Origin of the sequence: Shewanella sp. SR44-4, assembly GCF_014163715.1 — a bacterium.
Classification (GTDB): Bacteria; Pseudomonadota; Gammaproteobacteria; order Enterobacterales; family Shewanellaceae; genus Shewanella.
Genome location: NZ_JACJDU010000015.1, coordinates 1 through 57671, shown reverse-complemented (window position 1 = coordinate 57671; position 57671 = coordinate 1). Strand labels below are relative to the sequence as shown.

42 protein-coding genes (1 of these 42 running past the window's edge) are annotated in these 57671 nt (G+C 41.5%); 19 read left to right on the top strand and 23 right to left on the bottom strand.

The window, feature by feature from the left end:
• The 13 genes from H5125_RS09395 to H5125_RS09335 all read right to left on the bottom strand — a co-directional run.
• Positions 1 to 1504, bottom strand: the 5' portion of a protein-coding gene (locus tag H5125_RS09395) for a GspE/PulE family protein (RefSeq protein ID WP_182744105.1). Its footprint begins 257 nt before the window's first position; only the first 1504 of its 1761 coding nucleotides appear in the window; it begins with the start codon at positions 1502 to 1504; the stop codon falls past the left edge of the window.
• Complete coding sequence (locus tag H5125_RS09390) at positions 1501 to 2862, bottom strand: tetratricopeptide repeat protein (RefSeq protein WP_182744104.1); 1362 nt, start codon at positions 2860 to 2862, stop codon at positions 1501 to 1503. Before H5125_RS09390 ends, H5125_RS09395 begins: the two co-directional genes overlap by 4 nt.
• Entirely contained in the window at positions 2859 to 3803 is a 945-nt protein-coding gene (locus H5125_RS09385; protein WP_182744103.1) for an ExeA family protein, read from the bottom strand. Before H5125_RS09385 ends, H5125_RS09390 begins: the two co-directional genes overlap by 4 nt.
• Positions 3804 to 3872: 69 nt before the next feature.
• Positions 3873 to 5555, bottom strand: coding sequence for a pilus (MSHA type) biogenesis protein MshL (gene mshL, locus H5125_RS09380; RefSeq protein ID WP_162024066.1), 1683 nt, complete (start codon positions 5553 to 5555; stop codon positions 3873 to 3875).
• 13 nt (positions 5556 to 5568) lie between these two features.
• Positions 5569 to 5895 (bottom strand): MSHA biogenesis protein MshK, encoded by a 327-nt coding sequence (locus H5125_RS09375; RefSeq protein WP_101087697.1) that lies wholly within the window; start codon positions 5893 to 5895, stop codon positions 5569 to 5571.
• A complete protein-coding gene (locus tag H5125_RS09370; protein WP_101087698.1) occupies positions 5876 to 6532 on the bottom strand; it encodes an MSHA biogenesis protein MshJ in 657 nt (218 codons plus the stop codon). Before H5125_RS09370 ends, H5125_RS09375 begins: the two co-directional genes overlap by 20 nt.
• Positions 6529 to 7149: a fimbrial assembly protein gene (locus tag H5125_RS09365; RefSeq protein WP_101087699.1), complete on the bottom strand. Its 621-nt coding sequence runs from the start codon at positions 7147 to 7149 to the stop codon at positions 6529 to 6531. Before H5125_RS09365 ends, H5125_RS09370 begins: the two co-directional genes overlap by 4 nt.
• On the bottom strand, positions 7146 to 8027 hold the full coding sequence (locus tag H5125_RS09360) for a biogenesis protein MshI (protein WP_242445183.1): 882 nt from the start codon (positions 8025 to 8027) through the stop codon (positions 7146 to 7148). Before H5125_RS09360 ends, H5125_RS09365 begins: the two co-directional genes overlap by 4 nt.
• A gap of 286 nt (positions 8028 to 8313) precedes the next feature.
• Entirely contained in the window at positions 8314 to 10224 is a 1911-nt protein-coding gene (gene csrD, locus H5125_RS09355; protein WP_162024067.1) for an RNase E specificity factor CsrD, read from the bottom strand.
• 205 nt (positions 10225 to 10429) lie between these two features.
• The gene (locus H5125_RS09350) at positions 10430 to 11677 is read right to left on the bottom strand and encodes a malic enzyme-like NAD(P)-binding protein (protein WP_101087702.1); all 1248 of its coding nucleotides are present in this window, start codon (positions 11675 to 11677) and stop codon (positions 10430 to 10432) included.
• A 433-nt stretch (positions 11678 to 12110) separates the two neighbouring features.
• A complete protein-coding gene (gene rpmE, locus H5125_RS09345; RefSeq protein WP_011639173.1) occupies positions 12111 to 12323 on the bottom strand; it encodes a 50S ribosomal protein L31 in 213 nt (70 codons plus the stop codon).
• 139 nt (positions 12324 to 12462) lie between these two features.
• The gene (locus H5125_RS09340; protein ID WP_101087703.1) at positions 12463 to 13695 is read right to left on the bottom strand and encodes a FimV/HubP family polar landmark protein; all 1233 of its coding nucleotides are present in this window, start codon (positions 13693 to 13695) and stop codon (positions 12463 to 12465) included.
• Positions 13696 to 13983: 288 nt separating this feature from the next.
• Positions 13984 to 14817, bottom strand: a complete 834-nt coding sequence (locus tag H5125_RS09335) for a FimV/HubP family polar landmark protein (RefSeq protein WP_182744102.1) — start codon at positions 14815 to 14817, stop codon at positions 13984 to 13986.
• Between the two features lie 82 nt (positions 14818 to 14899).
• Between H5125_RS09335 and priA the strand changes: the two genes are divergently transcribed.
• From priA to H5125_RS09300, 7 genes are all read left to right on the top strand, one after another.
• Positions 14900 to 17095: a primosomal protein N' gene (priA, locus tag H5125_RS09330; RefSeq protein ID WP_101087705.1), complete on the top strand. Its 2196-nt coding sequence runs from the start codon at positions 14900 to 14902 to the stop codon at positions 17093 to 17095.
• A gap of 182 nt (positions 17096 to 17277) precedes the next feature.
• Positions 17278 to 19023, top strand: a complete 1746-nt coding sequence (gene argS / locus H5125_RS09325; RefSeq protein ID WP_182744101.1) for an arginine--tRNA ligase — start codon at positions 17278 to 17280, stop codon at positions 19021 to 19023.
• A 2-nt stretch (positions 19024 to 19025) separates the two neighbouring features.
• A complete protein-coding gene (locus tag H5125_RS09320; protein WP_101087707.1) occupies positions 19026 to 19625 on the top strand; it encodes an SPOR domain-containing protein in 600 nt (199 codons plus the stop codon).
• A gap of 170 nt (positions 19626 to 19795) precedes the next feature.
• Positions 19796 to 20320, top strand: coding sequence for an ATP-dependent protease subunit HslV (gene hslV / locus H5125_RS09315; RefSeq protein WP_101087708.1), 525 nt, complete (start codon positions 19796 to 19798; stop codon positions 20318 to 20320).
• A gap of 25 nt (positions 20321 to 20345) precedes the next feature.
• Entirely contained in the window at positions 20346 to 21671 is a 1326-nt protein-coding gene (hslU, locus tag H5125_RS09310; RefSeq protein WP_182744100.1) for an HslU--HslV peptidase ATPase subunit, read from the top strand.
• A gap of 175 nt (positions 21672 to 21846) precedes the next feature.
• On the top strand, positions 21847 to 22233 hold the full coding sequence (locus tag H5125_RS09305) for a gamma-butyrobetaine hydroxylase-like domain-containing protein (protein WP_011639181.1): 387 nt from the start codon (positions 21847 to 21849) through the stop codon (positions 22231 to 22233).
• Between the two features lie 127 nt (positions 22234 to 22360).
• Positions 22361 to 22582 (top strand): hypothetical protein, encoded by a 222-nt coding sequence (locus tag H5125_RS09300; protein ID WP_182744099.1) that lies wholly within the window; start codon positions 22361 to 22363, stop codon positions 22580 to 22582.
• Positions 22583 to 24309: 1727 nt separating this feature from the next.
• Here the strand turns inward: H5125_RS09300 and H5125_RS09295 are convergent.
• Positions 24310 to 25089 (bottom strand): helix-turn-helix domain-containing protein, encoded by a 780-nt coding sequence (locus H5125_RS09295; RefSeq protein ID WP_182744098.1) that lies wholly within the window; start codon positions 25087 to 25089, stop codon positions 24310 to 24312.
• A 176-nt stretch (positions 25090 to 25265) separates the two neighbouring features.
• Here H5125_RS09295 and H5125_RS09290 point away from each other — a divergent pair, with 176 nt between their 5' ends.
• Entirely contained in the window at positions 25266 to 25580 is a 315-nt protein-coding gene (locus H5125_RS09290) for a hypothetical protein (protein WP_220487300.1), read from the top strand.
• Between the two features lie 149 nt (positions 25581 to 25729).
• On the opposite strand, the gene acnB is transcribed toward H5125_RS09290, so the two are convergent.
• Positions 25730 to 28327 carry a bifunctional aconitate hydratase 2/2-methylisocitrate dehydratase gene (acnB, locus tag H5125_RS09285; RefSeq protein WP_101087714.1) on the bottom strand — a complete coding sequence of 866 codons (2598 nt, stop codon included), beginning with the start codon at positions 28325 to 28327 and terminating at the stop codon, positions 25730 to 25732.
• A gap of 402 nt (positions 28328 to 28729) precedes the next feature.
• Between acnB and hxpB the strand changes: the two genes are divergently transcribed.
• On the top strand, positions 28730 to 29389 hold the full coding sequence (gene hxpB / locus H5125_RS09280; protein ID WP_182744122.1) for a hexitol phosphatase HxpB: 660 nt from the start codon (positions 28730 to 28732) through the stop codon (positions 29387 to 29389).
• A gap of 585 nt (positions 29390 to 29974) precedes the next feature.
• Here hxpB and H5125_RS09275 read toward each other — a convergent pair.
• From H5125_RS09275 to ampD, 8 genes are all read right to left on the bottom strand, one after another.
• A complete protein-coding gene (locus tag H5125_RS09275; protein ID WP_101087715.1) occupies positions 29975 to 32239 on the bottom strand; it encodes a patatin-like phospholipase family protein in 2265 nt (754 codons plus the stop codon).
• Positions 32240 to 32347: 108 nt separating this feature from the next.
• Positions 32348 to 36811: an EAL domain-containing protein gene (locus H5125_RS09270; protein ID WP_182744096.1), complete on the bottom strand. Its 4464-nt coding sequence runs from the start codon at positions 36809 to 36811 to the stop codon at positions 32348 to 32350.
• Between the two features lie 399 nt (positions 36812 to 37210).
• Positions 37211 to 38641 carry a dihydrolipoyl dehydrogenase gene (gene lpdA / locus H5125_RS09265; RefSeq protein ID WP_101087717.1) on the bottom strand — a complete coding sequence of 477 codons (1431 nt, stop codon included), beginning with the start codon at positions 38639 to 38641 and terminating at the stop codon, positions 37211 to 37213.
• 199 nt (positions 38642 to 38840) lie between these two features.
• On the bottom strand, positions 38841 to 40838 hold the full coding sequence (gene aceF, locus H5125_RS09260; RefSeq protein WP_182744095.1) for a pyruvate dehydrogenase complex dihydrolipoyllysine-residue acetyltransferase: 1998 nt from the start codon (positions 40836 to 40838) through the stop codon (positions 38841 to 38843).
• An 11-nt stretch (positions 40839 to 40849) separates the two neighbouring features.
• The gene (gene aceE, locus H5125_RS09255) at positions 40850 to 43516 is read right to left on the bottom strand and encodes a pyruvate dehydrogenase (acetyl-transferring), homodimeric type (protein ID WP_182744094.1); all 2667 of its coding nucleotides are present in this window, start codon (positions 43514 to 43516) and stop codon (positions 40850 to 40852) included.
• A gap of 91 nt (positions 43517 to 43607) precedes the next feature.
• Positions 43608 to 44360 (bottom strand): pyruvate dehydrogenase complex transcriptional repressor PdhR, encoded by a 753-nt coding sequence (pdhR, locus tag H5125_RS09250; RefSeq protein WP_101087720.1) that lies wholly within the window; start codon positions 44358 to 44360, stop codon positions 43608 to 43610.
• Between the two features lie 338 nt (positions 44361 to 44698).
• Positions 44699 to 45550 carry a beta-lactamase regulator AmpE gene (gene ampE, locus H5125_RS09245; RefSeq protein ID WP_162024076.1) on the bottom strand — a complete coding sequence of 284 codons (852 nt, stop codon included), beginning with the start codon at positions 45548 to 45550 and terminating at the stop codon, positions 44699 to 44701.
• Positions 45551 to 45673: 123 nt separating this feature from the next.
• Positions 45674 to 46234 carry a 1,6-anhydro-N-acetylmuramyl-L-alanine amidase AmpD gene (gene ampD / locus H5125_RS09240; RefSeq protein WP_182744093.1) on the bottom strand — a complete coding sequence of 187 codons (561 nt, stop codon included), beginning with the start codon at positions 46232 to 46234 and terminating at the stop codon, positions 45674 to 45676.
• A 416-nt stretch (positions 46235 to 46650) separates the two neighbouring features.
• On the opposite strand from ampD, the gene nadC reads away from it, so the two are divergent.
• From nadC to mutT, 10 genes are all read left to right on the top strand, one after another.
• A complete protein-coding gene (nadC, locus tag H5125_RS09235) occupies positions 46651 to 47529 on the top strand; it encodes a carboxylating nicotinate-nucleotide diphosphorylase (RefSeq protein WP_101087723.1) in 879 nt (292 codons plus the stop codon).
• Between the two features lie 911 nt (positions 47530 to 48440).
• Entirely contained in the window at positions 48441 to 48860 is a 420-nt protein-coding gene (locus H5125_RS09230) for a pilin (RefSeq protein ID WP_182744121.1), read from the top strand.
• A gap of 59 nt (positions 48861 to 48919) precedes the next feature.
• The gene (locus tag H5125_RS09225) at positions 48920 to 50884 is read left to right on the top strand and encodes a sulfatase-like hydrolase/transferase (protein ID WP_182744092.1); all 1965 of its coding nucleotides are present in this window, start codon (positions 48920 to 48922) and stop codon (positions 50882 to 50884) included.
• A 94-nt stretch (positions 50885 to 50978) separates the two neighbouring features.
• A complete protein-coding gene (gene pilB / locus H5125_RS09220) occupies positions 50979 to 52685 on the top strand; it encodes a type IV-A pilus assembly ATPase PilB (protein WP_182744091.1) in 1707 nt (568 codons plus the stop codon).
• Positions 52686 to 52790: 105 nt separating this feature from the next.
• Entirely contained in the window at positions 52791 to 54050 is a 1260-nt protein-coding gene (locus H5125_RS09215; RefSeq protein WP_182744090.1) for a type II secretion system F family protein, read from the top strand.
• A gap of 29 nt (positions 54051 to 54079) precedes the next feature.
• Entirely contained in the window at positions 54080 to 55006 is a 927-nt protein-coding gene (locus tag H5125_RS09210) for an A24 family peptidase (RefSeq protein ID WP_182744089.1), read from the top strand.
• Positions 55003 to 55632, top strand: coding sequence for a dephospho-CoA kinase (gene coaE / locus H5125_RS09205; RefSeq protein WP_182744088.1), 630 nt, complete (start codon positions 55003 to 55005; stop codon positions 55630 to 55632). Before H5125_RS09210 ends, coaE begins: the two co-directional genes overlap by 4 nt.
• Positions 55625 to 56359 carry a cell division protein ZapD gene (gene zapD / locus H5125_RS09200; protein WP_182744087.1) on the top strand — a complete coding sequence of 245 codons (735 nt, stop codon included), beginning with the start codon at positions 55625 to 55627 and terminating at the stop codon, positions 56357 to 56359. The genes coaE and zapD overlap by 8 nt, the downstream gene beginning before the upstream one ends.
• Positions 56360 to 56401: 42 nt before the next feature.
• Complete coding sequence (yacG, locus tag H5125_RS09195; protein WP_162024085.1) at positions 56402 to 56614, top strand: DNA gyrase inhibitor YacG; 213 nt, start codon at positions 56402 to 56404, stop codon at positions 56612 to 56614.
• Positions 56615 to 56636: 22 nt separating this feature from the next.
• Positions 56637 to 57032: an 8-oxo-dGTP diphosphatase MutT gene (mutT, locus tag H5125_RS09190; protein ID WP_182744086.1), complete on the top strand. Its 396-nt coding sequence runs from the start codon at positions 56637 to 56639 to the stop codon at positions 57030 to 57032.
• Positions 57033 to 57671: the final 639 nt, after the last annotated feature.

Below are 57671 nucleotides of genomic sequence, written 5' to 3'. Positions count from 1 at the left end.
GATAGCCCGAACCATTACAGGTTTGGCAACCGCTACCCACTTTAAACGTAGCGCTGCTAATATCTTTTTTCGTCACACTCGCAAGCCAGCTGCGTTCAGCTGCGGTTGGTTGATAATCTACGGCACAATTGTGACAAACGCGCCTAACAAGACGTTGAGCGATAATGACCCGCAGCGCACTAGCAACCAAATAACTCGCCGCGCCCATATCGAGTAATCGCAATGCACTGGTAACCGCATCATTTGTATGCAAAGTCGATAATACAAAGTGACCGGTTAATGCACCGCGTAAGCCAATTTCCACCGTTTCTTGGTCACGCATCTCTCCCACCATGATAATGTCAGGATCTTGGCGAAGCGTGGTACGCAGTACGTTAGAAAAGTCTAAACCAATCTTGTGGTTAACTTGTACTTGGTTAATGCGCGGTAATTGATACTCAACCGGGTCTTCTACGGTGATAATCTTTCTATCGGCAGTGTTCAGCTCACTTAAAATACCGTACAAGGTGGTCGTTTTACCACTACCGGTTGGCCCTGTAACTAGCAACATACCGTGGGGGCGTTTAATCTGTTTACGAATACGCGCCACAATATGCGGTGGCATACCGGTTTCATCTAACGTACGTAAACCTGTGGTCTGATCCAATAAACGCATCACCACCGACTCACCATGATAAATCGGCATGGTCGACATCCGCACATCGATTTTATGACCTTTTATTTCCATATGAAAACGGCCATCTTGTGGCATACGTTTTTCTGAAATATCCAGTCCAGCCATCAACTTAAGCCGTAATACTAAAGCAGAGGCGATATTAACTTCACTGAGAAGGTTTTCATGTAATTGGCCATCGATACGCTGACGGATCCGCAGCACTTTCTCGCCAGGCTCAATGTGAATATCTGACGCACGCATTTGCACCGCATCTTCAAAAATAGACTGTAATAGCTTCACCACGGTGGTTTCGTTATCACTGTCGCTTTGAGTCAAATTAGCCAAATCGAACATGTCATCTGCGGCATATTCTTCATCAAGCTTACCGGCAATTTCAGCAATTTGCCCGGTACGACGATAAAGGTTGTCAAACGCGTCGAGTAATTGTTGCTCTGGTGCCACCGCGATCATTAACTGCTTAGGGGCAACTAACACTTCAATATTATCAATAGCCTGCAAGTCAGCAGGGTCGCTCATAGCAACTAATACATGGTCGGAATGACTTTCCACCACTAAAGCTCGATAACGCCTCGCTTGTACTTCGGGGAGAATATTCACCACTTCAGCGGCAATCGGACGACGACTAATATCGAGGTACGGTAAATTAAGCTGATGAGATAAAAATTTAAGTAACTGGTCTTCAGTAATACTGTTCAAATCAATTAAGGTGCGGCCGAGCTTTTTACCTGAATTGCGCTGCTCTGCTAATGCTTGCTGTAATTGGGTGTCTGTAATAATCAGCTCTTGAACAAGAAGATCTCCTAACCGCATCTTTAACTTAGGCTTCATCGGTTTTCTCCTAGCTGATCTAAACGCTTTTCAATAAATGTCATAGCTGAAGTTGATAGCCCTTCATAGCTTAATGCTGATCGGTATGCTTGCGCGGCTTGTGGATATTTTTGCTGGGAATCGAGCGCATAACCTAACCCCATCCACCAACGAGATTGAGTTGACTCAGATACCAATAAGTTTCGGTAAGCCACCTCCGCTAAAACAAAGTTTTTAGAGTTTTGTGCCAAATCGGTTTGTGCGATCCACTTATCACGAGCCCACGATGAGCTATCTGGGATCATCGCCACCGTTGTTAAGGCTTCATCATAAGCTTTAATTGCGGTTTGAATTTGCGACAAAATCACATAAAACTCCCACTGTTGCGGAAACATACTGATCCCACTCTCGAGTAATCTCATCGCAGTTGTTGGATTATTTTGCGCAAAATAAATTTCGACTAATTGCTTACGAGCTTTATGTAAACTCGGTTGTAAAATAATGGCTTCTAAATAGTAACCCGCCGCATCGTCCAGACGTTGCGCTTGCTCAGCATCCATCGCTTTGCGATATTGCAGCTGCGCCATTTGCGTTTTGGAAAGCACCACTTCGTTAACGCTCATATCAACAGTTTTTGCTGCAGCAGATACTTCTGCGGGCACTTCTGCGGGTAAGAAGCGAGATGTTTGCGCTGCGATTTGGCCTTGAGTGGATTCAGTATTAATCAGCGAAGCCATATTCTGTGAAGTATTATCCACCGAACCACTGGGCTTCTCTGTGTCTACGGTTGAAGCTAGCACTGTTTGTTGGTTGAATGTTTGTGTATTGACGGTTTCTGCTACTTTCACACTAACTTGTTGTTCCAACGGCGAAGAGATATTAACGGTTTCGTTATTAACGGCTGATGCAGTGCTCACTTTGGATGGAACAAGCTCGGATATGCGATCCGTTGGTTCAATCATCTCAGCAGTGATTTCTGGGGTGCTCGCTTGAATAGATGCTTGAGTTGATATTTGAGCTGCTGCTTGGGTTGGTGCTTCAGTTGAAATTTGAGCAAGCTTAGGTTCAGCAACGACATTATCTTGTGGCTGACTCGCCAGCGATGACTGAATATCTTCGGTAATCGATGTATTGATAGCTGTTGGCTCATTGACCATTTGAATATTGGCTTGGCGAAACATAGATACACCAAACCACAATGTAGGGATCAGGAGTACGGCAACAACAATGAGGCTAATAAATGGCGAGCGAGATTTAGCAACTGATTGATACTGAATTTGAGGACGCACAAATTCACCCGCAGGTTGCACTGGTGGTTTGTCTGTTCCGGGTTGCTGACGCTGCTCTAAATCTTTCAGCATCTTGATAATCACACTCATTTAATCTCGCTTATTTGTGTCATCCATTCACCACAACAATTATCACCATTTAACCCAACAACCACCATCACTGTTACAAGCAACATAATTATCAGCATGCTGACACGGGAAAACCCTACTTTATGTTGTAAATTAATATCTTCTGTATCCGTTATCGCAGCTAGACAATGTCGAGATGTCACCTTTTTTTTACCTTGGCCATAACATAGCAATAAGCTCTTATGCGCCAATATATTCACTAAACGCGGGATACCTCGAGCAGCTTTGGCAATGCGTTTAATATCCGCGGTATTAAACAATTCAGGTCCTTGATAACCCGCTACAGCAAGTCGGTAACCAATATAAGCTTGTATCTCATCCCATGTTAATGGACGTAAGTCATAGCTAAAGGTAATGCGTTGTCGTAATTGTCTAAACTTGGGTTGAGCTAAACGCTCATCTAATTCTGGTTGGCCAAACAACACCACTTGCAATAATTTACGACTTTCGGTCTCTAAATTAGTAAATAATCTTAACGCCTCAATACTGTCATCCGGTAATGATTGCGCTTCATCTAACACTAACACCACGTGAAAGCCCTGATGATTTAACGCTAACAAGCGCTCATGGATAAGCCTTGTCAATTGTTGTTGATCTAATTTGTTCGGTAACGCTAAACCGAGTTCGCCCGCTACGGCCAAACGTAATTCTTTAGGATTCAAATAGGGGTTAGGTAAGTAAGCGCAATGATATTGAGTCGGTAAGTCATTCAACAGCTTACGACACACTAAGGTTTTACCGGTACCCACTTCACCAGTGACTTTAATAAAACCTTCACCTGTCTGTAATGCGGTTTGCAGCACTTGCAACGCTTCCACATGCGGCGACAACCCAAAAAAGAAACTCGTATTTGGGGTAAGCGTAAAGGGCAATTGACTTAAGCCAAAGTACTGCAAATACATAATTACTGGCTATCCCTTATCAATTTCAACCGCTATTTTTAATCGTCAATTCTCTACCGTCAACGGTCGCTATTTAGAAGGGTACCAACGCTCGATTAAATCTTGCGAACGCTTTAATTCATCCTTCCATGTGTCACCACCCACAACCGTTGGCTTCAACATAATAATCAATTCAGTTTTCTTTTTAGATTTAGTGCGACTGGTGAAGGCTTCGCCCAGAAAAGGAATATCACCTAATAAAGGTACTTTAGACACTGTTTCAATATTTTCGCTCTTCATCAAGCCACCAATCACCACTACATCACCAGAAGCGGCGCGGATAACGGTATCCGATTCACGGATCTCACTTTGTGCTAACGGTAATTCTAAGGTTGAATCACTGATTTTAATTTCTTTGGTTTGTGAGGTCACGTCAATCACCGAAGGATGGACATGCAATATTACGTTGCCATATTCATCAATCTGCGGGGTTACATCTAAGGCAATGCCTGAGAAAAATGGCGTCAGCTCAACCTGCGGCGTCGTTACCGGAGTGGCACCCGCTACGGTCGTTGAGGATACATCGGTGACAAAGTATTCGTCATTGCCGACTTTAATAACCGCTTTTTGATTATTAGAAGCGGTAACACGAGGGCTTGAAAGTACATCAACATCACCTTGGGTATCTAACAAGTTAATAATGGTACTGAAATCACTTCCGGTGAAATTAATCGAGGTTACACCGCCAATTGCAGACGTAATCGCATTACTTAACCCTTGTCCTGCTGAAGTACTGAAATCAACATTGGTACTGCCAGCATGACCTAAGACATTTTCCCACTGAATACCTTGCTGGTAACCATCGGATAAGGTCACTTCAATAATTTTCGCTTCCAAAATCACTTGGCGCTGTAGATGGCTTTCGGCTATTTGTAAGAAACTTCGAATTTGACGTAACTCATCAGGGAAAGCTCGAACGGTAACAAGCCCTGCTTGAGGGGTTACCACAACCTGTCGCCCGCCACCTGTTTCACCCATTATTGACATTAATGTGGCTTGTAATTCACCCCAAAAATCGGTCTTGGTCGTTGAACGAATAAACGTACCATTGGTATTGTCACTGCTGTTCGAATTTCCATTGCTACTGTTACTATTTGAACTATTACTACTGTTACTGCTGTTGCTATTACTATTACTATTGTTACTGCCATTACTTGAATTATTGTTTTGGTCTGAAATGCGTCCTGAGCTAACGGAGGTTAATGACAACCCCTCACGTTGCATGTAAATATAATTCAAAGGGAAAGTTTCGGTTCGCATACCCGACGGAAACACACGTAAAATACGACCTTCTCGATTCACTTCGTAACCATAAATGTCTTCAACAACTTGAATGGCTTCTGACAAGGTTACCGCTTTTAAAGATAATGAAATTTTACCTTGTACATCTGGATGTACCGCGACACTCAATGGGGTGTCTTTTACTAAGCTGGGGAAAAAAACTCTGGCGTCAACTTCATTGGCTGATACATCAAAACGACGCTCGGCGGGCAATGCTCTTGCTGATTGGCTCAACACATTATTACCATTAAGCTCACGCTGAACATCTTCAGGCATTGCCGCTGGAGGAGGCGTAATGGCTTGACTCGCCTCAGCTTGTTGCCTTGACTCATTCAAGGCTGCTTTCGCTGTTTGTGGGTCGGGCCTATCTGTCGTTTGGCAAGCAACTAAGCACAGCGACATCAGAGGAGTAACATATCTAATCACATTCATTTTTATTCTTATCCTATCGCTCTGTTATCGACTGAAATAGTTGAAGTTTTCTTCCATCTGATAAGGTAACATAGTCCTTGTTAATCTTTGATACTCGTAATCCACTACCGCTAATAGCATCACCTACCGAAAGAATAATATTATTAATAACCGCATAAGTATTCTGGCCGTTAACAATACTGTTTAACACCAAAGATTGATTATCAGCTTTGGCCTGCACAGCAACAAAGCCCTGCCCTGGTAAAGTTGGATCACGTAATGTTTGCGCGTTAGCAGCCGACATTAATAGCATCATTAGGCTGGATGCATACGCCATAGCATTAATCTTGTTTCGCAACACTGATAAAGTCCTTATTCACACTAAGTGTGTAAAGTTCTAATTCAACTAACGCATCGGGATGAGATTCAACACGGTAATCTAAACGCTTCCAATACAATTTATCGGGCATACTTTCCACCGCTTTAATAAACGCTAAAATAGAAAAGTAATCGCCTTGTAACGTCAACTTAATACCATGGCTGTAAAGATTAACTTTACTACCATCACCCACTTGCAATAAGGCTTTGGGCGCAATAGAGGCAAACGACATGAGCGAGACGCCTTTCACATTACCCAGCAAGTTGGCTAATACTGTCGGCATATAATCCGCGGGAACCATATCAACCATTTGGTTGCTGAGGTCAGCATCAATCAATTGCATTTGCTCAGTAATCAACTGTAATCGTTGTTGATAATCTTGATTGGGATCGAGCTGTAAACGCTCTTCATAAAGCGCCACTTGTTGTAATGAAATCGAATTTTCTTGTTCGAGTCCCTTTAGCTGATTCTGAACACTTTGCTGTTGCTTCCACAATGACTCTAATGGCATAAACAGCAACATCCCAATGACAACGAATAAGGCTAACGTAATCAATATCCGCTCTCGTGGACTTAGCTCATTAAATTTTGACGACCACACCAGCCATTGTTGCTTCATTGTGCAAACTCCTTAGCAACGGGCTGGCTTATCAATTTAAACGCCAACGGCTGTGCTTCACCGCGATCCATTGTCATCGCTGAAAATGCATAACCCTTTAACGTTGAAGTGGTTTTTAATTTATCTATCCACAGTGGAATACTTTGAGGATTACGACCATAACCTTCAAACTCAATTCGCTGAGCGCTAGTGTTTTGTTGCTCAATAGTAATATGACTCAACCACACATTGCTATCAGCCACAGCAGCCAAGTCGGTCAACATTGGCGAGTAACCTTGGCTTATCATGGTCTTGCGCTGACTTAGTTCATCTTTTAGTAGTTTTTTAAGATCTAAACGTTGTTGCTCAAGTTCAACCTTTGCTACCAAATCGGCATTAGGTTTACGTAAAGCAATTTGTTGTTCTAGTTGTGTCTTTTGGTCAGTTAATCGACTTTTTGTGCTGCTTGCCTGTTGATTTAACTTTTGCAACTCATCGGTATGCCACAACCCTACAACATAAAGTACAGCGCAACCTCCGGTGAAAAAAGCCAATGCCAGCATCATTCTTGCAAAGGTTAGCCTTTGCTTTTTCGGCAACAAATCTGTGGTATATAAATTAACACTGGTTTTTATCACACTTCACCTCGAGCTAATTCTTGCAACGCTAACTGCGCGAGTAAATTCGATACGCCATCGTGAGTAACCGCGACCACTTTTTGATTAAAGTTAGCACTAACGAGATTGGCCAATGATGAACTATCACCTTCAACCAAAATACTAATTGACCCAACTGGAGCTTGACGTAATTGGCTTTCAAAATAATCCATAGAACGTTGGATTTCTAAACTGAGGTTATCGGCTAAGCCTTGCTTTAATTCTTCTAAAGTCGCTTTATCCAGGTGGTTAAATCCTCTAACGCGACGCTGCATTAACACTTCACCCGCTTTAACAACTAACAACAACAATTCTTGCTGCGGCAAGTGAGCGACTAACATATGTGCCATATTATCGTGTGCTAAGACATGGCTTAATGCCAATTCTTCAATACTGATCCCAACAATATCTAATCCATTGGCATCACAAGCACTGGCCAATTGCATTAAAAATTGACGACTACTGACCACCACATTCACTTTTGAACTGGCAATAAAACTGGATTCGAAATAATCTAGATGAATATTCGTAACGGGCTCGGACACCATGTCTTTAACAGACCAAATCAACGCTTGAGTCACTTCACTAGGCTCAACATTGGGTTTTTCAACTTGTAATAATTGATAATACTGCTGCGACAGCACTAATTGCACCCGAACTCGGCCAAACTGACTCTTTAATGCTTCAAAGGCTTGAGACCAATTGTTTTTTTGTACTAAAAACTGGCTGATAACAGGCGCTGATTGACCTTGCTGTGGCTTACATACCCACAGGGAATTTCCGGCGATAAATACACCTACATTACCCATCAATTGCGATGTCTGCCAAAAGGCTAGTTTACTCAAAAAACCATTGTCCATTGCGTGGCCCATATTCGCTAACATATTAATTATTTAAGATTACTGATGATAAATATATCAGTAAAAATGACATTTTTAAGCCTTGCACCAGCATTTAACATCAACATGATTCGATTACGCTGCATTGTCATTTCTCAGTATTATTGCTCAAATCTAAAACGATGAAGCTTTGTTACTGATACGTTAACGCTATAACTGCTCATTAATATAGCGCATATAGATTGAAAATAGAGTGCAATCTATTGATAAACAAGATCTAACTTAAACAAACATAGCATTATATGACTTAAACTTCAGATCTTTGCCCCAAAAAATCGCCTTGGGCTGCACTCACACCAAGAATTTTTAACGTTTGCCATTCTTCTAAACATTCAACGCCCTCGGCAATCACTTTCACTTCGGCTCTATAAAGGCCACCAATGAGACTACGTATAAATAATTGATTTTCTGAGCGTTGATCTACTCGGCGCACGATAGACCGATGTAATTTCACTAAATCAAAGTGATATTCCTGGATATAATGAGTACCCACAACTGATTGACCAACATTATCTACCGCCAATTTTGCACCCATTTTTCTCAACATATCGAGAGTTTTAACTACCAAAGTATTTTTCTGATTTTTGACAATAATATCTTCAGAAACTTCAAAAATAAGTCGCGCAGCTAAAGGACGATGCTCTAATAATGTAGATTGTAACCAACGAACAAATGCCCTACTGGTCAAACTATCAAGGCTTAAGTTAATGCTGTAAGTTGACTCATTATCAGACATTAACCTGAAGAGCACTTGTTCCAGCACTTGCCTCTCAACCTGTGGCATTAATCCACACTTGTTAGCCATGGGAATAAACAATGTCGCGCGAACATCATTACCTTTTAAATCACGGGCGCGGCTGAATATTTCATAGTGCATAATTTGATTATCACTATCAATAATAGCTTGCTGTAAGATAAAAAATCGTTTGGACACCAATGCATTTTCAATAAAACTACGCCAACGCACAGACCCTTTAGCGATTTCCTCATCTAACGCGCCTTTATCGTACATAAACCAGTTATTAACACGTTGCAGTTGCGCAGCTCGAAGTGCCATTTCGGCTTCTTCAATAAGCTGAACTTGTAAATCGCCAGCGTTAAAAAAAGCACAGCCTAAGTGTAAAAAGTTATCGGGATTACCAATGCCATAAAAAGGTAATGCAAGGCAGGTTTTGAGTATTCGTTGCGCTAACTGGTCGGCTTCTGCCAGTGATAATTGTGGCACTATGATGACTAATTGTGAGTAACTGCGGCGAGCAAAAATACTGTCCTCGTATTGAACGAGTGCGGCTGTAATGGCTTCCGTTGTTAATGACAGCATTGCCTTAACGCCGCTTTCACCGTATTGGTCTTCCACTAAGTCAACATCATCAAACTCAATTAACATTAATACACCATGAGCAACCATTTTCTGATTATGGCTTAATCCGTCGAGACGATTTTGAAAGAATATCGGGTTGCCAATCTGAGTTTGTTTATCAAGAAAAGTGTCTTTACGAATAAATTGATCTAAGCGGCCACGTTCTTTATGAGCATCATCCAACTCGGCCAGCAATTTGCTGATCGCACGATTGATCATCCGTGGTTTGCCATTTGTCGGCATATCGGCAGCTTGCTTTAAATGTCCTTCTAAAATGAGTTTGCTTCGTTGAGCAAGTTGTTCAATGCCATCTAGCTCTCTGGAGTACCATCCATAACCAAAACGGACAAAAATTCCGATGCTGATAAAACCAATAACCAGAATAATAAGCTCGTGCCAGCCAAGATCATGTAAAGAAAATGGCGGCGGCATAATTAATGTCATGGATAATTGGCCATGGCTTAATTCGCTCTTATAGAGCGTTAAACTACTTTTAACGATATCGGCTTGATCACGATGAAATTGATAAACTAATTGGTTGTCTTGCGACAGAGAGAATTCAACCGCTTTGTAAGCGGTCAATAGAGGGGGTAACCAGGTAGAAAATTGACGACTACCGTGTTGTTGATAATCGTCGGCTAACATGGTTTCTAACTCAGCGACTTTTTGTTGCTGAAAAGTGTAGGTCAATTGGGTAAAGCCCATCACCGCACACAGTAAAAATACAAAAGCCACCGCAGCTAATGAAAGCAGCCAAAAACTGGTTAATTTTTTAGTAAGGATCTTGGTGAGTTTCATTTATCCGCTATCCTGCTGGATTTATTTATTTTATTAATGACTCCAATGTTATCCAGTATAACGATTGTGCTCTACAACTTCACTAATCGTTTTTAATCACGCTTATCTTAGGCCTATAAAAAAGGGGCAAAAGCCCCTTTTATTAACGGCAGCAGGTTTATTATCCTTGTTCGGATGAATAAACCTGATTAGGTATGCTTGCTTTCTACACTTTGTATTCAGTCGGTAATGTGGTGATTTTTGCCACCCCAGAATCGATTGCCGCTTGCGATACTGCGCGAGCTACCAGCGGCAGTAATCTTGGGTCCATAGGTTTAGGCAACACATATTGCGAACCAAAACTCAATGATGACACGTTAGGATAAGCCGCTAACACCTCGGCTGGCACAGGCTCTTTAGCGAGGTTAGCAATAGCATATACAGCAGCCAGCTTCATTTCGTCGTTAATGACCGCCGCGCGAACATCGAGTGCGCCTCGAAAAATAAACGGGAAGCACAATACATTGTTCACTTGATTTGGATAGTCACTACGACCAGTACCCATAATTAAGTCTTTACGGATATTATGAGCTAATTCAGGCTTAATTTCAGGATCAGGATTTGAACAGGCAAAGATCACCGGGTTAGGTGCCATTAACGCAATATCATCGGCAGCCAATAAATTTGCACCCGACAACCCTAAAAATACATCGGCATCTTTAATCACATCTTGTAGGGTGCGTTTATCGGTATTGTTGGCAAATAACGCTTTATATTCATTGAGATCTTCACGGCGCGTATGAATCACCCCTTGCCTGTCTAGCATATAAACATTTTCACGCAATGCGCCACATTTAACGATCATAGTCATACACGCAATCGCAGCAGCACCGGCACCTAAACAAACAAATATTGCATCATCAATTTTTTTACCTTGAATTTCCAGAGCATTCAACATGCCTGCTGCAGTAACAATAGCAGTGCCGTGTTGATCGTCATGAAATACCGGAATATTGCATCGCTTAATCAGTTCTTGTTCAATTTCAAAACATTCAGGCGCCTTAATATCTTCTAAATTAATCCCGCCAAAGGTATCAGCAATCGATTCGACAGTATTAATAAAGTCTTCAGTTGTGCGGTGTTTCACTTCAATATCAATCGAATCAATATTCGCAAAACGTTTAAACAGAAGTGATTTGCCTTCCATAACCGGTTTTGACGCTAATGGTCCTAAATTGCCTAAACCTAAAATAGCGGTCCCGTTGGTAATAACCGCAACCGAATTGCCTTTATTGGTATACCGATAGGCATTTTCAGGATTAGAAGCGATCTCTCTAACAGGCTCTGCCACACCAGGACTATAGGCCAACGCTAGATCGTGGCTTGATTGAGCCGGTTTTGTCAGGCAAACAGCGGTTTTACCTGGTACTGGGAATTCATGATAATCGAGAGCTTGTTGACGAATATCTGACATTTTATACATCCTGAAATGCGCTATCTATGAGGAAAGTATGATCCATAGTTCACTTTAACCGTGAACTTGCAGGCCATCTAAAATTTTAATAACAATACGCTAATACAGGGATTATATACATCAAAAACTCAGTGATAGGAGGTGTTGTGAGTCAGAATAGAGGCTACGTTTTATAATTATAACTAATCGAACATGAATATATATAAATCAATAAGTTAAAAATGTAGGAAAATAACAAGATTTACGATAACAATCGGATATAGACGTCGATATTTGCAGTTTATTTTGTCTAAATAACAATAAAGCGAGGTTTGTACTTTTTTGTATTGTTTACCACTAAAAAATTAGTTTTCGTTACAGCACAATACTGCTGTTGTCATATAAAAAACAAAAAGGCGCCAAAGGCGCCTTATTCAAGTAAATTGCAATGCAATTACTTTTTACCAAGCATACCAAAACGCTTGTTGAACTTGTCAATACGACCACCAGTATCAACAACTTTCTGAGTACCAGTGTAGAATGGGTGACATGCACCACATACGTCCAAGTGTAGGTTTTTACCTGCAGTTGAGTTCACTTTGATGATGTTACCACAAGTACAAGTTGCAGTAATTTCAGCGTAATTTGGGTGAATACCTGTTTTCATTTTGGGCTACCTTAAATTGAAGGCCATGTCGCTCTCCCAACCCGAAGTTGAGCACCACATGCAGTTAATAACAATATGTTTTAGGCGCAAGATAATACAGTGTCTCTTATACACAAACAAGTAGAATTTCTAAGCGATACTACGATTGTCGATGTGTGCGCTCTAGAGTCTCATAGGTAATTTGTGCCTTAGATGAATTTTGATGTTGCTTTAACATCTCACTTGAGGGGCACTGTAAACGGCTATCAGACATCAATAAGTAAATTTTACCATTGGCAAACGCATTAGGGTTTGCCTCATAAATCGCCAGCATTGCACCGTATACACTGATTTGCCATTGTCGATAATAACGATCGGCAACTCGCCATAACGTGTCTTGAGGAAATTTATCCATTAAACAGGTTTTATCTTGCCCATAAGTCGGTATCGATGACTTGGCTATATTATTGATTGGCAATGGCTGAGGCGATATTTTCGTTTCATGAATAGCGGCCAATAACGCATTACTTTCAGATTTTTTACTGTCCATATCATTCACTGAACCATTCATTGATACTGACTGAGTGGCGAGAACAGGCACAGGTAATGTTGGCGCTAATAGTCCTTGAGACTTACCGCGTTGACTGGCGACTAAATTGTCGAATGAGATCCTATCTACCGCGACATTTTGATAGCGCGAAAGCGTCTCCATTGATGGGCAGCTTAACGAGTGGCCTAATTGCAGTAGACTAATTTTATCTTGATAGAATGCAGAGGGATTTGTTTGATAAAGGGCAAGCATGGCGCCATAAATGTTTGAATTCCATTGCTTACGATAGCGAACCGCTATTTTCCATAACGTATCATTCGGTAACTGATTGATCTGGCAATCATTCAGATTTTTTTGCGTTGTAACAACCTGAGGTATAACGCTGGCTTTACGACTTATAGGCGTAAGCATTGAAGTCGGTAATACCGAAGCTGACTTCATCGTTTTAATTGCTACTGGCTGGTATTGGCTCTGAACAATGGCTTGAGAGAATAAAGGGACAGGTGAGTATTGTAGCCATTTAGCATTACGGTATTCAGAAACAATGAGTGCCGCATCTTTATCGCGGATTTTTTCGGTACCACTTAATACAAAAACATCACGATCACGCTGTTCAACCTCAAGCTTTTCTAACACAATATTATCTTGATAAATTTGGCGTAAATAAAATGTCAGCCGCGATAAATCATGGTGATCGGTTATAACATTCACGGTGAACTGAGGAGATTGTCCGTTTTCAAATGGAATAGTATCGATACTGATATGACTGACTTGTGCAATCACAGTTGAAATACTATCAACCGCCAATAATGCTAATATTGCTAGCACCTTAAAGCTTTTCATTAAATCAATCCTTTCGATTATAAACCGCTTCAGCACAGCGTAAAACACGCTGTAAAACCATGATGTTAAATACACGTATACACTGACAAATAAAATGTTCACATAAAGCTCATCAGGCTGTAATTTATTATTATTGTTTACTTTTTTAACCTTATCCTTGAGCTAAATCATAAGTATTAACACGGGCAACTATATAAACTAACATAAACAGCTGCAACTAATTACTGATAAACCAAAGTAAATACTCGATTAAGGACTACTTTTTATCACTAATTATGATCAGAAACCTTATTTAGCCGCATGCTTTGCTTCAATGACCTCAAAGACTTTCCTATCTACCGCTTTATTATTGTATTCAGCTAAAATCGCCTTCGATGGGCAATGCAACACAACATCTTTGAGTAATAAATGAATTTTTTGCTTGGAAAAAGCCACTAAGTTAGCCTCAAAAATGGCTAACATCGCACCATAAACACTGGTATGCCATTGCTCTTTGTAACGGTTCGCAATACGCCATAATGTATCACTATTATCTCGCTCAATTACACAGATTGCCTGATGAGAGGATTCGGCTGTGGATGTTTCTGATGTTTCTGATAGTTCTGGTACTGATGATGCCTGCTCTAGACGTCTGTCATCTTGTTGATGTTTTTTGGATGCTTTCCCACTAGTGGTGTCTTTTGCTACTGGCAGTACTCGAGACGTAACAACATTAGAAACTAAGGTGGCACTATTAACTGAGTACGGGGCATCAAATAAGGCCATTACTGCTAACGTAACCGCTCCTTTCGCAGTATCTTCGGTAACGATTAACTGTGCATTTACATCACTGATGATATCAGTACCCTTAAGCTGCAATAAAAAACGATTAATACTCTGCACTGCTAACTTCTGCTGCACAACCTTATTGCCATCCAAGCTGTCATCCAACTGGCGAATATAAAAACCTAACCGCGACGCATCATCATTTTGTGCCACGATGTTGATCTTTAAGTGCGGGAGATTATTCAATTCAAATTGGCGACTATTGATACTGACATGATTCACTTGAGCCATTGGCGTAGCAATATAGCCCAATAATCCAAATACTAGAATGATGACCTCAATAAGTCCTTTACGCATATATGTTGCCCTATCTCTTTGATGACACTTAGAGGTAAACTGATCCGCAATCCACTATCGAATTGAAAAATGATGAAGCCTTATGCCCGTGTTTGTTGAAGTCGCCTTACCCGTCCCGTTACGCAGAAACTTTAGTTATCGTGTAAAAGACGAACAACAAGCGGGATTACAAATCGGTCTTCGAGTCAAAGTCCCTTTTGGCCCTCAACAACTCATCGGCTTAATTACTGCTATTACTGACAGCTGTGACTTAGCACCGCAACAAATAAAATCAGTCACAGCTGTACTAGATGATGCCCCATTGTTACCTGATTCGCTATATAAATTAACCCTCTGGGCCGCCCGATATTACTTTACTACCCAAGGACAAATGCTCAGCCAAGCGCTGCCTGTCGCACTGAGAAAAGGCCTCGAAGCGGCGCCGCAAGCGGTGGTTGAATATCATTTGAGCCCCGAAGGACGCAATGCTGATTCTAGCGTATTAAAACGTGCCCCGGCACAGAAAAAGCTGCACGAGTTATTACTGGCAAACCCCATCAGCCAAGATGAGTTCACCACCCAACAATTAAGCAAAGCGGCATTAAAAGCATTAGAACAAAAACAATGGATTGAACGGCAACAAAAGGTACTCAGCCATGATTTAAGCTGGCGCCAACAGCTTATTATGAATGAGTCACCTCATAAGCTTAACAAACAACAAGCCGTTGCCGTTTCAGTACTCACTCAACAGCAAGGGTTTCATTGCACCTTATTAGAAGGGATCACAGGCTCTGGCAAAACCGAAGTCTACCTCACCTTGCTTGAGACAATTTTAAAACAAGGTAAACAAGCACTGATCCTCGTGCCTGAAATTGGCTTAACACCGCAAACCATTAATCGCTTCAAACGCCGTTTTGAAGTCAATGTTGCCGTGATCCATTCCGGATTAACCGACAACCAACGCCTAGAAGCTTGGCGTCAGGCTCGTGTCGGTGAAGCGGCAATTATTATTGGTACTCGCTCAGCACTCTTTACTCCAATGGCCTACCCAGGGTTAATTATTCTTGATGAAGAGCATGACAGCAGCTTTAAGCAACAGGAAGGTGTGCGCTATCACGCGCGTGATTTAGCAGTAATGCGCGGGCATCTTGAAGATATTCAAGTGGTATTAGGCTCCGCGACGCCATCATTAGAAACCTTACAAAATGCGCTATCTGGCCGCTATCATCACTTGGAACTGAGTGAACGCGCTGGTGCTGCGCAAAAGGTTAAGCAAGGAATTGTCGATATCACCTCGCAACCATTAAAAGCGGGCATGTCGACATCATTAATTAATGAAATGCGTATGCACCTTGATGCGGGTAATCAGGTACTGCTATTTCTCAACCGCCGCGGCTTTGCCCCGGCCTTGCTTTGTCATGAATGTGGTCATTTACATGAGTGCGATCGTTGTGATGCTTTTTTTACCGTTCATCAAGGCTTAAACGAGATTTGTTGTCATCACTGTGGCAATCAATACGCTATCCCGCGCCAATGCCATCAATGTGGTAGCACCATGCTAATGGGCCACGGTTTGGGGACAGAGCAGCTAGAACAAGAATTGATTAAACTGTTTCCCAAATATCCGGTTGTCCGCATTGACCGAGACACCACCAGACGTAAAGGCTCCCTTGAACAGCAGCTCAAAGGAATTTACATGGGTAAATATAAAATTTTGGTCGGCACACAGATGCTCGCCAAAGGACATCACTTTCCAGATGTTACCCTTGTTGGCTTATTGGACGTCGATGGTGCATTGTTCAGTGCAGATTTTCGCGCACCTGAACGTTTTGGGCAGCTATACACCCAAGTGTCTGGCCGTGCAGGCCGTGCAGACAAACCCGGTAAAGTGCTACTGCAAACCCATCAAAGTGATAACCCCATTTTACGTGATTTATTGAAACGCGGTTATGGTGAGTTCGCTCGTACTCAGCTGAAAGAGCGCCAACAGGCACTATTACCACCCGCTTGGCACATGGTATTAATTCGAGCAGAAGCACATTTAGCCGAAGATGCTGATGCGTTTCTAGCCCGCACCAGCGAGCTATTACCACAAGATAAAGACTTTGAAATTATTGGCCCAATTCCGGCGCCACTTGATCGTAAAGCTGGAAAATATCGACGCCAATTAATACTGCAAGCTAAAAGTCGTCAGCGCTTGCAAACCGAATTCGAACGCGTATTAGCACTCATTGAACAAATACCTGAAAGTAAGCGTTGCCGTTGGAGTATCGATCGTGATCCACAGGATTTAATGTAACACAGCGGCATTTTTACTAAGCCAACGGACCCTATATCTGTCATAAACTTCGCTTAGGTTGATAATCAGCATAAAAAAACCAATATTTCCGTTAAAGCAGATAGCAATCACCCCCCATAAACGGCTAAAATATGCGGTTCCGTCATGTCATTCATTTAACGAATTAGTGCAAGCAAACGCCCATGAAATCACATATTGAATCTTTACTAGAACAAACCATCGAATCCTTCAAACAGCAAGGAATTGTGCCGGCTGATTTTCAAGCTCGCATTCAGGTCGATCGCACTAAAGATAAAAGTCATGGTGACTTAGCGACTAACCTTGCAATGATGCTGACTAAAGTTGCTAAAAAGAACCCGCGCGAATTAGCACAGCTTATTATTGATACCTTGCCAGCATCGTCTTATGTGGCCAAAGTAGAAATTGCCGGACCAGGGTTTATTAACTTTTTCATTGATGACAATGCATTAGCTAATCAACTACAGCAAGCACTGACGAGCGACCATTTAGGAGTGGCTTTACCGACTAAGCAAACTATCGTTGTCGACTATTCTTCGCCAAACTTAGCCAAAGAAATGCACGTCGGCCACTTACGCTCAACCATCATTGGTGACAGCGTCGTGCGCGCACTCGAGTATTTGGGCCATAAGGTCATTCGCCAAAACCACGTCGGCGATTGGGGGACTCAGTTTGGTATGCTGCTGGCGTTAATGGAAGAGTTACGCGCAGCTAATGGCGAACAAGCCAAAATGGAATTGTCTGACTTAGAAAGTTTTTATCGTGCTGCTAAAGTACGTTTTGATGAGTCTACAGAATTTGCCACTCGTGCTCGTCAACTTGTCGTCGCGTTACAATCAGGTGATGAATACTGCAATAAGCTATGGCGCGAATTTAACGACATCTCATTAAGCCATTGTCATGATGTATATAAGCGTTTAGGGGTTAGCTTAACCCGCGCAGATGTTCACGGCGAAAGCGCATATAATGCCGACCTAGCCCAAGTGGTTAAAGATTTAGATGCCCAAGGCCTGTTAAGCGAAAGCAATGGCGCTAAAGTGGTATTCCAAGAAGCGTTTCGTAATAAAGAAGGCGAGCCTTTACCGGTTATTATTCAAAAAGCCGATGGTGGCTATTTATACGCCACCTCAGATCTTGCCGCCATGCGTTACCGCTCAAACGTATTAAAAGCCGATCGCGCCATGTACTTTGTCGATTTACGTCAAGCCCTGCACTTCCAGCAAGTGTTTAGCCTTGCCAAACTGGCTAAATTTGTTCGCCCTGAAATGTCGCTAGAGCACACAGGCTTTGGCACCATGAATGGTGAAGATGGTCGTCCATTTAAAACCCGTTCAGGCGGGGTGGTTAAGTTAGTCGATTTACTTGACGAAGCCGATGTTCGCGCTCTTGAACTGGTTCGCAGTAAAAATCCAGATATGGATGAAGCTACCCTCACTGAAATTGCTCGCGTAGTCGGTATCAGCTCAGTTAAGTATGCCGATCTTTCCAAGAACCGTACCAGTGATTATATTTTCAGTTTTGAGCAAATGCTTAGCTTTGAAGGTAATACTGCACCTTATCTTCTTTATGCCTATACCCGCGTGGCAGGTATTTTTAAACGTGCAACAGATATTGATCTTAGCCAAGCTAAGATTGTGCTTGAGCATGAAAAAGAAAAAGACTTAGGCACTAAACTGGCACAATTTGGTGAGGTGTTAACTCGCATGACAGACAAAGGCTTACCGCATGTATTATGTGGTTACCTGTATGAGCTAGCGAGTGAGTTTTCGAGTTTTTATGAAGCTTGCCCAGTGCTTGCTGCCGAAACTGAAGCACAAAAGCAAAGCCGTTTATTGCTTGCACAATTAACCGCTAAAACCTTAAAAACGGGCTTGTCGCTGCTTGGCATTGAAACCCTAGAGCGGATGTAATCATGAGTCGTGACTACGCAAATCGCAAACCTCGTGCGGGCGCAAAAGCCCGTGCGCCACAACGAAAAAAAGCACCTAAACGCTCTTTTCCTTACTTGGCTGTTTTTGTGATACTCACCTTAGTCATAGGTTTTGGTTATTTCTTATGGTCCATTAATGGTAGCTCCGACTCATCGGTCGTATCTGAGCCAGCTCAACAACCTAAAAAGAAAACGCTATCAACTGCGACCGTAGAAGCGCCAAAAAAAGTGGTCAAGAAAGATCCTAACGCACTGCCACCTAAGCCGCAGGAAGAATGGACTTATCTGGAAGAGCTTGAAAACAAGCAAGTGGAGATAGACTTACCTGAAACAGGTGTAGTGTCTAGTGGCATCTATCAAATGCAATGCGGATCGTTTAGGCAAGAGTCGCAAGCAAATGAAATGAAGGCCAGAATTGCCTTCCAAGGTGCTGAGGCACAAGTGCGCCGCAGCGAAGGTACCAATGGCGTGTGGTATCGCGTGGTATTAGGACCCTATCCGAACAAGCGCGATGCGGAACATAATCGTCATAAGATGCAGAACGCAGGGTTAAATGGCTGCATCATTTGGTTGTGGGAATAACGCTGCTCGTCTGATATTGCTGTATAAATCACTTTAGCCCTGTTCTCTGCAACAGGGCTTTTTGTTGTCCATCGCTTGATATCTGTCATTTTGTCCCCATATCCATTTTATCAATCAACAATTGCATTCACCCTAATGACCCGTTGATGTATTAGTGAAGAGGATTTACCGTGACTACTATCGTATCCGTACGCCGCAATAATCAAGTTGTCATCGCTGGTGATGGCCAAGTGTCTCTAGGCAATACCGTGATGAAAGGTAATGCACGTAAAGTGCGCCGCCTATACCACAATAAAGTATTAGCCGGTTTTGCTGGCGGTACTGCCGATGCATTTACTCTTTTTGAGCGTTTTGAAACCAAGCTCGAAATGCATCAAGGCCATTTATTAAAATCTGCCGTAGAGCTTGCCAAAGATTGGCGTAGCGACAAAATGCTGCGTAAGCTCGAAGCTATGCTGGTCGTAGCGGATACTGAAACATCATTAATTATTACCGGTAATGGCGACGTTGTTCAGCCAGAATATGACTTAATTGCCATTGGTTCTGGCGGAAACTATGCTCATGCATCAGCCTTAGCATTACTGCAAAATACTGAGTTAAGCGCGGAAGAAATAGCAGAAAAATCACTGACGATTGCAGGCGATATTTGTGTATTCACCAACCAATTCAAAACTATCGAAAAGTTAGACTACTAATTCGAGCGTTAATAAAGGAACAGTTATGTCTGAAATGACTCCACGTGAAATTGTTCACGAACTAGATGCACATATCATTGGCCAACAAAATGCCAAACGCTCAGTAGCCGTTGCATTGCGAAATCGCTGGCGCCGGATGCAACTTGAGCCAGAACTTCGTCATGAAGTCACGCCAAAAAATATTTTAATGATTGGCCCAACAGGTGTCGGTAAAACTGAAATCGCCCGTCGTTTAGCCAAATTGGCTAACGCACCTTTTATCAAAGTTGAAGCGACAAAATTTACCGAAGTGGGTTATGTCGGTAAAGAAGTGGAACAAATCATCCGTGATTTAACCGACTCAGCAGTGAAAATGACTCGCGAACAGCAAATGAAAAAATGCCGTCATCGCGCCGAAGAAATGGCCGAAGAGCGCATTTTAGATGCCTTATTACCTAAGCCAAAAGATGACTGGGATACCGACAAAAAAGATGACTCTACCACCCGTCAGGTTTTCCGTAAAAAGCTGCGCGAAGGTCAATTAGACGACAAAGAAATTGAGATCGATATTGCTGCGCCTCAAGTTGGTGTTGAAATCATGGCCCCACCAGGCATGGAAGAAATGACCAATCAGCTACAAGGCTTATTTCAAAATCTTGGCCAAAGTACCTCTAAACGTAAAAAGCTTAAAATCAAAGATGCTTACAAGCAGTTGGTTGAAGATGAAGCGGCAAAGCTAGTCAATCAAGAAGACTTAAAAGAACAAGCCATCGAGCTGGTTGAGCAAAATGGTATTGTGTTTTTAGACGAAATCGACAAAATTTGTAAGCGCGGCGAAAGCTCAGGCCCAGATGTATCGCGTGAAGGTGTACAACGTGACCTACTGCCATTAGTCGAAGGCTGCACAGTTTCCACTAAACACGGCATGGTTAAAACCGACCACATTTTGTTTATTGCTTCTGGTGCATTCCAGATGTCTAAACCGTCTGATTTAATTCCAGAGCTTCAAGGCCGTTTACCGATTCGTGTTGAATTAGACGCCCTTACCGCTGCTGATTTTAAACGCATTCTAACAGAGCCATTTGCCTCACTCACTGAGCAACATGTCGCCCTGATGAACACCGAAGGCGTCACCATAGAGTTTACTGAATCAGGTATTGAGCGCATTGCAGAAGCGGCATGGCAAGTGAATGAGCGCACCGAAAACATTGGTGCACGCCGTTTACATACCGTGATGGAAAAATTGATGGAAGAGATTTCATACGAAGCTTCTGAAAAGTCGGGTTCTAAATTTGTCATTGACGCTGAATATGTCAATGACCACCTTGATACCTTGGTACAAGATGAAGATTTAAGCCGCTTTATTTTATAACTATTATTTGAATCAAGCGCCCTCCCATTTGGTTATTATTAATGGGAGGTCACGTGACCTTTTGGTTTATGAATAAACATCACGAATGCAGGTTACAACAATAGGATTAACAGCAAAATCGCGTATGATGATAATCTGCGATTTAGCGTTAATCCTTTTTTTTATAGGTATTCCCATGACCCAATCAACGCCTACCGTCACCGGCATTAAGCTTAAGCGTCAATCTAAGTTACTCGAAGTGACCTTTGATAACGACCAAACTTACAACATCAGTTGTGAAATGCTCCGAGTCTTCTCGCCATCGGCTGAAGTGCAACGTCATGGCGACCCAATATTGGTTACCCATAAGAAAGCTGTAAATATCAAAGCGCTCGAACCTGTTGGTCATTATGCGGTAAAAATTACCTTTGATGATGGTCATGATACTGGCTTGTATTCTTGGCAGGTGCTACATAACCTGTGCAGTAATCAAACTGAATTATGGCAACAGTATTTAGCCCGATTGCGGGCAGAGAAAGGCTCACGAGAACCACTGATTTCAATGAATATTAAGTATTCATGATTACGGTACGTTTTAACGATAGACGTTAATTTCAACACTATATTTGCATAACTTTACTCATTGCGATCAGCAATTGACACTCAAACGATTATGCTTAGTCATAGTCTTCACTCGTATCGAGGTGTGTATGAAACAGTCAATTCAATTTCCGATGATTAAAGTGTTATTGGTCGGATTCGCTATTATCAGTTTAAGTGCTTGCGCCCCACGTGCTCATCATGGACACGCAAAAGCGCCTACTAATAAAAAGACGGTAACTAAAGTGGTCGTTGTTAAACCAGCGGCATATCGCGTCGTTAATGTTAATAACGTTCATCAAAAGGATGTTGTTATCATTCGAAAACGTTAAATGACTCTACTATAAGTGCCAGCTATTTTGCTGGCATTGTTGAATGATGAACTTAGTTAACTCGTGTTAACAATGGCCTGCAGCCACTAACGTCGTGGCGCTTGGCCCACACCAGACCAAGTGCTAAAGTTGCATTTCTGGCAATAAATTTAATCCAAATAAATCTCATTAACCTCGTCATCCCGGCAATGCTTTTGAGCCGGGATCCAGGTGTTTCGTTATGCTTAGCACTTATCCCTGATGGCATACGGCCACTAAGGTCGTAGCGCCTCGCCCACACCAGATTTTTCAAACTTCGTTTGAATTAAGATCGCAAGGTTCCACCCTGCACCGGCCAAAAGGGGATCAACAGCAATCCCCTCTTGGATCACCCCTGCCGTTCCGGCAACATATTGTTATTTAACCAAACAACAGCAGCGAAAAATTGCGACGGAAATGGCTCTAGCTTTTGGCCTCTTTTTCGTGTTCTTCGGACTTATTTGAAAATGCTAACGCTTCAGATGAGGCGTCCCTTCCCCTCTAACGCTAAGCTCACATCCATGTGAGCTTCACGCTATTTTCTTCAACATCCTCAATAATATGAAACCTGAAAGAGTTTAATCAGTTCTAAACTTTAAATAACTGACAACCATAAATAACGTTAATCGAAGAGATAAAAATCACAGATTTAGATGAGTCTGCGAGTATCCAAAGCATGGAGGTTTTGGATACGTCCACATGGATGCTAATTTTTACATCAAGAGTCGGCGTCTCGCTGAATTATCTACACGATAACCTGCGACTGGCAATTGGTTAAATTGAATTTTTGGACTGCTATTTTAGAATCAACTTCAGGAATGGGGATGAAACCATAGATATCATAATTACTATAAACGTTATCCTTTAAGTACAACTATATTGTTCCATACTCGGAACAAGCATTCTATGCTGTGCGAAAGCACTTTTATATGTTTAAATTTGCCATCGGTAAACTCATCGGAAGAGGTGATATAAATGAAATTTAACCACAAGCTTACTCAGGCAAAACTGAGTGCTGTAACCTTATGCCTTGGGGTTTCATTTGGTATGTCTTTACTTATCGGAAGTACAGATCCTTTTATCGGTCTTATGTTGGGCATAATAACCATCGGAGTTTATATTATGATCTTATCGGGGAAATGGCATTCGAAGAACAAATAAATGATTTTACATCCCAAAAATGTCAGCATTTAATTTAACGTCGCTTGTCATCGGCTTCGGCCCATTTTTCAATAAAGAGTGTAAATGCTAATGCTTCCGATGGTACATCTGATGTCGACAGATTCACGAATGCCGTGATGACAGGACAATAAATAACGACTTTTTTACAGTAATAGATAGCCTGAATCTGATAACTAGAATGCCTTGAAGCACAAGGATGTACGTTAAAGGTCTGCCAGGCTCAAACATCCTGTTGTAAAGAGTCTTCAACGTCATTAAGCTCAATGATATCAATTGCTTGCCGATAAAATCTGATATGTAAATGAATATCAACATTATCAAACTCACATCCTTATCCCAGATGATTTATTCCGACTATTATCTCCAAGATTGTTTATAGGGACCACATTTAAAGCTAGGTAGCGGCTGAGAATACCCGCTCTGAACATAAATTGTTATATTGTTGCCCTGCACACACCATTGATGTTATTTAGCATTAGCCTCATAAAATAAATCTAAAAAGTGACATTATCAAGCGATCGACTCTTCTACAGGCTTTTTAGAAATTGCTCTGTTTGTGCATTTGCAGGATAGTAATGCTCCATCAACAATTCCGAGGCTGTTATGTCTAACGGCGTACCAAATGAAGTCAATGTAGTTAAAAAGCGCAGCGTTTTACCAGAGACCACTATGTCTAAATAGATAAAAGGTTCAGTCGACACGATAAGTGTTTTATCCGCTAATAAATTCGCTACGCCAGGATATTGATATAAAGATTGGATCAATTCATCATGACGTTTAGGGGCGTATTGATTCTCCAGATTCAAGCGTTGCAAAGTGGTTTTCGCCACTTCCTGCCAGTTGGTCATCACATGACGTAAACCATTAGGGTGCATTAGCCAGTGAGCAATATTATCCAACCAGATACATTGCGGGTTTTCAGCCTCCATTAAGGCAATTAATTTATCAAAGCCTTTATTGCGGATCACTACATTCCAGTACCAATCAACCACAATAGCTGGGAATGGTTCATGTTTGGCGACTATAAGCTCAAGAATACTCGCTACTTCCACTTTTTTATTATCGCTCAGTGGCGTACGTACATATTGTTCAGCAAAGCCTGCTAACGTGATCAGTTCATTGCGGTTTCTTAAGGGCAAACTAAGTACTTCACACAAGTTCATGACCATTTCTTTACTGGGTTTGGCGCGACCCGTTTCAATAAAACTAATATGCTTAGTACTCACGTTTGCTTCTAATGCTAAATCGAGTTGGCTCAAACGACGACTAATACGCCAAAAGCGTAATTGCTGACCAAATTTATTCATGATGACCCTTGCTAACGTTTTATAGGACTATGTTACCGCGATTTAAATCAATGAACATTACCTCCGAGGTAATAGCTTTTATTACCTGCAAATATCAATATAGTTTACACACACAACAAAGAGTAAAAGCGATGACTAATTTTAGAGTGGCATTGTTAATATCATGGATATTAATTATGAGCATAACGGCTTACGCTATCGTACAAGCCGGTCCTAATTGGCTCGCTATCTATTTTGGGGATTTATTTTTAGGTAATCCTTGGCGCCAGCAGTTTAATACTGATTTTTTAATTCACTTATTCATTTTATGTTCATGGGTGTTTTGGCGTGAAGAATCGAAACTGAAAGGGGCAATTTATGGATTTTTGAGCATTATTATGGGTGGCATGTTTGGCTTTATGTACATCCTTTATGCATCATATCAAGCAAAAGGAAATGTTAGTAAAATCCTGCTTGGTCACCATTGGCATAAGTTAAAGAAAGAAACATAACTGTATGTTTTGACAGGCTCACCGTAAATTATCTTATTGCTAAATATTACATTCTAACAAAGCAATATCTAATCCTACATAACTAAACACCAAATAAAAATGCCAGCATTTCTGCTGGCATTTTTGATCAATTGTTAACTCGTTTAAGCTTAAAGCGCGGCTTGGAAAATCACGCTGTCGGCTTTCTTAGTGTAAGAATCGATTTGGTCGAAGTTCAAGTAACGGTAAGTATCAGCTGCTGTTGCATCTAATTCTTTAGCGTATTCTTGATACTCTTCTGCTGAAGGTAAACGACCCAATAACGCTGCTACTGCTGCTAACTCAGCTGATGCTAAGTATACGTTTGCGCCAGTACCTAAACGGTTAGGGAAGTTACGTGTAGAAGTTGATACTACAGTAGCACCTTCTGCAACACGTGCTTGGTTACCCATACATAGAGAACAACCAGGTATCTCGATGCGGGCACCAACACGGCCGAAGATTGAGTAGTAACCTTCTTCAGTTAATTGATCGCGGTCCATCTTAGTTGGTGGTGCAATCCATAAACGAGTTGGTAGCGTAGTAGCAAACTTTTCTAACATCTTACCGGTAGCACGGAAGTGACCGATGTTAGTCATACAAGAACCAACAAACACTTCGTCAATCTTAGTTTGTGCAACGCTTGATAATAATACTGCATCATCAGGATCGTTTGGTGCACAAAGGATTGGTTCTTTGATGTCGTTTAAGTTGATTTCGATAATTTCAGCATATTCTGCATCTTTATCTGCTTCCATCAACTCTGGCTTGGCAATCCACTCTTGCATAGCAGTAATACGACGTTCAATCGTACGACGATCGCCATAACCTTCTGCAATCATCCACTTTAACATCACGATGTTAGAGGTTAGATATTCAATGATTGGTTCTTTGTCTAGCTTAATGCTACAACCTGCAGCTGAACGCTCAGCAGATGCATCAGATAATTCGAATGCTTGTTCAACTTTAAGTTTTTCAAGACCTTCGATTTCTAATACGCGGCCAGAGAAAGCATTGATTTTGCCTTTCTTCTCAACCGTTAGCAGACCCATTTCAATTGCTTTTAATGGGATAGCATGGACTAAATCACGTAAGGTAATACCGGGTTGCATTTCGCCTTTAAAGCGCACTAGCACTGATTCAGGCATATCAAGAGGCATGACACCTGTTGCAGCAGCAAACGCCACTAAACCAGAACCGGCAGGGAACGAAATACCAATAGGGAAACGAGTATGTGAATCACCACCAGTACCGACGGTATCTGGTAGTAACATACGGTTTAACCACGAGTGAATAACCCCATCACCTGGACGTAAAGCAACACCACCACGGTTCATAATGAAATCCGGTAGTGTGTGGTGAGTCGTTACATCAACTGGCTTTGGATAAGCGGCAGTGTGACAGAATGACTGCATGGTTAAATCAGCACTAAAGCCTAAACATGCTAAGTCTTTTAACTCATCACGTGTCATAGGGCCGGTAGTGTCTTGTGAACCTACAGAGGTCATCTTAGGTTCGCAGTATTGACCAGGACGAACACCTGATACGCCACATGCTTTACCAACCATTTTCTGAGCTAAAGTATAACCTTTATCAGAAGCGGCGATATCTTGTGGACGAACGAATACTTTCGATGCTTCAAGACCTAAGGTTTCACGCGCACGATCAGTAAGGCCACGACCAATGATCAACGGAATACGACCACCAGCACGAACTTCATCTAACAATACTTCGGTTTTAAGCTCAAATGTAGAGATAACTTCATCAGTGCCGTGACGCTTAACTACACCTTCATAAGGGTAGATATCGATCACATCACCGGTCTCCATTTGATCAACGTTGAGTTCGATCGGTAATGCACCCGCATCTTCCATGGTGTTGAAGAAAATAGGCGCAATTTTGTTACCTAGACAGAAGCCACCAGCACGCTTGTTAGGCACAAAAGGAATGTCATCACCCATAAACCATAACACTGAGTTAGTAGCAGATTTACGTGAAGAACCCGTACCAACAACATCGCCAACGTAAACTAAAGGAAAACCTTTAGTTTTTAATGCTTCGATTTCTTTGATTGGACCAACAACACCTGATTCATCAGGCACAATACCGTCACGCGCATTTTTTAGCATTGCTAATGCGTGTAATGGAATATCTGGACGAGACCATGCATCTGGCGCAGGCGACAAGTCATCAGTGTTGGTTTCACCAGACACTTTAAACACTGTTAATGATACTTTGTCAGCCAATTTTGGACGGTTTAAGAACCAGTCAGCATTGGCCCAAGCGTCGACAACTTGCTTAGCAAAGTCATTACCCGCTTGCATTTTTTCAACAACATCGTGGTATGAATCAAACATCAACAATGTATTTGAAAGTGCTTTAACAGATAGAGGTGCTAGTGCTGCATTATCTAGTTGGTCAATTAGCGGCTCAATGTTGTAACCGCCTTGCATGGTGCCAAGCAGTTTAACAGCGTGTTCTGCGCTTAAGATAGGAGATGACACAGTGCCTTTAGCGACTGCATCAAGGAAAGCGGCTTTAACGTAAGCAGCTTCGTCTACTCCTGGTGGAATACGATTTTCGAGCAAGTCGAGGATGAACGCCTCTTCACCTGCTGGTGGTGTTTCAAATAACTTAACCAGTTCAGCCACTTGTTGTGCATTTAATGGCTTAGGGACTACGCCCTCTGCAGCACGTTCTGCGACGTGTTTACGATATGCTTCTAGCACGGCAACATTCCTCTTTGTTTGGCGCCTAACGGCGAAACTCAGCGCCACTATGGTTACGCTGATAATTCCACTGGTTCGGGCTTGAAATCCGACCTCCAGTATACTACAGCTTTATAAAAGTATGAATCAGCTCACACTCTCAGAGGTATGAAATCAACGCGATTTATCAACCTAAAAATCAATTTAGCGCTAAGTTGAATAAAATAAAATTAGACAATAGTTTGAAATAGACGGAAAAACATTTAAATACATTAACTTATACAGCACCCGCTGATTAAACTATATACAAAAAGATATCCCCTTTTTTAGATGAAATATTTTTTAAAAAGTGTGTTTTGATTGTGTCTAATCAACAACAACGTAATAATTAACACTTTACGTTGTGCCGTTTATGGAGTCAGTATTGTGTCAAACCAAATAAAAGCCGTTATTTTTGATATGGATGGAATTTTAATCGATTCCGAACCGGCTTGGCAGTTGGCCGAGCTGACGGTGCTAAATAGCTTTGGGCTTAACCTCAGTCTTGAAGAAGTAGAGCAAACCACAGGCTTGCGTATTGATCATGTTGTTAGCTATTGGTACCAACGTTTTCCTTGGCCGAATTACGACAATACAGCTACAGCGAATACCATCGTTAATGAAGTGGTAAGCCAAATAAAAGCCAATGGTGAACCGATGCGAGGCGTTATTGAGTCGCTAGAGGCGTGCAAACGTTTAGGGCTTAAAATAGGATTAGCCACCTCGTCATCGTCATTAATTATTGAAGCTGTGCTGCATAAGCTGGCCATTGGCCATTATTTTGATGCGATTGAGTCAGCTGAAAATCTCGATTATGGTAAACCACATCCTGAGGTATATTTAAATTGTGCTAAAGGGTTGGGCATCGCACCGGGACAATGTATCGCAATTGAAGATTCGTTTAATGGCTTAATCGCCGCGCGGGCAGCCAGTATGCAAACCGTGGCAATTCCTGCGCCTCACACTGCTACACAAGCTAAATGGGTGATTGCCCATCATCAGCTAGCTCACGCAGGATTATTACCCGCGCTGCTAGAGGCCTAGGCCGCTACGCTGCTAAGGTCCTAGACCGCTACGCGGATAGTCCGCTGCGCTTCTAGAGCGGACTTCGTCCTGCTAGGGACAGCTTCGCTGCGAGGACGATAACAAGCGATAACAGCGAACGCTGCGCTCACGGATAGGGCACTCTAGGCTTTTGGCTCGATTGTTATCTCTCGTCATCGCTTGCCACCGCTCGTCACCAAGATTTTATAGCCTCTAGCCGCGAAGCGTCCTAGCCTCTAGGCTTTTAGCTTTTAGCTTTTAGCTCGATTGTTATCGCTTGCCATCGCTTGCCACCGCTCATCACCAAGATTTTATAGCCTCTAGCAGCGCAGCGTCCTAGCCTCTAGGCTTTTAGCTCGATTGCTATCTCTCGTCATCGCTTGCCACCGCTCGTCACCAAGATTTTATAGCCTCTAGCAGCGAAGCGCTCTAGCCACTAGGCTTTTAGCTCGATTGTTATCTCTCGTCATCGCTTGCCACCGCTCGTCACCAAGATTTTATAGCCTCTAGCAGCGAAGCGCTCTAGCCTCTAGGCTTTTAGCTCGTAAGCCTCTAGGCTTTTGGCTTTTGGCTTAGATAGACTGCCTAAAAGTTTTTACCGACAAACAAATAGAATGCTGTTTCACCGCGATCGGTAAAACCAAAACCTAATGCTGCCGGGCCCCAGTCGGTATCAGTACCTAAATACAAACTACTGGCGTAAATCAAATCATCTAAATCGACATCATCACGATCAAACCACACATTACCGGCTTCAAGACTGGTGCCTAAATACAAAGGCAAGTCGGTGATCAGTACATCACGGCCGAGATCATATTGATAAATCACGGCTCCAAACACTTTATGTGCACCAATTAAGGTGTCTTTACGGAAACCCGACAAATTCAAGAAGCCGCCTAAATCTGCCACATGCAAGGTAAAGTTACCGTCATTCTCAACAGTTGCCAGTTCCATCTTACCTACAATGGCGTGATTTCCGAGTTTCAACGCACCTTTCCAATCTGCTTCAAATTGCCATGCTAAGTCATCACTAAAAGTCGTATCGACATTGCTTAGTCCATTGTAGGATTCATCTCTTAAGTAGCTGACAAAGGTAATTCGATTACCTTCCGTCGGGAAGCTAATGCTGTTTAGGCTGTCGTAGGCCACTTTTAAATAGCCACCCGTGGAATGATAATCTAGTGAATCAACCGAGCCAAATTCACTGCTAACCCGACCATCTTCGCCGACAAAGCCTAATTCGATAATACCATCTGAATCAAAGTTATAGCCGATACCTAAAACGATTTGAGCAACATTATTTTCGAGTTCTACATAACGGCTATCTTGATCAATTAAATCCCAATCTTTCATTTCATACTGGAATCGCGCTAGGCTATAAAATGTTTGATCACGGTCTAATGGTTGATAAAACTCAGTGCCGACTAACTTTTTATACCCCAGTTCTAATTCGTTACGCCACTCACCACCATTTTCAGTTAAGTCGGTCATGGTGTAAGCCAAACTGAGTGTAATAGCCGAATCTAAGGTGAAATCATCTTCCCAGTTAAAGCCTGCTTGAAAGTAATTCGGCCCCCATGATTTGGCTCTGGTGGTAATGGTTAAAATTCGGCCCTGTTCAACATCTTCAAACTCGGCATCGACACGCTCGAATTTATTCAGTGAATACACTCGATTTAACGCTAAATTTAACTCTTCTTTGGTCAGTACAACGCCTTCGGTAATCCCTAAACGCTCACGCAGTAATTTTTCACTGACTTTTGATTGATTGTCGAAAGCAATTTTATAAATGGGTTTTTTAAGCGGATCGATCCACAGTAAACTTTGTTGTAATTTATCCGCTTGATAAGCTAAATAGTCTTGCTCACTTATACCAAGCGCTTCCAACTTCACTAACTCTAAATTGGCGGCATTTTCACCTAATTTGAGCGCTAATGGCATGATTGAAAAATCAGTGGTGCTAAGGCTATCAATGGCGGGACGAATGAGGATATCGCTAGACGTCAGTAAGGTTTTTTGGCGAGCAGTGCTCGCTTGAGTCAAAATAGTTGAAAGTTGCTCTAAAACCGCAATGGTACTGTCTAAATGTTCTTGTTTGGTCAGTGCGGAACCAATATCGACGGCAATGATGATATCTGCCCCCATGGCTTTTACCACATCGATAGGCATATTATTGGCAATTCCGCCATCAACCAGTAAACGACCGTTAATCAATGCTGGCTGCAATGCACCTGGAACGGTGGCAGATGCTTGCATGGCTTGTACTACACTGCCGCTGGATAACACCACTGCTTCACTGGTTGCTAAATCCGTCGCTACCGCTCGGTACGGAATCGCGAGTTCATCAAAGTCACCAAACTGTTCAACTAACCCAGTGGAGTGGCGCAGTAATTGAGACATGCTTTGGCCACGTAACAAACCACTAGGTGAGGTTAAGCTATTATTGTTATAACCCACGGTCAGTGGAATATTAAACTGATCTCGTTGCTGTTTATCACGGTAGCTTAATTTATCGCGCGGAATGGTGTCTGAGTAGCCTTTAGACCACTCACCACTAAGCATTATTTCTTCTATTTGATCGGCGTTATAGCCTAACGCGTACATGCCAGCAACATAAGCACCAATACTGGTACCCGCAATGTAATCAACAGGAATATGATATTTTTCAAGTACTTTCAACACACCAATATGAGCAGCACCTTTTGCGCCGCCGCCACTCAGCACTAAGCCAATAGTGGGCCTTTCTTTAGCGGCTTTTTTTGCAGCATAGACAGGTTGCACTACTAGACTAAAGCAAATACAGCTAGCCAAAAACCAGGTAGGTAAGTTAAGGCGCAAAATTTGTTGCATAAATCATTCCGAAAGTAGGTAAAAACAACTTATTCTAACAAAATTTAATCAATACCCATACTAATGGATAGCAGTAACAAGATTACCCTGCCATCACTAATGAACTCATCATTCATTAATCCCCATTTGTCGCTTAATATCGAGCTCAAGTTCGGCTTTGGGCATCGGCTTGGCAAAATAATATCCCTGAATAATATGACAACCACGCTTAACGACTTGTGCAAGTTGCTCAGATGTTTCAACACCTTCAGCCACGACTTCAAGCGATAGGTTACGTGCTAATTCAATAATACTGCTCACAATGGCTTGATCGGCTTGATGGTTGTCAATATGAATTAAAAACGAGCGATCTATTTTCAGAATATTGACTTGGAATGAACGTAAATACGCAAGCGACGAATAACCTGTACCAAAATCATCTATAGCAACATCAATACCTAACTGCTCCAACGCGAGTAAATGCTGGCTGGCGATAGCAATTTCTTTCATCAATACGCCTTCGGTAATTTCTACCGACAAACATTTAGCAGGCATGCCAGTTTGATGTAATGTTGCGGTTAAAAAGTCGATAAAGTCTGGCTGTCTGAAATGCATTGCAGACACATTAACCGACACTTTTATGTCGCTTTGGTATCGCTGATGCCAATCTGCACCGTCGAGACAAGCTTGAGTTAGCACCCAACGATCAATCTCAACAATTAAACCACAGGATTCTGCAATACCTATAAACACATCGGGGTTAACCATGCCATCTTTTGGGTGTTTCCAACGAATTAACGCTTCAACGCCAACAATACTGTTTTGTTGGTTAACATCTATCTGAGGCTGGTAATACAATTCAAATTCATTGCACAGTATCGCTCGATGCAAATCAGCCTCTATGCGTAAGTGATATAAGGCTTCTGCATTCCGTTCTGCTGAATAATATTGAAAATTACCACGGCCCTCCTCTTTAGCATGGTACATGGCTAAATCGGCGTTTTTAATTAAGGTTTCAGGCGTTTGATCATCGCCAGACCAAATGCTAATACCAATGCTGGTCGAAATAAAAAATTCTCGACCGTATAATTTAAAAGGCGTTTCGATTTGTTTTAATAACTGTTTGGCAATGTGGTTAATGGTGTCGACGTCTTTTGCATCACGCAGCAAAATAACAAACTCATCACCACCAAAACGACACAATAAATGTTCTTCAGACAAACAAGACTGTAGTCGACTTGCAGCTTCAACGAGTAATGCATCACCCATACTGTGACCGTATGAGTCGTTAACATGTTTAAATCTGTCGAGGTCTAAAAACAATAGTGCTAAGGTTTCTTTATGCTGTTTTGCTATTTCAATAACCTGGCCCAATCGGCGCGAAAACATCGCTCGATTAGCTAAGCCGGTTAACATGTCATTGTTTGCTAAACGGCGCAGATGTAACTCATTATGCTTACGTTCAGTGATATCAGAAAACACCACCACATAATGTAATGCCGAACCATTCATATTGAACATGGTCGATACATTGATCCAAACAGGGCATCGGCTACCATCACTACAATTAAATTCACATTCTCCGGTCCAAAAGCGCTCCTTATCGAACACATCGTTCATATCAAAAGGTTCTACGGTCTCAAACACTAAGTCGGAAAAAGGCGTGCCGGCCAAATCACTCTTTTTAGCCGCTAGAATTAAATTAGCCGCAGCATTGCTAATTTTGATGTTCTTTTTCATGTCTAATATCAACATGCCTTCGGAAGTATTTTCAAATGCTTGGGCTAATAAATTAACCTCACTTTCAAGGGTTTTTTGTTGAGTGATGTCGGTATACATCCCTGCAGCATAAATTAATCTTCCATTGTTAAGATCTACCTCAATAGCACGGCCTTTAATTCGTAACCAATGCCACTGATGATCATGCTGATTACGATATCGATACTCGGCATCAATCATCTCGACGTTACCGTTAACAAGGTCCTGCCAAACCGATGTGATTCTCTCAACATCGTCTTGATGAATTGGGATCTCTTCTAGTTTAACGTCAATCTGCTGCTCTGGTCCTAATACACCACCGCGATTATCGAGTGACAGCACTTGTGTTGATTTATGCCACTCCCATAGGTCCGAATCGCTGCCTTTTAACGATTGACGTAGGCGTTCATCACTTTCAACCAAAGCATGATTCATTTGCTTAAACCGATGAATTTGCCGCTGTCTATATAACAATATAATGGCGGCTATCAGTAATATGCTAAAAATCAATGCGCCTTTAAATTGTTGTGAGCGCCACCAAAACTGCTTTACAGTAAATCGATATTGAAATGGCTCATTCGACCACACGCCATTTCTTTTATATAAAAGCTCAAGTGCATACGACCCAGCGCTTAAACCGGTAATATTAATCTGTGACTGGCCTTCTAATAACACGTAATTGCCAGAGTCTGCGCCATCTTTGACCAAACGATACTGTATGGTCATTGGCTTATCATCAAGGTAATCGAGCACGGCAATTTGAAAGCTAATTAAGCTGGCACCCGGTTCGACTTGCGACAATTGACTTGGAATGAGATAAACCTCGGTATTGTTTTCATAAAATACCGACACAGATTCAAGTATCACTTTGTCATTTACAGTCCGCGGCGCTAGTTTATCGAGATCGATTAACATCGCTCCGTCTGGCGTACCCACAAAAAAGCCTTTTGCAGGGTCATAAAACTTTGCCGACTCATTAAATTCATCGGAAATAAAACCGTCTTTATGGCTAAACGAACTGACTTTACCTGTCGCCTTATTAACCTTAATAATGGCACTGGCACAGCCAACAATATGGTCTGCTTCAGTGTCCTGTAAAAAGAACACCACTTTACAATCAATCTTCCACTGTTGATCCAGCGAAATAAGCTCATCGGTTTGAGTATTGAATTGATAAATACCTTGCTGGGACGTGCCTAGCCATATAACCCCCGGCGCCACTTGCATAAGACTATTCATGGTTGGGACATTTGTAAAATCAGCAAATACATCCACTTTAGAAATATATTCACCCGTAGTCGTTAAATAGCCAAAATGTTTACTGCCACTAATCCATAAATGATCAGCATCATCCCTTAATAAGGCTTTATATAGCGTATGACTTAATGACTGCTGGCCATCTGATAAAACTTGTAACGTCAAATCAGTATTACCATCTTGCCAATAATACAATCCTTTAGTGGTGGTAAACCAAATCACATCACTCAGTAACTCGTCACGATAAATACCAATGACGATTCTATCGTCCAGTGACTCTTTACCACCACTCCAAGTCGCAAAGTCGGTACTGGCATTAGTCAATTTATTAACAACATATAAGCCACTGGTCGTGGCCAACACAAGATGCTGTGCGTTTAAAGACTCAATTCGATAAATACTGTCACTCAGTTCAAATCCTTTGGGGATTACCATGGTTGAGGTTTGGTTTTGAGTGTTAACGACAGACAAACCACCATCGGTGCCTAGCCACACCTTATCGCCTTCGCTGTATACCGACCACACCATTTCATTATCAAGTTGATAAGGCGGCTTTTTAGAATAATCTTCAATTAAAAAATGAGGTTTACCCGCTATCACCGCTAACCCATCACCAGAGCCACCAACCCACAGTAAACCTTCAGAATCCACAGCCATATCATGAATGTAATCAATATTAGCTCGCTGTTTAAGCTCGTCATGGTATACGGTTAACTTGTTGTTTTCTGGACTCCAAAAAATCAATCCTGCTCGGCTTGAAATCCACAAGTCACCATTAAGATCTTGCTCCATTTGGTCAACATAATAGGGAATCTCAGGCACAGATTGCACCGTAAGCGTTTCAGTATTGACCTTAAATAAACCTTTCGATGTCAGCATCCACACTCGTTGTTGTCTATCTTGAAACAACTTCCTGATGGAATCATTTTTATCAGACAACGAAAATAGACCAATGAAGCTACCATCGGCTTGGTGAAGTTGAAGCTCGTGATTAGTTGAAAACAAATACTGGGAATTGTGCAATTCAAGCGCATTGCGCCAAGGTAAATTATGGTCTAAAGAATGACTTGGAGATAAAGACAATTGCTGAGAAGCATCATCAAAATAATACACTTGACCAGAATAAGCGAGTATCAGCAATCGTCCATCAAGCTGACGCTGAGTTGCCGCCACACGAATACTGTTATTGATATTAGTCGCATCATTATCTTCAGGTTTAAGCAATAAACTGAAGTGATTATCTAAAATACTGTAAAGATATAGCGAGGAATTGGTGCCAACAAGTAAATGGTCTTGGCCAGAATTAACCACTGTTGTAATCAATTCGTCATCAAGTACCGAATCAAAACCCACTTTATCAATACGCCTTACTTTACTATTACTAACGCGATAAAGACCTTGCTGAGTCGCCAGCCAAACATAACCATAACGGTCAAAACTAATGTCTTGAATCGTCGCATTAGCTAAGCCATCTTTGGCGTTAAAGACTCGCTGAACAATGTCTGCACTACACGCAGGCAATACAGTAAATAAAGACAATATAAAACAGCCTAGGCTCACCAATACTGCTCTGGTCATAAATTCAGTTTATCCTTTACGTGATCAAATGCAGGCAAGCCCCACACGTAGCAAAAAACAGGCTTATCATCATCGACACATTAATCATCTTGGTGTTGTGATGGATCGGTTACTAGCCAAAAAAGTTAATATCACTTATTTTTATTGTTAACGACTTGAATGCGATTTTTATAAGTAATATTAATGTTTTAACATTATTTTAGTAGGAAAGTCACCCCCGATTGAATCATTATTCGATTCGCTTTCTATTCTGCTAAATCAACATGTTGTGAAATGCCCTATAACGTAATATAACTCACACATATTAATCATTAAGACTAGCCTAAAATATCAGAAAAAAGACAAAAAAAAGCACCCCAAAATGGAATGCTTTTTTTAAGGCTATTTAGTCAGCGTTAATTACTTCTTCTTAACCGCTTTAGGGTTAGGTAAGTCAGTAATTGAACCTTCATACATTTCAGCCGCTAAGCCTACAGACTCATGCAATGTTGGGTGAGCATGAATCGTTAATGCGATATCTTCAGCATCACAACCCATTTCAATTGCTAGGCCAATTTCACCTAATAATTCACCGCCGTTAGATCCAACAATAGCACCACCGATCACGCGATGAGTCTCTTTGTCGAAAATTAACTTAGTCATACCTTCACTGCAATCTGAAGCGATTGCACGGCCGCTTGCAGCCCAAGGGAAAGTTGCGGTTTCGTAAGCAATACCTTGCTCTTTCGCTTCTTTCTCAGTTAAACCGACCCATGCTACTTCAGGATTAGTATAAGCAATTGATGGAATCACTTTAGGATCGAAGTAGTGCTTCATGCCCGAAATCACTTCCGCTGCAACATGACCTTCATGCACACCTTTATGAGCCAACATAGGCTGACCAACGATATCACCGATAGCATAAATATGCGGTACGTTAGTACGTAACTGCTTATCAACGTTAATAAAGCCACGTTCATCAACATTCACACCTGCTTTTTCAGCAGCTAAAGACTTACCATTAGGTGAACGACCAATTGCGACTAAAACAGCATCGTAACGAACAGGTTCGGCAGGTGCATTCTTGCCTTCCATTGTTACGTAAATACCGTCGTCTTTTGCTTCAACTGCGGTCACTTTAGTTTCAAGAATAAGGTTAAACTTCTTCTTGATTTGCTTAGTGAATACACGGACAACGTCTTTATCTGCAGCAGGAATAACTTGGTCAAACATTTCAACCACGTCAATTTTACTGCCTAAAGATGAATACACAGTACCCATTTCTAGACCAATAATACCGCCACCCATCACTAATAACTTACCAGGCACTTCTTTCAGTTCAAGTGCATCAGTTGAGTCCCAAATACGTGGGTCGTCATGTGGAATAAACGGTAATTTAATTGGACGTGAACCCGCTGCAATAATGGCTTGTTCAAACTGAACAACAGTCACAGTGCCATCTTCAGCAGTAACTTCTAAGCTATTAGGGCCAGTGAACTTACCAAAACCATTAACCACATCAACTTTACGCATTTTAGACATTCCGCCTAAACCGCCTGTTAATTGGCCAATGACTTTATTTTTAAAGCTACGTAATTTGTCTAAATCAATCTTTGGCTCACCAAAAACAACACCATGGTCAGCAACAATTTTGGCTTCTTCAATGACTTTTGCTACGTGCAATAGTGCTTTTGAAGGAATACAACCAACGTTTAGACACACACCACCAAGGGTACTGAAACGCTCAACAATTATGGTGTCTAAGCCTAAGTCAGCAGCACGAAACGCCGCAGAATAACCTGCTGGGCCTGCTCCTAGTACGACTACTTGAGTTTTGATTTCGTTACTCATGATTTCCTCTAATCTTGTTCATTCCGTGTGAAAGACGGATCGGCCCAAATGTCGATGTCGCCAGCTTGAAACTTACGTTTCACTTCCAATTTCTTTCAATTGTGGACTAAAAAATTGGGATGGGCGCATTTTATACTCAAATCAATTTGTTTGAAACCGATCACAATAAAAAGGTCGCTCATATGAGCGACCTTTGTGGTTATAAAATCAATGTACGAATGTCTGATAGTATCGCAGACAAGGTCACACTAAAGCGTGCAGCCATTGCGCCATCAATAACGCGATGGTCATATGACAACGATAACGGCAACATTAATTTAGGTTCAAACTCTTTACCATTCCACTTTGGCTTAATTTCAGATTTTGATACACCTAAAATCGCCACGTCTGGGTAGTTAACAATCGGCGTAAACGCCGTACCGCCAATACCACCTAAACTTGAAATGGTAAAACAGCTACCTTGCATGTCAGCAGACTTAAGTTTGCCGTCACGAGCACGGATAGAAATGTCGGTTAACTCACGCGACAATTCAACAATGCCTTTCTTATCAACGTCACGTACCACCGGAACCATGAGGCCATTTGGCGTATCAACAGCAACACCAATGTGGAAGTACTTCTTCTGAATAAGCGACTCACCATCAGGGCTCAAACTAGAGTTAAACACTGGGAACTCAGCTAATGCTTTGGCGACAGCTTTCATCATGAACACTAGTGGAGTGATCTTGTAATCCGCTTTCTTCTTCGCGGCAAGGTCGTTCTGCTGCTTACGGAATGCTTCCATCTCAGTGATATCAGCTTCGTCAAACTGGGTGACATGTGGAATAGTTACCCAGTTGCGATGCAAGTTAGGACCAGAGATTTTCTGGATACGGCTTAGTGGTATTTCTTCCACTTCACCAAACTTACTGAAATCAACTTTAGGCGCTGCAATCACGTTTAAGCCACCGGCACCACCAGAAACCGCTGTAGCAGCAGTTGCTTTAGGGCGTGATAATTCGTATTTCACAAACGCTTGCACGTCTTCTTTCAAAATACGCGCTTTACGGCCAGTACCAGAAACCTTGGTTAAATCAACACCAAACTCACGCGCTAAGCGACGTACCGCAGGCGAAGCATGAACAACGCCAGTTGACGCAGTCACTGCAGCACTTGGGTGAAACGGCACTGGTGGAGTGGATGGACGATTAGCCGCCATAGTTGGCGCGGCTGCCGCTGGAGCGGGCTCTGCTTGAGCAGGAGCAGCTTGCGCTACTGGTGCAGAGCTAGTGGTTTCAATGGTCGCAATTAAGCTACCTTGAGACACTTTATCGCCCACTTTAACCGTTAACGACACTAATTTACCGGCAAACGGTGCTGGCACTTCCATCGTAGCTTTATCTGTTTCAAGGGTAATTAACCCTTGATCTGCAGTGATTTCATCACCAACCGAAACCAACACTTCGATAATATCAACATCATTGGCGTCGCCAATATCAGGCACATGAATTTCTTGTACTTGAGTTGTCGTTGCGGCTTGTGCTGCAGGGGCCTGAGCCGCTTGAGCAACCGGTGCAGCGGCTTGTGGCGCAGATGCAGTAGGTGCAGCTGCAACAGGCGCAGAACCAGCAACTTCTAGCGTGATAACCAATGAACCTTCAGACACTTTGTCGCCAACGGCCACTGTCACTGATTTAACCACACCCGCTTTAGGTGACGGTACGTCCATGGTTGCTTTATCGGTTTCTAAGGTAATTAACCCCGTATCAACGTCAATGCTATCACCAACAGCAACTAATACTTCAATGACTGACACGTCTGTGTCTCCGCCGATATCAGGTACTTTTACTTCAATCACTTCTGAGCTACCAACACTTGGTGCGGCAACTGGCGTAACTGGTGCAGGAGCTGCTGCTTGTGCCACTGGCGCTTCAGCTTTAGGTGCTGGCGCAGCTGCTTCGGCTTTAGCCGGTGCAGCGTTAGCTGCACTCATCATCGCAATCAAGGTACCTTCAGAAACGGTATCACCGACAGCGATTTTTAATTCTGCTAACGTACCAGCAAAAGGTGCTGGAATGTCCATGGTCGCTTTATCACTTTCAACTGTAATGATTGATGCTTCTTTTTCAAGATAATCACCAACCGCAGCACAAATTTCAATAACCTGTACTGCATCAGTATCGATGTTAGGAACCAAAACTTCTTTTAATTCAGCCATTTTGTATCCCCTTACGCGAACTGTGGGTTAATCTTGTCAGCATCAATACCATATTCAGCGATGGCTTTAGTCAACACATCAACAGGCATTTCATTACGATCAACAAGAGACTTCAGTGCCGCAATAACAATAAACTTAGCGTCTACTTCAAAGTGGTGACGTAAGTTTGCGCGGCTATCGCTACGACCAAAACCATCAGTACCAAGTACTTTATAGTCTGTCGGTACGAAAGCACGTAATTGCTCGCCGTATATCTTCATGTAGTCAGTAGCCACAATCGCTGGCGCGTCTGCAGATAATACTTGGCTAATATATGCTTGCTTAGGTTTTGCTGTTGGGTGCAACATGTTCCAACGCTCAGCAGCCTGGCCGTCACGAGTTAACTCGTTAAAGCTAGTTACACTGAATACGTCAGCGCTTACGCCAAAGTCTTTTGCTAATGCTTGTGCAGCTTTACGCACTTCTTCAAGTATCGTACCGCAACCCATTAACTGCACTTTACCTTTACCACTACCGGCAACGGTTTCAAGCTTGTAAATACCTTTGACAATACCTTCTTCGGCACCGGCTGGCATTTCTGGCTGAACATAGTTTTCGTTCATTGTGGTTAGGTAGAAGAAGATATCTTCTTGATTTTCGCCATACATACGACGAATACCATCTTGTACTACAACTGCAATTTCATAACCGTAAGTTGGATCGTAAGAGATACAGTTTGGAATAGTGTTAGCCAATACGTGGCTGTGACCATCTTGATGCTGTAAACCTTCGCCGTTCAATGTTGTACGGCCTGAAGTACCACCGACTAAGAAACCACGAGCGCGCATGTCGCCAGCAGCCCATGCCATGTCGCCAATACGTTGGAAACCAAACATAGAGTAGTAGATGTAAAACGGAATCGTTGGCATGTTATTGACTGAGTAGCTAGTTGCAGCTGATACCCAAGATGACATTGCACCTAATTCGTTAATACCTTCTTGTAAAACCTGACCGGTTTTATCTTCACGGTAGTACGCCACTTGATCAGAATCTTGTGGGATATATTTTTGGCCTTCGTGAGCATAAATACCCACTTGACGGAATAAACCTTCCATACCAAAAGTACGCGCTTCATCAGGAATAATCGGCACAATACGCTTGCCAATACCCTTGTCTTTCAATAACGCGGTTAATACACGTACAAACGCCATCGTTGACGAAATTTCACGGCCATTAGAGCCTTTCAAAATCGAATCAAAAATTTTCAATGAAGGAATGTCTAACTCTTCAGTGAACTTTTCACGACGTTGCGGTAAATAACCTAATAATGCTTCACGACGACTCTTCAAGTATTTCACTTCTTCAGAGTCTGGACCAGGATGATAGAAAGGCAGATCTTCTAGCTGGTCATCAGGGATCGGGATATTGAAACGATCGCGGAAGTAGCGAATAGATTCAGCGCCCATCTTCTTGACGTTGTGAGCGATGTTTTTACCTTCGCCTGCATCACCTAAACCGTAACCTTTAACGGTTTTAGCTAAGATAACGGTTGGGCGACCTTTAGTTTTCTGTGCATGTTCAAGTGCAGCGTAAACTTTAACAGGATCATGACCACCACGGTTTAAGCGCCAAATGTCATCATCTGACATGTTAGCAACCATTTCTGCAGTTTCAGGGTACTTACCAAAGAAATGCTCACGCGTATACGCGCCGCCTTTGGCTTTACAGTTTTGGTATTCACCGTCTACGGTTTCTTCCATTAACTGTAATAATTTACCGCTAGTATCACGAGCCAATAACGGATCCCAATAGCGTCCCCAAATCACTTTAACCACTTCCCAGCCTGCGCCGCGGAATTCGCCTTCAAGTTCTTGGATAATTTTACCGTTACCACGTACAGGACCATCAAGACGCTGTAAGTTACAGTTAACGATAAAGACTAAGTTATCTAATTCTTCACGAGCAGCTAAACCAATAGCACCTAATGCTTCTGGCTCATCACACTCACCGTCGCCTAAGAAACAGTAAACAGTCTGCTTAGAACAATCTTTTAAACCACGGTCAGTTAAATACTTTAAATAACGCGCTTGGTAAATCGCTTGAATAGGACCAAGACCCATCGATACCGTCGGGAACTGCCAATAAGTAGGCATTAACTTAGGGTGTGGGTACGAAGAAAGTCCTTTGCCATCAACTTCTTGACGGAAGTTAGCCATTTGTTCTTCAGTAATACGGCCTTCAAGGAACGAACGCGCATAAATACCAGGTGCAATATGACCTTGGAAATACACCAAATCACCACCGTCATGCTCATTAGGCGCACGGAAGAAATGGTTAAAACACACATCGTAAATTGTCGCACTAGACGCGAAACTTGAAATATGGCCACCCAGCTCTAAATCTTTCTTAGAACCACGTAACACCATAGCCAAAGCATTCCAACGAATAATCGCCCGAATACGGCGTTCCATTTCTTGGTTGCCAGGCATGTTTGGCTCTTGGCCTGCTGGAATAGTGTTTAAATACGCAGTTGTCGCGTTATACGGTAAGTGAGTACCGTTACGGCGAGCTTTGTCGATTAATTTTTCGAGTAAAAAGTGTGCACGTTCAGGCCCTTCTTGCTCTAACACAGCTTGTAGAGCATCAACCCACTCTTGGGTTTCTGATGGGTCTAAATCTTGAAGCATATCTTCAGACATCTCGCAGTCCTTCTCTATATACGGATTATATTTCGGCTTTTTGCTGCTTGTTGACACAGCAAAAGTGTATTCTTATTCAAAGTGACAAGTGCTACACGCCGCTCTTTAAACGGCGCAAACTACGTTGCAACCGACTGTCTTCTTCCCTTACTGACAACATGACTTCTTCTATGTAGCTTAGGTGCTCATTCGAAGCTTCACGTGCAGCGTCTGGGTCCCGGCGTATAATCGCAGCCAGTAACGCGCGTCTGTGATCATTTGCCATGGTGGAAGCTTCTTCGCGTATGCTTAAAAGCTCCAGATTTTGTGCGACATTTTTGTGCAGCACAGGGGTTAAACTTAATACTAAATGCAACATAGCAACATTGTGTGACGCCTCAGCAACCGCACGATAAAAACGTACAATGGCAGCAGCTTTAGCCTCAATATTCGTCGCAGCTTCTACTTCAATAATTCGTTTTTGAATATTCTGCATATCCGAATCGGTGCCACGCAGCGCAGCATAATACGCCATCATGCCTTCAGTGGCGTGACGGAATTCGAGTAAGTCATACTGACTTTCAGAGTCGTTATGCATTAATTCAACGATAGGATCGGCAAGGCTTTGCCACAGTTGTTCTTTAACATAGGTGCCACCGCCTTGACGACGCATGAGCAACCCTTTAGCTTCTAATTTTTGAATCGCTTCACGTAAAGAAGGACGAGACACTTCAAATTGCACCGCGAGTTCGCGCTCAGGAGGTAGTTTCTGACCAGGCTGCAAACTGCCTTCTAGGATCATCCGCTCTAATTGCTCCATGATCACATCAGAAATTTTTGGCTGGTTAATCTTAATATAAGCCATGTAGCGCTCTGCTCCCTAAACAAGCAATTGTCAATTGGTCTTACCAATTAATATGAGAGAGCGCACTTTATCAAATCATACAAGCCGTGTCTAGTTATCAGCAAACCGACAAAAGAACACCGCTTTGTTTAAAACGCTCAAGCCCAGAGCATAACTGATATTTATGCTTAAGGGGTCAGACCATTTATCCGGAAGTCCTAGAAACTAGAGCGCTACGCTTCTAGAGGCTATAAAATCTCAGCAGCGAAGCTGTCCTAGAATCTTAGCAGCGAAGCTGTCCTAGCAGGACGAAGTACGCCCTAGAAGCGCAGCGCACTATCCGCTTAGCGCCCTAGAGTCTAACTAACAAATCCAAAAATGGTTAATACCGAAACCATGGTTAGCAGTAATACAAAGTTACGCTTACTTAATGCCAGTAATGCCAAGGTAGATTGCACACTCAACGGCGCATCTCCAACTTCAGGTAAAGACTCTGCCGCAACAGCAGTATGGGTCACTATCGTTTTAGCATCGGTATTGACACTTAAACCATATTGTCGCCAAACGCTTAACCCTGAACTAAACTGACCACTTAACACATAACCAAAACTAAACACTCTGCTTGGCAACCAATCAAATATCATTTGTAAACGGTCGACCAATGGCATTTCAAGCTTATTCTTACTGTTGTACTCACTATAAAAACGCACTGTACAATATAAAACTGCACCTACTGGGCCTAAAAATATCAAATACAACGCCACAGCACCGTAATAGCGGTAATTAATCCACGCCACCATTTGGCCCACTTTGCGGCCTAAATCCTGTTCGTCCACTACATCCAAATGCTCTGTAGAGTCCAACTCGCTAGCGTAACAGTAACAGGCTTGTACATCTCCGCGGCATGCCGCTTGAATATACTGTTTAAACACAATTCGTAATGTTTGGTGACTAAAGCAAATAATCGATATCAGCACCCAAAACAACAAGCTCAATAAATCAAAAAAAATGCCATCAAGCAGAAAACTGATCAACAACACTAATAAAGCAGGCAACACGATGGCAATCACCACACCGAATGGTGATTTTAGCGATTGGCTATCCCAAAACTGCTTTTGGTAACGCGTCATCACACTATCGAACTGCCAACCACTCGGCAGAAGCTTCATACGCTCAACTAGAATTGCCACTAATAATGAAAATAACGCCATGAATATCCTTTTAACTTCAATTCAGTTGTTGCTATCGCCATTAAAGAACCGTTTTTACGTGGGCGATGGCTACAAATGCTCTCAGCAAATGCGACCAACAACAGTTATGTCCACAAGACTAGCCTAAGCAACGGCAACGGCAATGGCTTGCTTATATCGAGGCCAATCAAAACTAAAACCTGGGTCTGTTTTACGCCCTGGTGCGATATCACAATGGCCAACAATATTATTTACGTTAATCATAGGATACTGCGCCATTAACTCAAATGTTAACAGCATTAATTGATGATATTGCTCATCGGTATAACCACTACTATCGGTGCCTTCTAGTTCAATACCAATTGCAAAGTCGTTACAGCCTTTACGCCCGTTGAACTCAGAGATACCAGCGTGCCATGCTCTGTCATCACAACTCACATACTGCACCACTTCACCATCGCGGCGAATTAAAAAGTGTGCCGAGACTTGCAAACCTGCCAACTCAGCAAAACTGTCGTCGGCCTCAATATCTAAGCAGCCTTGAAAAAGTGCATCAATGTGCGGTAAGCCAAAACACCCCGCCGGTAAACTAATATTGTGGATCACCAACAAACTCACCTCATCTGTTGGCCGTGAATTAAAATGGGGCGAAATACACTTTTTAGCGCTGGCTAACCAACCTTGTTTTAATAAGCCTTTTGCCATATTCATCCTTTAAACATAACGACATAACCTCAACCAGAGTTAACAATAGGATTTAAGCCAAAACGAGAATAATTGGCCTATTGGATATCAAACTTGTCATTTGCTTAGTTAACAAAGTGCTGCCACTTATCATTAGCAGTGCCAGTAGCTGGTCTATTGTATGTCAATGCAACACAGTTAGCGGAGCAAAGGACAGTTCGATAACCGTTTATTATCCCAAACTAAGGTTATTTAACCATTCTCAATCTGAATTTAACAGTATTAAACGGCCATACCCATGCTGAAAATTGCCGACTGGGTAGTGTCAGTATCTAGCCAAGTTATGGTAATCTTTAACAAATGCTTTCTGTAACAAACACTCCGTTGAATGCAGATACTGTTTAGCCTTATTACACTCTTTAGCAAGGATTTTGCTTATGTTAGAAAACGACATCCGTCATGCAGTGCAAACAGCGCTTGATGAAGACTTAGGTCACACAGCCCATAATACCATTCACGATATGCTCAATGCTGATATTACCGCTCAGCTTATCCCTGCAGACAAACACGTTTCCGGCGCGTTAATCACCCGCGAAGATGGGGTTTTTTGCGGTAAAGCGTGGGCAGAGCAAGTATTTAATCAACTGGGCAGTGAGGTCGTGCTGCATTGGCATGTTGATGACGGTGACTTAATTGTAGCCAATCAATTGTTATGCGAACTATCTGGCCCAGCACGCGCGATTTTAACTGGCGAACGTACAGCAATGAACTTCATTCAAACCTTATCAGGGGTAGCCAGCTTAACAAAATTGTACGTTAATAAACTTGCAGGTACCCATACTCAATTGCTCGATACCCGTAAAACTATTCCTGGTCTTCGCACCGCCCAAAAATATGCAGTAACCTGCGGTGGCGGCAAAAACCATCGCATTGGTTTATTCGATGCGTTCTTAATCAAAGAAAACCACATTATGGCTTGCGGTGGCATCTCACAAGCCATTACAGCAGCACGCGCTTTAGATGGTAACAAGCCAGTAGAAGTGGAAGTAGAGTCTCTTGATGAGCTCACCCAAGCACTTGATGGCGGAGCAGATATCATTATGCTCGACAACTTTGACGTCACCATGATGGTCGACGCAGTCAGCCTTAATAATCGTTATAAAGATCAAGCTAAAGGCGCAAAATTAGAAGTTTCAGGTAATGTCACGTTAGACACCCTAGCCACCTTTGCACAAACTGGCGTTGATTATATTTCGGTAGGCGCACTGACTAAACATGTCAAAGCGTTAGATTTGTCTTTGCGATTAAAGGCTTAACCCTTATATATTCTAGGTTCTAGAGCGGACTGCGTCCTGCTAGGTCGCTGCGCTTCTAGTGACAGCTTTGCTGCTAAGATTTTATAGCATCTATCAGCGCAGCGTTCTAGAACCTAGGCTTTTAGCTTAGCGATAAACCTGTCACATCCGCCATCAGAAAAAGCGCCAATAAACCGACATTGTTGCATTTTTGTCAAATAATTTTTCCTCTATGCCTAGCACGTCAAAAAACATATAGAGTATAATGTGCGGAAAATGCGAAAGCAGAGCATTTTTAGACATTTATTTTTAATTTGTATCATAAAACTATTCCTTTTTTAGGCGGTTTATACTAACGTCTAATGTAGGCGAGTTGGCCTTTCGGCCATGTACTGCAATACTAAAGTTGCAAAAAACGTCTATTTTTTATCAATCACGTAACATTGATTCAACGGCTTGTTAGTGATATTAATATTACCGATTAATAAAACGAGCGTTTACACTAGCATTGCAGCTCAGCCGAAATGCAATACTGACACAATAAAGTAAGTAGCTTGTTACTATCTATAAGTGATGGAATTTACTGTCCAATGGATAACAAACATAGCGATGGCTAAACTGTAAAACTTGTTATACTGAAAATGTTTCATAGGTTTAGCCCTCTAAAGCACATTTTTAGAAAAAAGAATTAACAAACCTTGTCATCATGGACACATAAAACTTAAATCATTGCACACAATGGTATGAGTAATATGCACAAGCGACGACATAAACGACATCGTGACAATTAATGTCACATATTTGTGTCTGTAAGGCCTTAGGCATATGGATTGCCATTTAGCACACTCAACTATAAACAAGTGTGCTAAAACTCTAGGATTGAAACTGCCACAGCCTATTTTACGGAGAGAAAAATGAAAGGTATTAACCAAATCAAAAACGCTAAGGGTTTCACTCTTATCGAATTAATGATCGTAGTCGCAATTATCGGTATTCTTGCTGCAATCGCACTGCCTGCTTATCAAGACTTCACTAAACGTGGTCATGTTACTGAAGGTTTAAGCCTTGCTGCTGGCGCTAAAACTGCTGTTACTGAATATTACGCCTCAAAAGGCACAGCCCCAACATCTAACTCAGTTGCAGGGCTTTCTGCTGCATCATCAATTAAAGGGAATGCTGTAAAATCTGTTACAGTTGGTACTGCAGGTAAGATTAGTGTTGTTTTTGATACTACTTTAGTTGCGAGCGGTAATTTAATTTTAACACCCACTTTTTCATCTGCTGGTAATGTAGAGTGGAAATGTACTGACAGTACATTGAATGACAAATATTTACCGGCAAACTGTCGCTAATTTGACAATATGATAAAAGGTAGCAAAATTTGCTGCCTTTTATATTTAAAGGTTTTTTAATGCGTATCCATAGCTTTATTAGTTTTATTTTATTTTTAACATTCTTTTTTTTTGCTTTGATAAACAACAACATTTTTATAAATGAGATATCTGCAGACTTGGTTCCTACTTTAAAGGCTGCACTAAAAAGTATAAATTTCGTTTCATCTATCATCAAAACTATTTTTACCAGTTTAATAATAATATTACTGTGTGCATATTTTTCTTTTTTGATAGAAGTGTCATTTAGAATAAAAAATATAATTAACAAACAGCTTTCAATTATTATGTCGTGGGTTATATTTTTACTAGTAGCATTTAGTTTAAACAGTTTAATTTACCCTTTTTCACCTACTAGCTATGAGTTTTTAATAAAAAATGACCTCCCTTTTATTTTAGTTACTCTCTCGTGCGCATTAATACTTTTAGCTATAGTCAATCATAAACGACATATCATAATTTTAACATTAATCCTACTTTGCCTGTTTTTACCGATTCAAGCTCCTACTCTGAAAAATTTCTCAGCAGAAAAAAATGTTATAATCGTAGGTGTTGACTCACTTAGGCCAGATGTACTAACAATCAATGGATTCAAAAATTCCGTAACACCTAGCATTGATGCATTTATAAATCAGGCTCAATATATTCCAAATGTATACACACCTGTTGCAAGAACTTTCGTTTCTTGGACTTCTATTTTAACAGGGAAATACCCAGTAGAAACTAATGCCCGCTTTAATTTAACTCCTTTAGAAATTGTTGATAAAAATTCAAGTATAGCTCACTTACTAAGCGAAAATGGTTATCAAACTGTATGGGCTCAAGATGAAAGGAGATTTAACAATATTGATGAGAGCTATGGTTTTCAAACCATCATAGGCCCCCCAGCAGATGCTGCAGAGTTTCTAATAACTAGTTTAAATAGCATACCTAGCGTATCACTATTTTTAAATCATACATCACTTCGGTTAATTTCACCGTACATTTATAACAACCGATCTGCATGGTGGACGTACGAACCTTTGAATTTTGTTCAAGAAATAGCAAGTGAAATTGATAAACTAGACGAAAAAAAACCAGTTTTTCTTGCAACACATTTAACCTTACCTCATTGGCCTTTTAAAAGTGCTCGATTAACTTTCCCAGCCAAACATGAATTTGATTCAAGTAAACCAGATGAATATTTATACTTATCAATGTTAGCTCAAGCTGATGAGCAATTTGGAAAATTATTAAATGAATTAAGCAGGAGAAATATATTACAGAACTCAATTGTAATCATTTTATCAGATCATGGTGAAAGCTTTGGAAATAAAGATGATGGACCTACTAGTTTGTTTGAAAATGCAAATTTTACTGTTAACTCTCAAGGGCATGGCACAAATGTATTAAGTAAAAGCCAATTTAAAGTAATGCTGGCTTTTAAGAATTATTCTGAAAAAGAAGCTGTTTTTACTGCCAGCCAGAACAAAAATTATTCATTAATAGATGTGACTCCAACTTTAATTAAAGTGCTTGGTTTAAAAAAAGAGAACACAATGACCGGGTTGCCAATATCAAAAACAGAAAAGTCAAGGGAGATATATTTAGAAAGTTCTATAAACCCATTAGTCATGTCATTAGGTAAACTACAACTATTACAAACCTTAGCTAAGGGTATAAATTTTTACACGGTTGCACCAAATGGAAAACTAATAGTAAAGGAGGCTATATATAATGAGAGTATTGCAGCAAAGCAGCGTGCTATTATTATAGATGAGGAATTATTAGCTACTTTTCCTGATATGCAAGATGAAATGATATACGTAAATCTATCATCAAATACTTGGCAACCTGCTAGCACCGTAGACAACCATCAAAAGATAGCAAATATGTTCAAGCAGTTGTGTTCACAATACATAAAAGATGTAAATAAAGGTTTATTCCAGCAGTGTAATAACGCAGATATGTTTTTAGAATCCATTTATATTAAATGGCAACATTAGCTTCGATAAAAGTCAAGATAAGAATTACGATACAGAAAAATTCTGTTATTATTTATTGAGACGTACCAAAGAATTTTTTGAAAAAGGTAACACAATGGCATCTGCAGCACTCCACCTTGGTTTATCAACACTTTTTATTCGTAAGAATATATTAAGTGAAGAGCAGCTTGCTGCAGCTATTAGTGATTCAAGAAAAACAAAGCGATCATTGGTGACTTCATTGATTCAAAATAAGACACTTTCTGCTCGAGAAATTGCTGAACTTTGCTATGAAGAATATGGGACTCCATTACTTGATTTAAGTGAATTTGATGTAGCTGGAATCGCAGAAGAATTGCTCAATAAAAAGCTCATAGAAAAACATAAATGCTTACCTCTATTCAAGCGTGGTAATCGTCTTTACATCGCCACATCAGATCCAACCAATATTGCTGCTCTTGAGGATTTTCAATTTAGTTTAGGCTTACATGCTGAGGCAATTTTAGTTGAAGATGACAAACTCCTAAAAATTCTTGAGAAGATCATCGAAGATGATATCTCGGGTTTGGACTTAGCCGGCGCAGATGAAGAAGCCTTGGCCAATATGGAAGTGGCAGATACTGAAAGGCGAGATGAACCAAGCGGTGATAGTAGTGACGATGCGCCTATTGTAATCTATATTAATAAAATTCTCACCGATGCTATCCGAAAAGGCGCCTCTGATTTACATTTTGAACCTTATGAAAAACGCTATCGTATCCGCTTTCGAATTGATGGTATTTTGCATGAGGTATCCGAACCTCCAGTCAATCTCTCCAACCGCATTTCCGCCCGTTTAAAAGTGATGTCGAAACTGGATATAGCCGAGCGCCGAGTTCCACAAGATGGCCGTATTAAAATGAAGCTGTCGCGCACCAAATCTATCGATTTTCGTGTCAGTAGCTTGCCGACCATTTGGGGCGAGAAGATCGTAATGCGTATATTGGATTCATCTTCCGCCCAACTGGGTATTGAAAAACTCGGTTATGAAGATGATCAACGATTATTATACGAAGAAATGCTTGCCAAACCGCAAGGGATGATTTTAGTCACCGGCCCTACAGGTTCTGGTAAAACAGTCTCCTTGTATACCGGCCTCAATATTCTTAATACTGAAGAGCGTAATATTTCTACTGCTGAAGATCCGGTCGAAATAAATCTTGAGGGTGTAAACCAAGTCCACATTAATTTAAAAGCTGGTTTAACTTTCGCATCAGCACTTCGCTCATTCTTACGTCAAGATCCCGATGTGGTGATGGTGGGTGAAATCCGCGATTTAGAAACAGCCGAAATTGCCATTAAAGCGGCGCAAACGGGTCACTTAGTGTTATCAACCCTGCATACTAACTCGGCTGCAGAAACCTTAACCCGCTTAATCAACATGGGTGTTCCCGGTTATAACATTGCCAGCTCTGTAAACTTAATTATTGCCCAACGGCTTGCCAGACGTCTATGCCCAGCATGCAAACATGAAGAAGAAATCCCAGTTGCTGAAATGCAACGTTTAGGCTTTACTGAAACCAATATTGCAGAAGGTTTTAGCGTATTTAAACCGGTCGGTTGTGAACTGTGCTCCGGTGGCTATAAAGGCCGAGTGGGTATATACGAAGTCATGAAAATGAGTGATGAAATTGCTCGCACGATTATGGAGGGCGGCAACTCTCTCCAAATAGCCACCTTGGCCAAGCAACAAGGGATGCGAGATTTACGTCAATCAGGATTACTCAAGGTCATTCATGGCGTGACCAGTATTGCGGAAATTAACCGTGTCACCAGCTTTTAATTCGTCTATAGTCGATTATAGCAAATTAAACATTTAAAATTATAATTCTCTATTTATAATAATGATTTAATGTGTATACAGCGAAATAATAAAAGGATTGGTTGCATGGCCACGACAACAGCAAAGAAAAAGCCAAAGGCGAAAAAAAAAACCAAACACCAACCTAAGGTTTTTACTTACCAATGGAAGGGTGTTAATCGTGATGGTCAACGTACTTCTGGTGAGTTGAAAGGATCCACGATTGCTGAAATCCGTAGTGTGTTAAAAGCACAAGGTGTCACCCCTAAAGGGGTGCGTAAAAAGTCGGCGCCTTTATGGAAAACAGAAAAAAGTATTACCGCAATGGACATTGCGATGATTACCCGACAAATTGCCACAATGCTTGCTGCTGGTGTCCCATTAGTCACAACTATTGAACTTCTTGGCCGTGGCCATGAAAAAGCTAAAGTCCGAGAATTACTCGGAACGATTTTATCCGATGTCCAATCAGGTATTCCACTTTCAGATGCACTGAGACCTCACCGACGATATTTTGATGATTTATATGTCGATTTAGTCGCTGCTGGCGAACATTCTGGCTCACTCGATGCAGTATTTGATCGTATTGCGACATACCGTGAAAAAGCTGAACAATTAAAGTCAAAAATTAAAAAAGCTATGTTTTATCCTGCTGCTGTCGTAGTTGTAGCAATTGCTGTTACGTCGTTATTGTTGCTTTTTGTTGTGCCCCAATTTGAAGATATATTTAATGGCTTCGGTGCAGAATTACCGGCATTTACTCAAATGATTATTGGTATCTCGCGCTGGTTACAAAGCTCATGGTACTTCTTTGTAATAGCTATTGTTATCGGGATCTGGCTTTTTAGACGAACTCATCGTAATTCTCAAAGTTTTCGCGACCGAATTGACCAAATAGTACTGAAGATACCTGTAATTGGTGACATTCTTCACAAAGCGTCTATGTCGCGTTTTGCTCGAACCTTATCAACAACCTTTGCTGCAGGCGTACCATTAATTGATGGTTTAGAGTCTGCCGCAGGTGCTTCTGGTAACTATGTGTACCGTAAAGCACTATTAAAGGTTCGCCAAGAAGTGATGTCGGGTATGCAGATGAATGTTGCCATGCGCACCACTGGCTTATTTCCAGACATGCTAATTCAAATGGTGATGATTGGTGAAGAATCGGGTGGCTTAGATGAAATGCTTAATAAAGTGGCTAACATATACGAAATGCAAGTTGATGATGCAGTTGATGGCTTATCTAGCTTGATAGAACCGATAATGATGGTAGTCATTGGTACTTTGGTTGGAGGCCTTATTGTTGGTATGTATTTGCCTATTTTCGAAATGGGTAACGTTGTTTAATTAATAACGAATAAGATTAATTATAAAAAATGACTGAATTTATCACAACTTTTATTACAACAATGACTCAATACCCTTGGGTCTTTGTTTCGATTAGCTTTATTTTTGCGGCCACCATTGGCAGTTTTCTCAACGTAGTGATCCACCGTTTACCGGTGATGATGAAACGTGAATGGCAAAGCGAATGTAACTTTTATCTCAACGAATATCATCCTGACATTGTCAAACAAGTAGGCAGTGAGCGTTTACAGAAAGCCATCGATCCCTTTCCGGAAAAGTACAATCTGGTAGTGCCAGGTTCTGCCTGCCCTAAATGCAAAACCAATATAAAGCCTTGGCATAATCTGCCAATATTAGGTTGGCTGATGCTTAAGGGTAAATGTGCCGATTGCAAAACCAGCATTTCAAGCCGCTACCCTATTATTGAGCTATTAACTGGTGTATTAGTTGCCGCATTAGCCTGGCATTTTGGCCCTACATGGCAATTTGTGTATGCCAGTATTCTAACGTTTGTGTTAGTGGCGTTAACAGGCATCGATTTGGATGAAATGCTGTTACCAGACCAACTCACGTTACCAATCCTGTGGTTAGGATTAATCATTAACCTTAAAGGCATTTATACTAGTCCTGAAGACGCTATTATTGGCGCTGCTGCAGGGTATTTAAGTTTATGGTCGGTATTCTGGTTATTTAAATTAGTCACTGGCAAAGAAGGCATGGGATACGGTGACTTTAAACTATTAGCAGTTTTCGGTGCTTGGTTAGGCTGGCAAATGCTGCCATTAATTATCTTACTGTCTTCACTAGTAGGTGCTGTAGTGGGTATAACCATGATTATGACTAAACAACTTAATAAAGGTAACCCAATCCCTTTTGGTCCTTATATTGCTGCTGCAGGCTGGATAGCGTTAGTATGGGGACATGACATTCTTAATTGGTATCTTAGTACGTTATGAGATTAAACAAGTATGTTGTTGGGTTAACTGGCGGTATTGCCAGTGGTAAAACCACCGTGGCTAACTTATTTGCAGAATATGGCATAGACTTAGTGGATGCAGATGTTATCGCCCGAGAGGTGGTATCTATTGGCTCTGACGGTCTAAACGCGATAGTACAACACTTTGGTCAGTCACTACTTCTAACCGATGCTAGCCTTGATAGAGCAGCTCTACGAGCACAGGTATTCGATAATCCTCAGCAGCGTCTGTGGCTTAATAATTTACTCCATCCAATGATCCGCCAAAAGATGCTCGACCAAGTGCAAGCATCGACTTCTGCATATGTAATAATGGTAGTGCCCTTGCTATTTGAGAATCATTTAGATAGTTTAGTTGATACTACTTTGGTTGTAGATATAGCACCAGAGTTACAGATTTCAAGAACGATGCAACGTGATGGTGTCAGTAAACAACAGGTAGAGCATATTCTGGCGAGTCAAATGACTCGAGAGCAACGACTTGCTAAAGCTGATAACATTATTGATAATCAAGGAGAATATGAGCTGTTGCGCAGTCAAGTACTTCGTCTGCATCAACAATACTTACAACAAGCAGCCGATTTAGAAACTAACGTCAATGACTGATTTAATTTATGAACAACCATTAAATGAAAAAATACGCAGTTATTTACGTATAGAAAACCTTGCCCTACAGTTGCAACAGCATGCCGAACAAGATAATCAACATCAATGTTTTAGCCCTTTATTTGCTCTTGCCGAACTAACTGAACGTTGTGATTATCGCACCGATATTTTAAAAGATATTGAAAAACAGATTCAGATAATTTCTCATTGGCGTGCCCACTCAAATGTAGATAATGCTCAAGTGGATCAACTCACCCAAAGACTTATCGCGCTAAAATTACCACTGCAAGCACAAGAAAGAATTGGCTGTAGCCTTAAACAAGACAAATTTATCTCTGCATTACGACAGCGCTTCAACATGACTGGCGCATACTGTAATTTCGACTTTCCACAGCTGCATTTTTGGCTTGGCAAAGACTGGCAACATCGACAGCAAGATATCAAAAGTTGGCTTATTCAATACCAGCCTCTACTAGCCCCAATCACATTACTTCTGGAACTGATTCGAACGACAGCAGATTTTGGTCTATGCCAAGCTCCAGTGGGTTTCTACCAAGGTAACTCAGTTCAACCTCTGGCATTAATTCGAGTACAAATAAATTCCAATCAAAACTGCTACCCTACCATCAGCGGCAATCGAAATCGTTATGCCATTCATTTTGTAGATTTCGATATACATCGTCATACCAGTGAAACTGTTGAGTTCTCACTAGCAACCTGCACATAAACACTTTAACATCACTAGTAATATAAATAACCAAGAATGATTATGCCTTTAACAGTAGTAAACTGCCCAATTTGCAGAACCAAAGTTGAATGGAAAGATGAATCCCTATTTAAACCTTTTTGCAGCGAACGCTGTAAATTGATCGATCTTGGCGACTGGGCCAGCGAGAAGCATGCTATTCCGCTGAAGAATAGTATCGATCCAGATATGCTTGATGACATTGGTTTTGATGAAGGTGACTTCTTTAAACAATAAGTTGAAATGATAGGGGCAACACTTGCAAAAAAGAATTCATGTCGCTGTCGGTGTCATCATTAATCAAGATAGGCACATTTTACTGGCTAAGAGGCTCGGACACCTTCATCAAGGTGGAAAGTGGGAATTCCCTGGCGGTAAGGTGGAAATTAATGAAACGGTTACTGAAGCGTTAATTAGAGAACTCAAAGAGGAAGTTAATCTTGATGTAGCTAATTCAACTCCCTTCATGGACATCAGTCATGATTATCCAGATAAACACGTCAGACTTGATATTCATTTAATTACTGAATTTTCAAACCAAGCTAAAGGCATGGAACAGCAGCAAATTGAATGGGTGCCGATACATAGTATTGCAGAATACGACTTCCCAGAAGCCAATCAGCCTATCGTAGAAAAGATATTAGCTGAACTCTGAAATTGTCCCTCCCTATTTGTATACCGATCTGAAACAATAAGTCCATTGCTAATAAAGTAATGGCCTTAAAACAGATATTTTCCTGCCTTGAAAAAATTCATAAATACTCCTTCTCTATCAATATTCATTGGAGTATTACATAGCGCCGTAATTAACCATTGTTTAGTCATTTTAAAACGTTAAGTCGATAAAAACGTGGTCATAGTTATAACGACTATCTGACTACATCAATAGCCGAAATGACAGCCTAAACACGTGCCCCTAGTACAGATTAAATTGACCAGCGAGTTAAAACACCTTTACTTGCGTATTTCTGAGATTTAACCGTTGCCGTGACGTTGATGCTTTTATAAGATGATTGATAAGAAGGTGATGACCTATTAGATAAAATAATCAATATAAATGGCAAAGCTACACTGGTGCTAAAGATGTAGGTTGAAAATCAATTTACGAATATTTCAAGTCCATCAGGCGCCTGGAAATGACCTACTCTTTTATCCCCGAAGGGGACGCCCTGTAATGGTCAAGTATTTCTGGAGAGATTTTAAGCCGCTTTTTTTAACTCATTATATTTTTGATGTGGCGTCTTATAATCTATTGCTGAATGTCTGCGTTTGTAATTGTAGAACTGGATATATT

Coding starts and splice junctions, on each gene's coding strand:
- mshL (WP_162024066.1), bottom strand. CDS start 5,555: ATGAATGTGATTAGATATGTTACTCCTCTGATGTCGCTGTGCTTAGTT.
- nadC (WP_101087723.1), top strand. CDS start 46,651: ATGTTAGAAAACGACATCCGTCATGCAGTGCAAACAGCGCTTGATGAA.
- H5125_RS09275 (WP_101087715.1), bottom strand. CDS start 32,239: ATGCAACAAATTTTGCGCCTTAACTTACCTACCTGGTTTTTGGCTAGC.
- H5125_RS09390 (WP_182744104.1), bottom strand. CDS start 2,862: ATGAGTGTGATTATCAAGATGCTGAAAGATTTAGAGCAGCGTCAGCAA.
- pilB (WP_182744091.1), top strand. CDS start 50,979: ATGGCATCTGCAGCACTCCACCTTGGTTTATCAACACTTTTTATTCGT.
- H5125_RS09225 (WP_182744092.1), top strand. CDS start 48,920: ATGCGTATCCATAGCTTTATTAGTTTTATTTTATTTTTAACATTCTTT.
- H5125_RS09320 (WP_101087707.1), top strand. CDS start 19,026: ATGAGTCGTGACTACGCAAATCGCAAACCTCGTGCGGGCGCAAAAGCC.
- H5125_RS09385 (WP_182744103.1), bottom strand. CDS start 3,803: ATGTATTTGCAGTACTTTGGCTTAAGTCAATTGCCCTTTACGCTTACC.
- H5125_RS09290 (WP_220487300.1), top strand. CDS start 25,266: ATGAGCATAACGGCTTACGCTATCGTACAAGCCGGTCCTAATTGGCTC.
- zapD (WP_182744087.1), top strand. CDS start 55,625: ATGACTGATTTAATTTATGAACAACCATTAAATGAAAAAATACGCAGT.
- argS (WP_182744101.1), top strand. CDS start 17,278: ATGAAATCACATATTGAATCTTTACTAGAACAAACCATCGAATCCTTC.
- priA (WP_101087705.1), top strand. CDS start 14,900: ATGCCCGTGTTTGTTGAAGTCGCCTTACCCGTCCCGTTACGCAGAAAC.
- aceF (WP_182744095.1), bottom strand. CDS start 40,838: ATGGCTGAATTAAAAGAAGTTTTGGTTCCTAACATCGATACTGATGCA.
- H5125_RS09305 (WP_011639181.1), top strand. CDS start 21,847: ATGACCCAATCAACGCCTACCGTCACCGGCATTAAGCTTAAGCGTCAA.
- hslU (WP_182744100.1), top strand. CDS start 20,346: ATGTCTGAAATGACTCCACGTGAAATTGTTCACGAACTAGATGCACAT.
- H5125_RS09300 (WP_182744099.1), top strand. CDS start 22,361: ATGAAACAGTCAATTCAATTTCCGATGATTAAAGTGTTATTGGTCGGA.
- yacG (WP_162024085.1), top strand. CDS start 56,402: ATGCCTTTAACAGTAGTAAACTGCCCAATTTGCAGAACCAAAGTTGAA.
- rpmE (WP_011639173.1), bottom strand. CDS start 12,323: ATGAAAACAGGTATTCACCCAAATTACGCTGAAATTACTGCAACTTGT.
- ampE (WP_162024076.1), bottom strand. CDS start 45,550: ATGGCGTTATTTTCATTATTAGTGGCAATTCTAGTTGAGCGTATGAAG.
- pdhR (WP_101087720.1), bottom strand. CDS start 44,360: ATGGCTTATATTAAGATTAACCAGCCAAAAATTTCTGATGTGATCATG.
- ampD (WP_182744093.1), bottom strand. CDS start 46,234: ATGGCAAAAGGCTTATTAAAACAAGGTTGGTTAGCCAGCGCTAAAAAG.
- H5125_RS09270 (WP_182744096.1), bottom strand. CDS start 36,811: ATGACCAGAGCAGTATTGGTGAGCCTAGGCTGTTTTATATTGTCTTTA.
- H5125_RS09370 (WP_101087698.1), bottom strand. CDS start 6,532: ATGAAGCAACAATGGCTGGTGTGGTCGTCAAAATTTAATGAGCTAAGT.
- aceE (WP_182744094.1), bottom strand. CDS start 43,516: ATGTCTGAAGATATGCTTCAAGATTTAGACCCATCAGAAACCCAAGAG.
- lpdA (WP_101087717.1), bottom strand. CDS start 38,641: ATGAGTAACGAAATCAAAACTCAAGTAGTCGTACTAGGAGCAGGCCCA.
- csrD (WP_162024067.1), bottom strand. CDS start 10,224: ATGAAACTCACCAAGATCCTTACTAAAAAATTAACCAGTTTTTGGCTG.
- H5125_RS09210 (WP_182744089.1), top strand. CDS start 54,080: ATGACTGAATTTATCACAACTTTTATTACAACAATGACTCAATACCCT.
- H5125_RS09215 (WP_182744090.1), top strand. CDS start 52,791: ATGGCCACGACAACAGCAAAGAAAAAGCCAAAGGCGAAAAAAAAAACC.
- H5125_RS09295 (WP_182744098.1), bottom strand. CDS start 25,089: ATGAATAAATTTGGTCAGCAATTACGCTTTTGGCGTATTAGTCGTCGT.
- H5125_RS09360 (WP_242445183.1), bottom strand. CDS start 8,027: ATGGACAATGGTTTTTTGAGTAAACTAGCCTTTTGGCAGACATCGCAA.
- H5125_RS09350 (WP_101087702.1), bottom strand. CDS start 11,677: ATGTCAGATATTCGTCAACAAGCTCTCGATTATCATGAATTCCCAGTA.
- H5125_RS09340 (WP_101087703.1), bottom strand. CDS start 13,695: ATGAAAAGCTTTAAGGTGCTAGCAATATTAGCATTATTGGCGGTTGAT.
- H5125_RS09335 (WP_182744102.1), bottom strand. CDS start 14,817: ATGCGTAAAGGACTTATTGAGGTCATCATTCTAGTATTTGGATTATTG.
- coaE (WP_182744088.1), top strand. CDS start 55,003: ATGAGATTAAACAAGTATGTTGTTGGGTTAACTGGCGGTATTGCCAGT.